The sequence below is a fragment of the Microbacterium sp. AISO3 genome (assembly GCF_002204305.1).
Taxonomy (GTDB): domain Bacteria; phylum Actinomycetota; class Actinomycetes; order Actinomycetales; family Microbacteriaceae; genus Microbacterium; species Microbacterium arborescens.
In genome coordinates this window covers 113,402-171,072 of sequence record NZ_NHRF01000006.1, presented here as the reverse complement: position 1 = coordinate 171,072, position 57,671 = coordinate 113,402, and the positions used below count along the sequence as shown (strand labels likewise).

Sequence of the window (57,671 nt, the reverse complement as noted above, 5' to 3'; positions counted from 1 at the left end):
CGCACCCGCGGCCGCGCCGCCCGCACCCGCGGCACCGGCCGCTGAGTCACCGGCTCGACCGGCATCCGCATCCCCGGCGGTCGTCGAGCTGACGCTCGACTCGGGCGACACGATCGCGGTGCCCGGGGGCGGGGTGGTGCTCGGGCGTGCCCCGGCGACCGGCCCCGACGACCGCGACGTCGCACCGGTGCCCGTCGTCGACCACACCCGGTCGATCTCGAAGACGCACTGGGCGCTGCTGCGCGTCGATGCCCGAGTGGTCGCCGTCGAACGCGGCTCGACGAACGGCAGCGTGCTCGTCCGAGGCTCAAGAGAGCAGGCGCTCGTCCCGGGCCAGCCCGTCGAGCTGCACGACGGCGACACCATCCGCTTCGGCGATCGCTCCGCGGTCGTCGCCATCCGCTGACCTCCCCGCCGACCGACGTCGCACGGCTGACAGGAATCCTCGATGAGACTCAAGCTGACGCTCCAGCGCCGCGATCACACCGGCACCGACATCGTCGTCACGTCCGACTCGACGGCGACCGTCCACGACGTCGCGCGCCGGATCGTCGACAGCGACCCGCGGCGCGAGGTCGCCGCGGGCGACTCCGATGTCCTGACGCTGACGGTGGCCCCGCCCACGTCGCCCGACTTCGTCATGCTCGACCCGCACATGCTGGTCAGCGACGCGCCGATCGGCTCGGGCTTCGTCGCCTCCGTGACGAACCTCGGCGCGGACTACGTCGCCACTCGCGGAGCCGGCGGCCCCGTGGCCGCCATCCTCCACGTCGTCGGCGGACCGCTCGCAGGACGCGAGTTCTCGCTGCCTCAGGGCCATTTCACGATCGGCCGCTCGCAGGGCAACGACATCGTGCTCGACGACCGGCTGGTGTCCAAGCGCCACGCCCGTATCGAGATCGGTGCCTCCGTCGAGCTGGTCGACCTGAACTCGGCCAACGGCATCGTGATCGACGGCGGTCTCGTGCAGCGTCTGCGCGTCATCCCCGGTCAGCGCTTCCAGCTGGGCGACACCGAGCTCGTGGTCTCGATGGCCGAGACCTTCGCTCCGGTCGAGCAGGACCCGGTCCTCGAGCGCGGCGGCAGCCTGCTATTCAACCGCAGCCCCCGGGTCGAGGCACGCTACGTCGGCGAGGAGCTCGAAGAGCCTCGCATGCCGAAGGACCCGGTCTCGCGGCTCTTCCCGTGGCCGATGCTCATCGCCCCGCTGATCCTCGGCATCGCGATGTTCTCGATCACCAATCAGCCCCGCACGCTGCTGATCATCTTCATGACGCCGATGATGCTGCTCGGCAACTTCGTCTCGCAGCGCACGCAGCTCGGTCAGCGTCAGCGTAAGGAGGTGGAGATCTTCGAGCGCACCTTCGAGGAGCTCGAGGAGAAGCTGTACCGGCTGCGCCCGCGCGAGCGCGAGGTGCGCAACACCGAGGTGCCGCCGGTGGCGGTCGTGTTCGAGGAAGCGATGCAGCTCGGCCCGATGCTGTGGACTCGGCGCCCCGAGCATTGGAATTTCCTCTCGGTGCGCATGGGCACCTCCGAGGCCCCGTCGCGCACGAGCGTCAAGCGGGCCGAGAACCCCGACGCGCTTCAGGAGTACGTCGAACGCGTCGATCGGCTGCGTGAGCGCTACCGCCTGATCGACGGCGTCCCGGTGCTCGAGTCACTGCAGAGCGTCGGTGTCCTGGGCGTCGCCGGCGGTGCTCGTGAGGCGGCCGACGCCCTTCGAGGACTGGCCGTGCAGCTGTTCGGTCTGCACTCCCCGAACGACCTGGCCGCCGTCGCGCTGACCGAGCCCGAGTGGGCGAAGGAGCTCGAGTGGCTCAAATGGCTGCCTCACACCTCGAGCGAGCGCAGCCCCTTCCGCGACATGCCGCTGTCGGACTCGGCCTCCACCGGTGCCGCCCTGCTCTCGGGGCTCGAGGAGCTCGTGATGCGCCGGTCGAAGGCGGCAGCCGCCCCGCGCCTGCCGTTCGACGACGACTGGGACCCGATGCGCTACGGCACCGATGTCCGGCGCGCCGCCGAGGAGGCGACCTTCCCGGGGCAGACCGCGGTGCTCGTCATCGTGACCTCCGATGCGCCCGTCGACCGCGCGCGACTCATTCAGGTGCTCGAGCGCGGCGCCGACGTCGGCGTCTACGGCATCTTCGTCGCGCCCGTCGTCGACGCTCTGCCGGCGGTCTGCCGCACGTTCGTCGACGTCTCGGCCGGCCTGGGTGCGGCGCGCGTCGGCACGGTGCGCAGCGGCGTCGAGTACCCCGTCACCGAGGTCGAGGGCGTCTCGAACGAGCTCATGACGGTGCTCGCGAAGCGGCTCGCACCGGTCACCGACGCGAGCACGATCGTCGAGGACTCCTCCGACATCCCGAACTCGGTGATGTTCCTCTCGCTCGTCGGCTCGGAGCTCGCGACCGACCCCACGTTCGCGGTCGAGCGCTGGCGCGAGAACAACACGATCCTCGACCGGTCGGGCGCCGCGATGCCCCGCCTGAAGAAAGCCGGCAACCTCCGCGCGATCGTGGGCCAGGGGGCCACCGACGCCATGACGCTCGACCTGCGGACGCAGGGCCCGCACGCCCTCGTCGGCGGTACGACGGGTGCCGGCAAGTCGGAGTTCCTGCAGGCGTGGGTGCTCGGCATGGCTGCGGCCCACAGCCCCGACCGTGTCACCTTCCTCTTCGTCGACTACAAGGGCGGATCGGCTTTCGCCGACTGCGTCGAACTGCCGCACACCGTCGGCCTCGTCACCGACCTGAGCCCGCACCTCGTGCGGCGCGCGCTCACGAGCCTCCGGGCCGAGCTGCACCACCGCGAGCACCTGTTCAATCGCAAGAAGGCGAAGGACCTGCTCGAGCTCGAGAAGCGCCGAGACCCCGAGACCCCGCCCGCGCTCGTCCTCGTCATCGACGAGTTCGCCGCGCTCGCCGGCGAGGTGCCCGAGTTCGTCGACGGCGTCGTCGACATCGCCCAGCGCGGTCGCTCCCTCGGCATCCACCTCATCATGGCGACGCAGCGCCCCGCCGGCGTCATCAAGGACAACCTCCGCGCCAACACCAACCTCCGCGTCGCGCTCCGCATGGCCGACGAGTCAGATTCGAAGGATGTCGTGGACGACCCGGTGGCGGCCCGATTCGATCCCAGCATCCCCGGCCGCGGTATCGCCAAGACCGGCCCCGGACGTCTCGTTCCCTTCCAGTCCGCCTACGCCGGTGGCTGGAGCACCGACGAGGTCGTCGCCGCGGATGTGAGCGTCGCCGAGCTGCGGTTCGGATCCGTGCAGCGCTGGGAGGTCGACGAGAAGCCCGAAGACCCGGCCGCCGAGGTCGATCCCGGTCCCAACGACCAGAAGCGCATCGTCGCCACCCTCGTCGCCGCGGCCAACCGCGCGGCCATTCCGGCTCCCCGACGGCCGTGGCTCGACGACCTGGAGACGACCGTCGACATCCGCTCGCTTCCCGCGGGCCGCGCCGGGTCGATCCTCATCGGTAAGAGCGACATCCCCGAACGCCAGCTTCAGGAGGCCGTGTACTTCGAGCCCGACCGCGACGGCTCGCTCCTCGTGTACGGCACCAGCGGCTCGGGCAAATCGACGGTGCTCCGCACGATAGCCATCGCCGCCGCGACGACCGGCCGCCGAGCCGAGAACATCGAGGTCTATGGCCTCGACTTCGGATCGGGCTCCCTCAAGAGCCTCGAGACCCTGCCGCATGTCGGGTCGGTGATCCCCGGCGACGACGCCGAGCGCGTGCAGCGCATCATGCGTTCGCTCGGGAAGGTGCTCGACGACCGCGGCAAGCGCTTCAGCGCCGCCAACGCGTCGACGATCGCCGAGTACCGCGAGCTCACCGGCCGGGACGAGGCGCGCATCGTGCTGCTCCTCGACGGGCTGCCGCAGTTCCGGGCCGAGTGGGAGTCCACCACGGCACGGATGCCGTTCTACCAGGCGTTCATGCGGATCCTCGGCGAGGGCCGCCCGCTCGGCGTCCACGTCGTGGCGACCGCCGATCGCTCGGGGTCGGTGCCGACGGCGGTCAGCTCGAACATCTCGCGCCGCGTCGTGCTGCGCCTCTCGGACGAGAACGCCTACGCGCTGCTGAACGCGCCGAAGGACGTGCTCGACGAGCGATCCGCGCCCGGACGCGCCATCGTCGACGGCTTCGAGACGCAGATCGCCGTCCTCGGCGGAACGCCGAACGTCGCGGAGCAGACGAAGCTGCTCGGTCAGCTCGCCGAGGAGCTGCGTTCGCGCGGCGTGCGCGAGGTCGCCGAGATCGGTTCGCTGCCGACGCGTCTCGCGCCCGCGGACCTTCCCGACCGCATCGGCGAGTTCCCGGTGCTCGGCGTCGCGGAAGACACCCTGGCCGCGCGCGAGTTCGACCCCGTGGGAACGTTCGTCGTGGCCGGCCCGCCGATGGCGGGCAAGACCACCGCGATGAAGGCCATCATCACGTCGATGACGCGCCTCGACCCCGAGGTGACGCTGTTCCACTTCGGCGGCCGGCGCTCGCAGCTGCGCGACTTCGCGCCGTGGGTGCGCAGCGCCACGACGCCCGACGATGCGAAGGAACTCGCCACCGAGCTCGCCGAACTCGTCGCCGACGAGACGCTGGGACGCCGCATCCTCATCGTCGTCGAAGACGTGCCGCAGTTCGCCGACTCGCCGGCGGAGCGCCCGCTGAAGGCCCTGTTCCAGGCGGTCAACCGCAGCGACCACCTGCTCATCGGCGATGCCGACGTCACGCAGGTCACGAGCGGCTTCGGCCTCGTGGGCGACTTCAAGGGCGGCCGCAAGGGCATCATCCTCAAACCGGAGGCCTTCGACGGCGACGCCGTGTTCAAGGTGCCGTTCCCGAAGGTCAAGCGCAGCGACTTCCCCGAGGGCCGCGGGATCTTCGTGCAGGCCGGTCGCGCCGTCACGGTGCAGATGCCGCTCGTCGAGTCCGAGACCGTCGCGGCGCCCCGGCCGGTCGCGGCGGGCGCGGGGGAGGCCGTGTCGACCGACACCGTCACCGAGACCATTCGCTGAGTCCGAGAGCCACAAGGCGAGACAACCTCGACGGTTACCCGGCGACGACCCGAATATCGCTCACCTGGCGGCGCTTGCGCATGCCGTCATCGCGGCGAACGGACCGAAGACTGGTCTTCTCTCGTCGACGTCTCAGCTCGCCCGTGCCCGGGCGAGCGCGTCGCGCGCACCCGAGGCTGTGGGGAGCGTGCGGATCGCGCCGTCGTCGACGAACGACGACCCGACGCGAATCGTCGTCTCGGCGTCGGGTAGAGCGCCGTTCGCGTCGGCTCGCGCGCCGGCTCGCCCGTCAGGGGCGTCGCGGACATTCGCCTGGGGTCGCGCGGTGAGCTGCGGCTGCCCTCTTTCCCGCCGCCCGCAGACGGAGCGGGCAACCGAGGCCCGCGGCACCCGTCTGTGTTCACCCCGGCCGTCGTTCTGACGGAAAGCGATTGCCTATCACATTCCGAGATGGGGAGTTCTCCCCATCGACCTCGGGCCTGGGCTGCCGATAGGTTTTGGGTGTCGGCTCCGGAGGGGGGTCGGGACATCTACTTTCAGGAGGGCCGTCATGGCTGATTTCGGTGCATCTTATGGCGAGATGGAGCAGGTTGCGAGCTCGCTGTCGCAGGCTCGCGATGACATTCAGGGTCAGCTGGACACCCTGAAGTCGCAGGTCGACACGCTGCTGGGCGATGACTTCAAGACGCAGCACGCGTCGGGCAAGTTCGGTGAGGGCTACTCCGAGCTCACCACGGGTCTGAAGAACGCGGTCGATGGCATCAACGACATGTCCGAATCGCTGCTGGGCATGATGCGCGCGATCCAGGACCTCGACCAGCAGCTCGCCGGCAGCTGATCTCGTCTTCCCGGAGCCGAGGCGTCCTGGGCGCCTCGGCTCCGCTCGATTCTCGGAGGTGACCATGGTCGACGTGCGGATCGACTACGGCGCGATGCGCGCCAGCCGCAACGCTTACGCGAACATGCGGGATGTTCTCGACGGGGCGACACGGGCGATGTCGAACGTGTCGGGCGCGGCCGTGCCTCAAGACGTGCTGCGGCGGCGTCTCGAGGATCTCCACGATTCGTGGGGTGGTGGTATCGACAAACTCGCCCGCTATGCGGAAGACGCGGGCACGGGACTCGAGGGCATTCTCGAGGCATTCCAGCAGCTCGACACCGAGCTCGGCAACAGCATGGTTCCGCAGGAAGGATCGGCGTCGTGACCGACTTCTCCGCTCTCGGCTTCGACCCCGCCCCTGGCGATGTCGCGACGCTCTCCGGATATGTGGATGCGCTCACCACCAGCTGCGACGGCGTCGATGACGCGCTGTCGATGATGGACGGCTCCGACGACGCCGCCTGGATCGGAAAGTCGGCGACGGCGTTCCGCGCCGCACTCAGCGAGGACTTCCGACCGCACCTCAGTGACACCGGCGAGGCGTTGCGCACATCGCGGACCGCCCTCGCGACCTGGACCGATCAGCTCACCAACTACCAGCGGCGTGCCGCAGCGCTCGCGGAGGAGGCCTCAGCGGCATCCGCGAGCGTCGCCTCATCGGAATCGGCCCATGCGCAGGCACAGGCGAACAAGGACGCCGAGGACGCCGACCCGGATGCCGTGTCGAACGCGTCGACGGCGCTGGCGAACGCGCAGGGCGAGCTGGAGTCGATCCGCGCGCGTGCTCGTCAGCTCAAGGACGAGGTCGACGCCGATGCTGCCGCCGCGGCCGGAGCGCTGCTGTCCGCGAGCGACACGCTGAACTCCTACGCCGGCAATCCGGTCATGAACTTCCTGGGCTCGGCCGGCGACTGGCTCGCCGACGCAGGCAACTGGCTCATGGACAACGTGGTGCCGATCCTGGAGGACATCCTCCGGGCGGCGCTGCCGATCATCGCGATCCTCTCGCTCTTCATCCCCGTCCTCGGCACGGTGGCGCTCATCATGTCCATCGCGCTCGTCGCGATCGACGGCCTGCAATGGGCGACCGGTCGTGGAACGTTCGCCGAGTTCGCCACCGGCGCCCTCGGACTGCTCGCGGGTGGCGCGCTCGGGCAGGCTGCAAAGGCGCTGATCGGCCCCGGTGGACAGGTGCTCATCCCGTCGATCCAGGGCATGACGCCGGCCATGGCCGGCGGTGGGGCCGCGGCGGGAAGCGTCGCCGTGGCGCTCAACGTCAATCTGCCCAACATGGTCGCGAACACCTACTGGACCGTGAACAGTGCGATGGACGCCCACAGCAAGGGGACGGACTTCGTCGACAGTCTGACCGGGCCGTGGCAGAACCTCTCCGAGCGGTTCAACAACACCCTGCGCGGCAACGGTCCGCGCACCGACGAGGAGGTCTGATGACCGAGCAGGAGGCGACGCTCGACCCGATCGCGGCTGAGGCTGCGCCGCTGCGGGTCTGGCAGCGCGTGCCCCAGGGGTGGATCGAGTTCCGCTCGTTCGGCGATCGTTCGCCGCAGGAGTGGCTCGACTGGTACCTCGTGAGTGCCGAGGGCTGGCTCCCGGATGCTGCGCGCGACGCGATCGTCGACGGCTTCCGCGCCGGCGTCGAGCTGTTCGCCGACACAGCCTTCGCCTTCGCCGGTGTCTCGCTGACGTTGGGCGAGCGCCCGGCGGCGTTCTTCCTCTGCACGAACGTGGTGCCGGGGACGGCCGAGACCGACGCCGCCGCGACGGCGTTCCACCGGCTGCTCCCGCTCGCGCGGTTCGGCGAGGGCGGGCGCAGTGAGAGCTTCACCACCCCGGACGGCCGCGTCGGCACCATCACCCTCGGTGCGTCGGCGGACGGCGGGATGCCGCACCTCACGGCGGTCGGCGAGATCCGTCTTCCCGGCGGGGCGGGCACCGCCGTCGTCATGGGGTTGTGCTCCGACCCGCAGCAGTCGGCCGAGCTGGCGCTGCACGTCGCGTTCGCGCTCACGACCACTCAGGCTCTGCCCGAGGGTGTCGAGCCCGCGGAGCCCGAGCCCGCCGCCACGTAGCATTCTGTCCATGGCGTTCGCTTTCATCCAGGCAGCATCCCGCCCGCTCCTCGAGACGGGCGAGGCGGGGGAGCCTGCGGCATCCGCGGGGCCGTCCGACGCTGATCGTGCTGTCGCCGTCCTGCGTGCCGACTACGAGCGATGGTCGCGCTGGGCGCTCGGAATCGTCGGATTCGTCGCTGCCGCGGGCGGCGTGTTCTTCGCGGGCGGGCTGGTCGCGACCGTCGTGGCGATGGGCGTCGTGACACCGGACACCGTCATCGTCATCGTCATCGCAGCGGCGATCGCGCTCGGAGGCGTCGCACTGCTCGTGGTGTTGTGGCGCACGGGTCGCGCTTTGACTCGCGCTGCGTCGTTCTGGCTGCGCGCACCGTACGTCGCGGGCCAGCGCGCGCCGCGCGCCGCAGGATGGGTACAGGCGCGTACCGTCAACCTCGAGCCGCGCATCCTGGTCCGTCTGAGCACGGCGACCTTGGCGCTGCTCGTCGCCATCGGCGGTGTCGCGGTCTTCGTGCGCGACCTCGGCGCCGGCGTCTCGGTTTTCACGGTGCCGGTCCTGCTGGTCGGCATCTGCGGCGCCCTCAGCGGCATCGGTCAGATCGGCGGCGTATTGCGTATCGTCAACGGCCTGAGTGCGGGTGACCCGCTGTGGGCGTGGCTGACGGGCTCGGTGCGCGCGCGCTGAGGCACGCTTCACCTGCCGCATACGCTGACGCTGCCGGTGGCTCATGAGCTTTCTCCACACCACGGCTCGCGGCTGGGCGGAAGACCACTCGCTCGCCGCCGACGTCCGATTCGCTCAGCTCGAGGCCGTGGCCTACCAGCGGCATCCGGAGATCTTCCAGCACTTCGGCGCCGACGGGGCCGCGATGGCGCACCGCCTGCACGCGAACGCGAAGAGGTCGCCAGTGCGCGGCGTCCTCGACGTCGTGCTGTGGGCCGTCGTGATCGGCGCGTTCTTCGCACCGATCGCGGGTCTCGCCGTGCTCATGGGCGACCGCTTCGACTTCCACCGCATCGAGGCCCAGCGGGCGATGCCGATCGCGGGCGCGATCTTCACCGTCGCGGCGGTCGCCCAGGCCATCCTCCTGGTCATCTGGCTGGTCCGGGGCGCCCGGTTCTCGTGGCCGGAGTTCTCCATCCACCTCGTGGCGGGGACGATGGCCATTCTCGCGCTCGGCACGATGCCGGGCATCGCCGAGCTCGACGACTACATCGGGTGGCAGCAGTGGCGGTTTCCGGTCCTCATCGCGCTCGGCGTCGCCGGGTTGGCAGCCCTCGTGATGCTGGTGCGTTTCCGCGTGCGCGAGCCCGATGGCGACGGCGAGGCCGTGCCCGAGACGGGTCTCAGCGTCGGCGGCATCCGCGCCCGCATCGCGGCGCTGCCGGGGGATGAGCGTCAGGCCATCGTCGACGACCGCAACGCGGCGCTCGCGGTGCTGCACGAGCGCGGCCTGATCGATGCCGGCACCCTCGAGCGGGCCCTCGGGTGCGAGCCGGGAACGCTGTTCCTCCTCGACGCCGAGCGGCGCGCGTGAGGCGGTGGCTGCGGCGGCCGGCCGTTCCGGCTCAGACGGTCGGACGGCCGTAAGTCTCGAGGAAGCGCAGCCACACCTCGCTGAGCGTCGGGTACGCCGGCACGGCGTGCCACAGCCGTGCGAGCGGAACCTCGCCGACGACCGCGATCGTCGCGGACTGCAACAGCTCGCCGACATCCGACCCGACGAAGGTCGCCCCGATGAGAACGCCGCGGTCCTCGTCGACGATCGCGCGTGCCTGCCCGGTGTAGGCGTCCGACCGCGTCGACGCGCCCGCGATCCACGAGAGGTCGTAGTCGAGCACGCGGATGTTGCGTCCCGCAGCACGCGCGGACGCCTCGGTCTCACCGACCGAGGCGACCTCGGGGTCGGTGAACGTCACCTGCGGCACGGCGCCGTGGTCGGCAGTCGCGACGTGCGCACCCCACGGGGCGTCGTCGACGGTGCCACCGGTCGCCCGGGCGACGATGACGTCGCCGGCTGCGCGGGCCTGGTACTTGCCCTGGTGCGTGAGGAGGGCGCGGTGGTTGACGTCGCCGACCGCGTAGAGCCAATCGGATCCGCGGACGAGCATCGTGTCGTCGACATCCAGCCACGAGCCGGGCTCCAGGTCGACGGTATCCAGCCCGAGATCCTCGGTTCGCGGGACGCGTCCGGTCGCGACGAGCACCTCGTCGGCGCGGACGCGCGTGCCGTTCGACAGCTCGAGCTCGACCTGACCGTCGTCGACGCGCTGCGCGGAGACGAGGTCGGTGTGAAGCAGCACCCGCGCACCACGGTCGGTGAGGGACTGCGCGACGAGGTCGCCCGCGAAGGGCTCCATCGGTCCGAGCAGCCGGCTGCGCGCGATGAGCGCCACCTCGCTGCCGAGGTCGACGAAGGCCGTCGCCATCTCCGCGGCGACGACGCCGCCGCCGACGATCGCGAGCGAGCCCGGGACCTCCTGCACGGCGGTCGCTTCGCGGCTCGTCCACGGAGACACATCGGCCAGGCCGGGGACGTCGGGGAGGAGCGCCGCCGAACCGGTGCACACCGCGACGGCGTGACGTGCGACGAGGGTGGTGAGCGAGCCGTCGGGTCCGGTGACCTCGACGCGCTTCTCGCCGGAGAGGCGGCCGTGCCCGCGCACGAGGTCGACGCCGGCTCCCTGGAGCCACTCGACCTGCGACGCGTCGTTCCAGTCGGAGGTCAGCGAGTCGCGGCGGCGAAGCACCCCGGCGACGTCGATGTCGCCCGTCACGGCCTGCTTCGCGCCGTCGACCGCGCGCGCTGCGCGAAGGGCGGCGCCGGCCCGCAGGAGACCCTTCGACGGCATGCACGCCCAGTACGAGCACTCGCCGCCGACCAGTTCGCTCTCGACGATGGCGACGCTCAGGCCGCCCTGCACGGCGCGGTCGGCGACGTTCTCTCCGACAGGACCGGCTCCGATGACGACGAGGTCGTAGGTGCGTTCGCTCATGTCGCGACGCTAACCCCGGTTGCCGGCTGTGCGCCAGCACTTGCGCTCAGCGCGGTCGCGCATTGCCGGTCGTCGCGGGTGCGCGTGCCGCCAACAGGCTGAGAGGCTCGATGCGACCCGTGAGCGGGCATGGCGAGGGGGTGAGCCTGTTTGGGGCACGAGGCGACGGCGGGTCGCCGGCCGGCGAGGCAGGGGAGTTCTCCCCATCGACGCGGCGTGCGGGCCCCCGATAGCGTGTGAGCGTCGGCCGGACCGAGCCGGCGGAGGGGGCCCGATGTCAGACGTCGAGATCTACTACCACGCGCTCACGAGCGCCGGGGATGCGATCCAGACGCGGGTCTCGAGCGCGGTGATGGACAACGCCGACATCCAGGGCGACGACACCGGTGTCGAGAACCCCGCGCACCGGGTCGCGCTTCGTCTCGAGATAAACCGGCGGCTGAGCGGGCTGAATCGCGCCGTGCTCGAGCGCACGACCGCGGCATCCGAGGTCGGCGCCCTGCTGACCGCGATCACGACGCGCTACTCCGACCTCGATGTCGAGCTCACCGGTCAGGAGCAGCCGTGACGCTCACCTCACCCAACCGCGGCTACCCGCTCGAGCGCCTCGAGGGCAATCCTGGGTCGATGAGCTGGTGGAGCGGCGCGTTCAGTCGCGTGGCGGCGTCGCTCGGCGACCTCCGCACCACCGTCCAGGCCGCGACCGACCTCGACGGTGTCGGTGCATCGATCCGCTCGGCACGCTCGAAAGCGCAGGAAGTCGCCAACGGGCTGGCTACGGAGATCGCCGAGGCGGAGCTTCTCGCGGGGGTGCTGCAGCGGTACGCGGACGCGTTCTCGTCGTCGGCGGAGTCGGCGAACCGGCTCATTGACGACATCGAGTCGGCCCACGCGTCGTTGTCGTCGGCGTCAGCCGCGGCCGATGAAGCCGGGCTGAACGCGCTGTGGACCTCTCGCTCCGGCGAGCCGGCCGACGTCCGGCGCGCGAATGACGCCGCACAGGATGCCGTCGCGACCCGGGATGCCGCGGCGCGGGATCTCGCCGATCTGTGGGAGCAGTTCGAGAGCCACTACTCGGCATGGGACGCGGCCTACGACGCGGCGCTCGCCGAGCTCGCCGGCGGTGCGGGGCCGGCGATGACGTCGCAGGCGCAGAACCTGCTCGACCAGCTGCTCGCGGCGGACACCCCGCAGGCCGTGCTCGAGCTGTGGCTCGCGCATCCCGAGCTGCAGGATGAGATCGCCCGAGCGCATCCCGATATCATCGGCAACCTCGACGGCATCCCTTACGACGTCCGCGGACGGATCAACCGCGAGCGCCTGGAGGCGCTGCGCGCCACGAACCCGGACGGTGCGCTCGGCGACGATGTCGCGGCGTTGTGGGAAGAGCTGACGGATGGCCCTCCCTTCCCGCTCCTCGTCTCGTTCGATCCCGACGGCTCAGCGCAGACCACCGCGGCGTTGGCATACGGCGATCTCGCTGCTGCAACCGACATCAACGTGCTCGTCCCCGGTATGAACTCGTCCGTGGCGGGTATCGGCGAGTGGGGAGACTCGGCTCGCGCTCTCAACAACGCGGGGCCGGGCCTGGCGACGATCGCGTGGTTCGGTTACGACTCTCCCAACGAGATCGAGGAGCCCGGGATGGAACGGGCGCGCGATGGCGCGGCAGCGCTCCGCTCGTTCCTGCTCGGGATCGATGCGGTGCATCCCACCGCGGAGAAGGCCGTCATCGCGCACTCCTACGGCAGTACGACCGCTGCCCTCGCGATCGGGTCGCGTCCGGACGCACTCGGCGTCGACCAGTTCATCGCGGTCGGATCGGCCGGGTTCCCGAGCGACCCGCAGATCCTGTCGAATCTCCAGAACGCCGGGGGCCTGCGCATGTACGCGACGCTGTCGGAGAACGACGCCTGGGCCCGGATCGGCCGTGACACGAGCTGGGGCGGCGCGCACGGCACGGTTCCCGAGACGCTCCCCGGCGTGACCGAGTTCGGCAGCGACGGCGGTTATGCGGACGGCGAGCACCTCGCACCCACCCCGGGACACGGCGCGCACGAAGGCGGCAACGGCCCGCTTCCCTCCGGCGACGGCGAGGGGTACCTCGTGCAAGGATCGGAGTCGTTCTACAACATCCAGCAGATCGTCCTGACCGGTGAGCCTGGAACGGAGATGGACGGCGAAGGCAGCGAGCGCGGCTTCTGGGATCTGCCCGATTGGCTGGAGTGGCTGCCCGTTGACCCTTACCGGACGTGATTGATGAGATCGACCTCGCGAATGACGATGACGGCCTTCGCTGTCGGATTGGTGTTGATGATGAGTTCGTGTGCGGCGACACCGGGTGACGAACAGCCGGCCGCAGACCTGTACACCCAGGCGCGCGAGCAGTTCACGGCGATGGCCGACGAACTGCACACCGTGATCATGGCGATCGAGCCGACCGAGTGGCGCGTCGATCAGGGGCAGTACGGAGCGCGCCCGAGCGGATGCCAGCTGGGCGTGAGCTCGGAGACCGGATACTCGTTCACGGCGGTGCGCGCGCTCGAGCTGCCGGATCGGGATGCCGCGGAGATCGCGGCAGCGGCATCAAAGGGCTTCGCCGAGCTCGGTATCGACGCGGAGACCGTCGAGCGCGGTTCGGGGGATGCGCGAGAGGTGACGGTCGTGGGTGAGAGCGACGCCGCCCGTACCGTGGTCGTGATCCGGCCCCTCGATGGTCGTGTGCTCGTCTCCGGTGAGACCGCCTGCACGGCGGGCGCGAGCTCGGACATCCTCACGACGATGTTCGGTGAGGAACTGTACCCCGACGACGTCTGGCGGCGGCTCCCCGCAACGGAAGGCCCCTTGTCGGTGCCGCAGTTCTTCTTCCCGCCCGACGGCCCGATCTACTACAACGAAGACGGAACGCCGGTGCAGCCGCAGCCGGTCGTGACGGATGCCCCGGTCCCCTCGCGATGAAGGCCTGCGCCGCTGGCGGACGTTGCGCGAGACGAGCGCGGGCCGCCTCGGCATCGCCGCCGTCGTGATTCTCCCCGTGCTGCTGGCGAGCGGATGCGCGAATCCGGTCGGGCTCGAAGGCGGCGAGACGTATGCGCAGGCGCGGGACCGCTTCGTCGCGATGGCGACGGGCGTGCACACGGTGGTCATGGCGATCGAGCCGACCGAGTGGCGCGTCGTGGACGGGTCGTACGGCGCTCACCCGACGGGATGTCAGCGCGCGCTCAACGAGGGCGGGGGATACCGCCTCGTCGCCGTCCGCGGTCTCGAGCTGCCGGGACGCGACCCTCGGGAAGTGGCCGGGGTGGCAGTCGAGGCTTTCGCCTCGTTGGGAATCGACAGCCACATGGCCGACCGGGGGCAGGGCGAGGCGCGAGAAGTGACCGTCGTAGCCGAGGGCGGCATGGTCGAGCGGTCGGTCGTCAGCATCCGTCCCGCGACGGGCCAGGTGCGGGTTTCGGCCGAGACAGAGTGCGCCCCAGGATCGGCACACGATCTCGCGACTGAGGTCTTCGCCGAAGAACGCCTGCCGGACGATGTCTGGCGCCGCCCCCGTCGACTCGCCAGAAAGCGCGGATCCGGAGGGGGCGGCATCCGCATTCTGTGGCGAGTCGACGGGGGAGGGAGCCGGGGACAGTCGTGTCCGATTTCCGCGAGCCGGTGTCGGCGGGGCATGTCAGGCTGGGGGCATGGCCAGTGACGGGATGACGTTCGACGAGCGGTACCGCGCGATCGACGCGCGCGACCGCCGCTTCGACGGCCAGTTCGTCACGGCAGTGCGCTCGACGGGCATCTACTGCCGCCCGAGTTGCCCCGCGCGCACCCCTCGGCCCGCCAACGTGACCTTCTATCCGACGAGCGCCGCCGCCCACGAGGCCGGATACCGCGCGTGCAAGCGCTGCCTGCCCGAGGCCACCCCCGGGTCGCCGCAGTGGAACCTTCGCGGCGATCTCGCAGCCCGGGCCATGCGCCTCATCGCCGACGGTGTCGTCGACCGCGAGGGCATTCCGGGGCTCGCATCCCGCCTCGGGTACTCGTCGCGCCACCTCACCCGGCTCCTCACGGCGGAACTCGGCGCGGGCCCGCTCGCCCTCGCCCGCGCCCACCGGGCCCACACCGCGCGCACGCTGCTGGTCGACACCGACCTGCCGATCGCCGACGTCGCCTTCGCCGCAGGGTTCGCGAGCATCCGGCAGTTCAACGAGACGGTCGGCGAGGTCTTCGCGATGCCTCCCGGCCAGCTGCGTGCGCGACGGCAGGCGGGGGAGCGGATGCCGGGCCGCATCGACCTCGTCCTGCCGGTGCGCGAGCCGTTCGACGCCGCGGGCCTGTTCGGGTGGATGCGCGCGCACGCGATCCCCGGCGTCGAGTCGGGTGACGAGCGCTCGTTCGCCCGCGTGATCCGTCTCGCCGGCGGGCCTGCGTGGTTCGAGGTGCGCCAGGATGACGCGGGGCGTGTGCGCCTGCGTGCCGAGCTGGCCTCGCTGGCCGACCTGTCGACCCTCATCGCCCGCGTGCGTCGGCTGTTCGATCTCGATGCCGATCCGACGGCCATCGACGAGGCCCTCGCGCGGCATCCCGAGATCGCGCCTCTCGTGGCGCGGATCCCGGGCGTGCGCCTGCCGGCGGCGATCGACCCCGACGAGATGCTCATCCGCGCGATGATCGGCCAGCAGATCAGCGTCGCCTCGGCCCGGACCGTGCAGGGGCGCCTGACCGCCGAGCTCGGTGAGCCCGTCGAGACCGCCGCCGGCCCCGCGACCCTCTTCCCGACGATGGCGGCGATCGCCGAACGAGGCGCCGAGGTCCTGCGCGGGCCCGGGGCCCGCATCCGGGCGATCGTCGGTGCCGCCACCGCGCTCGCCGACGGCTCGCTGCGCCTGTCTCCGGGCGACGACACCCACGAGCAGCGCGCTGCGCTCCTCGCCTTGCCCGGCATCGGGCCCTGGACCGCCGACTATGTGCGGATGAGGGTGCTCGGCGACCCGGACATCCTGTTGCCCGGCGATGTCGCGGCACGCGCGGGCGCTGCCGCCGCCGGCATCCCGGCCGGCCCGTCCGAGCTCGTGGCCTGGGCCGAACGCACGGCGCCCTGGCGCAGCTACCTCATGGCGCATCTCTGGTACGCCGCACCCGTCACGCAGGCTTGGCGCGAAAGCGCGACCGAGCCGACCCTCACGACGTCTCGAAAGGCCCGCACATGACCGCCGTCTCCGACGCTCCCACGCCGCTCGAGCCTGCCGCGACCGCGGCCGCGCGGGGCGAAATCGCCTCGATCCAGACCGTCGCGACCCCCGACGGTCCCTTCACGATCCTCGAGGCCGGCGGAGCGGTGCTGGCGTCCGGGTGGACGGCTGACCCGGTCGCGATCCTCGACCGGCTCCGGCCCGCGGCCCGCCCGGCGCGGGTCGTCGAGGCCCCCACGGATGCCGCCGCCGCGGTCGCCGCGTACTACGACGGCGACCTCGCGGCGATCGACGCGGTGCCGGTGCGCCAGTCGGGCACGGCGATGCAAAGAGCCGGCTGGCAGGCGCTCCGCGGGATCGCGCCGGGCGAGCCGCTGACCTACACCGGCTTCGCGGCGGCGCTCGGCTCGCCCGGCGCGGTGCGCGCGGCGGCATCCGTCTGCGCGCGCAACGCCGCGGCCCTCTTCGTGCCGTGCCACCGCGTACTCCGCACGGGTGGGGCGCTCGGCGGGTTCGCCTGGGGCGTCGAGGTGAAGCAGCGACTGCTGGCGCGGGAGGCGCGGCACAACGGCTGAGCGCGGATTCGTCCTTGCACTCAGCGAATACTCAGGTATAGCCTGGAGGGCTCCCGTGTGTGCAGCGGGTGCTCTGTCCGCTCGACCTCAGGAGGAAGCCATGTCCCCGGCCATCGTCATCACGAAGTCCGTCGCTCTCCTCATCACGGTCGACGGACGCCCCGCACGCGGAGGAATCGCCCGGTAGCTCCGGGAAGCGCTTCGTCGCTTCCGACGTTTCCTCCCGCGGGGCCCCGGTCCCGCTTCGCCGCGCTCGCGCGCGCCCCTCGCCGTCTTCGGCATCCGCTCGACACACCTCAGGATCATGACTTCCTCGACGCCCCCTCGTCTGTCCACGCCGCGCGCGCTCGCGCGTCTGCTCCCCTTCGCCAAACCGGTGCTGCCCCGGCTGAGCCTCGGCTTCGTCAGCGCGCTCATCGCGAGCCTGCTCGCCCTCGGCATCCCGCTCGTCCTCGAGGTGATCGTCGGCCCCGAGGGCCCGATCGCATCGGGCGACCCGTGGCTCATCGTCCTCGGCGCCGGCGCCGTTCTCGCCCTCGGTCTGCTCGAGGCACTCATGGTCTGGGCGCGCCGCTGGTTCGTCCTCGCCCCGGCGACCAAGGTCGAGTACGAGCTGCGCACCGACTTCTTCGCGCGCCTGCAGCGACTGCCGGTCGCCTTCCACGACCGCTGGCAGTCGGGTCAGCTGCTCAGCCGGATGATGCAAGACATCAGCCTCATCCGCCGCTGGCTCGCCTTCGGCATCGTCCTGCTCGTGGTGAACATGCTGACCATCGTCGTCGGCTCGATCATCCTGTTCCGGTGGCACTGGCTGCTCGGCACGATCTTCGTCGTGGTCTCGGCGCCGCTGTGGATCGCGGGATTCATCTTCGAGAACCGCTACGGCCTGCTCTCCCGCCAGAGCCAGGACCAGGCGGGCGACCTCGCCACGGCCGTCGAGGAGTCGGTGCACGGCATCCGCGTGCTGAAGGCGTTCGGCCGCGGCGGACACGCCCTGCAGAAGTTCACGCGTCAGGCCGAGACCCTGCGCGAGACCGAGGTGAAGAAGGCCAAGGCGGTCGGCTGGATCTGGTTCTGGCTCGTGCTGCTGCCCGACATCGCCTTCGCGCTGTGCCTCGGGGCGGGCATCTACCTCGTCCAGGCCGGTGAGCTCGGTGTCGACTCGCTCATCGCCTTCTTCGCGATGGCGACGATCCTGCGCTGGCCCGTCGAGTCGATCGGCTTCCTCTTCTCGTTCCTCGTCGACGCGCGGACGGCGACCGACCGCATCTTCGAGGTCTTCGACGAGCAGAACACGATCGTCGACCCCGAGAACCCGACGACCATCGCGCAGCCGCGGGGCGAGCTCGTCTTCGAAGGCGCTCACTTCCGGTACCAGGACGCCCCCGAGAGCGAGCGCGACCTGCTCGACGGCATCGACCTGGCGCTGCGACCGGGCGAGACGATGGCCCTCGTCGGCCTCACCGGTTCGGGCAAGACGACGCTGACGACCCTGCCCGGGCGCCTGTACGACGTCACGGGAGGCCGCGTGCTGCTCGACGGCGTCGACGTGCGCGACCTGCGGCTCGACGAGCTGCGCCGTCACGTCGGCATGGCGTTCGAGGACGCGACGCTGTTCTCGCAGACCGTCCGGGAGAACGTGCTGCTCGGTCGCGAGGACCTCGAACGCGGCAGCGCGGAAGCCGAGCGCGTCATGCGCGAGGCGCTGTCGGTCGCGCAGGCGAACTTCGTCGACACGCTGCCCGAGGGAGTCGACACGGTCATCGGCGAAGAGGGGCTGAGCCTGTCGGGTGGGCAGCGCCAGCGCCTGGCGCTCGCCCGTGCCGTGGCCGCCCGCCCGGCCGTGCTGGTGCTCGACGACCCGCTGTCGGCGCTCGACGTCGACACCGAGGCGCTCGTCGAAGACGCGCTCCGCGAGGTGCTGGCTGACACGACGGCGCTCATCGTCGCGCATCGCCCCTCGACCGTGACCCTCGCCGACCGCGTGGCACTGCTCGAGGAGGGGCGCGTGACCGCGGTCGGCACCCACTCCGAGCTGCTGCGCACGAGCGAGCACTATCGGCACGTCATCTCGAGCCTCGAGGACGAGCAGGAACGACACGACCAGGGTCGACACGACCAGGAACGACAGGATGAAACGGAGGTGACCCTGTGAGCACCGTCACCGGGACGAGCGGCGAGGACCGCTCCGACTACACCCGCGAGGAGAGCCGCGAGATCCGGCGTCGCTCGCTGCGCCTGCTCGGGTCGCTGGTCTCACCGCTGCGCATGCAGCTGGCGCTGGCGGCGGTCGTGCTCGTCGTCTCGACGGCGCTGCGCGTCGCAGGCCCCGCCCTCGTCGGCTGGGGCATCGCCAACGCCCTGCCCGCCGTACAGCAGGAAGCGGACTGGATGCCGACCATCGCGGTCGTCATCGTCTTCCTCATCACCGCTCTCGGCGGTGCCGCGCTCATCGGCTGGTACGCCGTGGTGGCGGCGCGCCTGACCCAGGCGGTCATGATCGACCTCCGCAAGCGCATCTTCCGCCACACGCAGCGCCTCAGCCTCGAGTTCCACGAGTCGTACACGTCGGGACGCATCATCTCGCGCCAGACGAGCGACCTCGACACCATCCGCGAGCTGCTCGACGGCGGCCTGAACGAGCTCGTCTCGGGTCTGCTCTACGGCGGGTTCACGCTCATCGCGCTGCTGCTGCTCGACTGGCAGTCGGGAATCATCCTCGCGGTCATGGGCATCCCGCTGTTCCTGCTCATGCGCTGGTTCTACCTGCGGTCGCAGGTCGTCTACCGCGAGTCGCGCGTCATCAGCGCGAAGGTGATCGTGAAGTTCGTCGAGTCGATGACCGGCATCCGTGCGGTCAAGGCGTTCCGCAAAGAACCCGCGAACGACACCGAGTTCGGGGGGCTCTCGAGCGACTACCGCGATGTGAACATGCGCTCGATCCGCCTGTTCGGAACGTTCGAGCCGGCGCTCATGGCGGTGGCATCCGTCTCGCTCGCCCTCGTGCTGGCCTGGGGCGGATTCCGGGTGGTCGACGGCACGCTGAGCCTCGGGTTCCTGCTGTCGGCCGTGCTGTACGTGCGGAACTTCTTCGCGCCCATGCAGGAGGTCGCGTTCTTTCTCAACTCGTACCAGTCGGCGACGGCAGCGCTCGAGAAGGTGTCGGGTGTGCTCGAGGAAGACCCGACGGTCCCCGACCCGACCGATCCGGTCGAGCTGCGCGAAGCCCGCGGGCACCTGCGCTTCGAGGACGTGACGTTCGGGTACTCGGATGCCGTGACGATCCTGCCCGACTTCGCGCTCGACATGCCCGCCGGGCAGACGATCGCGCTGGTCGGCACGACAGGTGCGGGCAAGTCCACTCTCGCCAAGCTCGTCGCGCGGTTCTACGACCCCACGAAGGGGCGCGTCACGCTCGACGGCGTCGACCTGCGCCAGCTGCACCCGAAGGATCTGCGCCGGGCGATCGTCATGGTCACGCAGGAGGCGTACCTGTTCAGCGGGACGGTCGCCGACAACATCGCGCTCGGCAAGCCCGACGCGACGATGGACGAGATCCAGGCGGCGGCGAAGGCCGTCGGGGCGCATGAGTTCATCGAGCGGCTGCCCGACGGTTACGCCACCGACGTCAACAAGCGCGGCGGCCGGGTGTCGGCGGGGCAGCGTCAGCTGATCTCGTTCGCCCGGGCCTTCCTCGCCGACCCTGCAGTGCTCATCCTCGACGAGGCGACGGCGTCGCTCGACATCCCGAGCGAGCGGCAGATCCAGGAAGCCCTGGGCACGCTGCTGGCCGACCGCACGGCGATCATCATCGCGCACCGCCTGTCGACGGTCGCCATCGCCGACCGGGTGCTCGTGATGGAGCACGGTCGCATCATCGAGGACGACACCCCCGCCGCGCTCATCGCCGGCACCGGCAAGTTCGCCCAGCTGCACAGCGCCTGGCGCGAGTCGCTCGTCTGAGGCCCGCCGAGAACGCACCGCCGTCGCGAGAACGCACCCGAAACGGTGCGTTCTCGCGGGCGCGGTGCGTTCTCGGTCGCGGCGGCTCAGCCGGCGCGGTGGGTGACCGCGGCGAGGGGATGCGCGGCGTCGAGGTCGGCGAGGGCCACGACCCCGTCGATGCCGACGCCGACGGGCGCCACCAGGCGCACCGACGCGTCGCCCGTGTGCAGGTCGGCGGTGAATGCCTCGAGCAGCGGTGCCGAGCCGAAGACACCGCCGATCGCGCACACCGGGAAGGTCTCCTCGTCGGTGCGGACCTGGGCGATCGCCGCGCGCACACTCTGCGCGAGCTCGTGCGCGGCGCGCACCGAGATGTCCTGCGCGACGGCGTCGCCGGCGACCGCGGCACGCGCGACGACGGCCGCGAAGCTCGCGACGATGCGGACCCGGTCGGGGTCGGCCTGCAGACTCATGTAGGCCTGCGACAGGTCCGGCCAGCGGTCCGAGACCGCCGCCGTCAGCTCGGTCGTCGGCCCCCGGCCGTCATAGGCGCGCATCACGGCATCCAGGGCCTCACGGCCGATCCAGTATCCGCTGCCGGCGTCGCCCATGATCCAGCCCCACCCGTCGACGCGAGCGGTGGTCTCCGCGCCGACGGCGAGGGTGACGACCCCGGTGCCGGCCGCGACGACAGCCCCACGCCGGTCGCCGAGCGCGCCGAGGAACGACGTCGTCGAGTCGTGGGCGAGGACGACGCGGCGCACGCCGTGGGCCGCCGTGAGAGCGAGCATCGCGTCGGCGTCGGCATTCGCGTCGGTCAGCCCCGAGATGCCCGCGACCACCACGTCTGCCGGCGCGCCCGTGTGTGCGATCGTCTCGGCCACGACGGATGCGAGCTGGGGGAGGAGCGGCTCGCCGGTCCGGATGCCGGGAAAGAGCAGGTCGCCGCCGGATGCCGCAGCCGCGCGCACCTTGATGCCGCTCTGTCCTGCGTCGATCGCGAGCACTCGCCGTGTGCTCATGCGCTGCCGCCGAGCACACGACGCAGGAAGGCGGCTTGCGCCTCCCACTGGTATCCCTGGCCGCCCTCGTGCTCGTTGAAGGGGAAGACCGACATCTCCTTGTGCGCGCCGCGGTAGGCGTTGAACGCGGCGTAGACCGTCGAGGGCGGGCACACGGGATCGAGCAGTCCGACCGAGAACAGGGTCGGCGCGTCGGCGCGGCGAGCGAAGTTCACGCCGTCGAAGTACGACAGTGTCTCGAAGGCCCGCGCCTCGGCGCCGCGGTGCACGGCGAGCCAGCGCACGACCTCCTGGTAGGGGTCGCTGCCGGTGAAGCCGATGGCGCGCTCGAAGTGGCAGAGGAAGGGGACGTCGGGCATCGCCGCGACGAGACCCTCGCTCAGGCCGGCCGCGGCGATCGCGATGCCGCCGCCCTGGCTGCCGCCGGTGACGGCGACCCGGGAGGCGTCGACCTCCGGCAGCGATCGCACGGCGTCGACCGCGCGCACCGCGTCGGTGAACACCCGCCGGTAGTAATAGGTCTCGGGCGACTCGATGCCGCGCGTCATGAAGCCGGGCACGGCCGGGCCTGAGCCGTGGGGGTCGGGGGTCTCGCCGCCGCTGCCCCACACGCTGCCCTGTCCGCGGGTGTCCATGACGAACGAGGCGTACCCCGCGGTGGCCCAGGCGAGTCGCTCGGTCGGCAGACCGCGTCCGCCGCCGTAGCCGACGAACTCCACGACCGCCGGCAGCGGCCCCTCGCGATGCGCGGGGAGGATCAGCCACGCCTTCACGGGGTCGCCGCCGTACCCCGGGAAGGTCACGTCGTGCACGTCGACCGTCGCGTACAGCTCGGATGCCGCAGACACGGTCACCTCGCCGCCGGCCTCACGCGAGCCCGCGATCGTGGCGGACCAGAAATCGTCGAAATCGCTGGGCTCGCTCACCTCCGGGCGGTAGTCCTGAAGTTCGGCGAGCGAGAGATCGAAGCGCGGCACGCGCTCACCCTAGCGCGAAGCCCGCAGGCGTGAGAGATATCTCGACATCGAGAGAACCACGCCCGTGCGATACGCTGAGGATCGACCCTCGACGCGCTTTTTGGAGAGACGACACGTGCCCGACTCGACCATCATCTACACGTACACCGACGAGGCGCCGGCACTGGCCACCGCCTCCTTCCTGCCCATCGTCGAGGCCTTCGCCGGCGCGGCCGGCGTGGCCATCGAAACCCGCGACATCTCGCTGGCGGGCCGCATCCTCGCCGCCTTCCCGCAGAACCTCACCCCCGAGCAGCAGGTCGGCGACGCCCTGGCCGAGCTCGGCGGCCTGGCGACGCTGCCCGAGGCCAACATCATCAAGCTGCCGAACATCTCGGCCTCGATCCCGCAGCTGAAGGCGGCCATCGCCGAGCTGCAGGCCGCGGGGTACGACATCCCGAACTACCCGGACGAGCCGCAGAACGTCGACGAGAAGGACGTCCGCGCGCGCTACGACCGCATCAAGGGCTCCGCCGTGAACCCCGTGCTGCGCGAGGGCAACAGCGACCGCCGTGCGCCCCTGTCGGTGAAGAACTACGCGCGCAAGCACCCGCACCGCAACAAGCCGTTCGCCGAGGGGGCGAAGACCCGCGTCGCGACGCTGGGTCACGACGACTTCAAGTCGAACGAGACCTCGACGGTCATCGAGGGCGACGACGTCCTCGCCATCCGCTTCACGGCTCAGGACGGCACCGTCACCGAGCTGAAGTCGGGCCTGAAGGTCCTGCCGGGCGAGGTCGTCGACGCGACGTTCCTCTCGGCCGCGGCCCTCGACGCATTCCTCGCCGACACCGTCGCGCAGGCCGCGTCGGACGACGTGCTGTACTCGGTGCACCTGAAGGCGACGATGATGAAGGTCAGCGACCCGATCATCTTCGGCCACGTCGTGCGCGCCTTCTTCGCCGACGTCTTCGCGCGCTACGGCGACGACCTGGCCGCCGCCGGCCTCACCCCCAACGACGGTCTCGGCGCCATCCTCGCGGGGCTCTCGCAGCTCGCGAACGGCGACGAGATCCGCGCGGCCTTCGAAGCGGCCATCGCCTCCGGCCCGCGCCTGTCTTACGTCAACTCCGACAAGGGCATCACGAACCTGCACGTGCCCTCCGACGTGATCGTCGACGCCTCGATGCCCGCCCTCATCCGCAACGGCGGCAAGCTGTGGGGCGCCGACGGCGGCGAGGACGACACGATCGCCGTCATCCCCGACTCCTCCTACGCCGGCGTCTACCAGGCGACGATCGAGGACGTCATCGAGCACGGCCCCCTCGACCCCGCCACCATCGGCTCGGTGCCCAACGTCGGTCTGATGGCTCAGGCCGCCGAGGAGTACGGCTCGCACGACAAGACCTTCGAGATCCCCGCCGCGGGAACCGTCGAGGTCGTCGACTCGTCGGGCGGTGTCCTGCTGTCGCACGAGGTCCAGGCCGGCGACATCTGGCGTGCGACGCAGACGAAGGACGTCGCGGTGCGCGACTGGGTGAAGCTCGCCGTCACCCGCGCGCGTGCGACGGGTGTGCCCGCCGTGTTCTGGCTCGACGAGAACCGGGCGCACGACGCGAACCTCATCGCGAAGGTGAAGACCTACCTCGCCGACCACGACACCGACGGCCTCACGATCGAGATTCTGGCTCCCGCCGACGCGACGCGCTACTCGCTCGAGCGCATCCGTCGTGGCGAGGACACCATCTCGGTCACCGGCAACGTGCTGCGCGATTACCTGACCGACCTCTTCCCGATCCTCGAGGTGGGCACGAGCGCCAAGATGCTCTCGATCGTCCCGCTGCTGGCCGGTGGTGGTCTGTTCGAGACCGGCGCGGGCGGTTCGGCTCCGAAGCACGTGCAGCAGCTCGTCGCCGAGAACTACCTCCGGTGGGACTCGCTGGGCGAGTTCTTCGCCCTCGCCGCCTCGTTCGAGCACCTCGCCGAGTACACCGGGAACGCTCACGCGAAGGTGCTCGCCGACACCCTGGATGCCGCGACCGGAACGTTCCTCGAGCAGGACAAGTCGCCGGGCCGCGCGCTGGGCACGATCGACAACCGCGGCAGCCACTTCTACCTCGCGCTGTACTGGGCCCAGGAGCTGGCGGCTCAGACGGTCGACGGCGAGCTCGCCGCGGCCTTCGCTCCGGTCGCCGAGGCCCTCGCCGCGAACGAGTCCACGATCGTGGAAGAGCTGATCGCGGTGCAGGGTTCGCCGGCCGAGATCGGTGGCTACTACCGTCCCGACGCCGAGCTGGTCGCCGCCGTCATGCGCCCCTCGGCGACGCTCAACCGCATCATCGACGGGCTCTGAGCTCTTCTCGATACGGCGGAACGCCCCGGTCGCTTCGGCGTCCGGGGCGTTCCTCGTCGTGCGTGGGGGAGTCCGTCAGAAGCGGATCTCGGCGACGACCTCGCCGTACTCGGTCTCGTCGACAGGTGTGAAGCCGACGCGCGTGAAGAACGCCTCGGGGCCACCCTCGCCCGCCTCGTAGATCACGTTGAGGCAGTCGAATCCGCGCATGCGCGCCTCATCGACCAGTTGCTCGACGGCGAAGCGTCCGACACCGCGGCCCTGGTCGTCGGCGTCGACGTTGATCCGCCACAGCACGGAGCGGAAGTGCTCGTGCGGCGCGTCGGGGTCGAAGCCGGCGCTGACGAAGCCGACGACCTCGTCGCCGTCGAGGATGACGCGCTGCCAGGACGTCGCCGGGTCGACCACGGTCGCGGCGATGGCGTAGCTCTCGGGCACGACGAAGCGCTCCTGCCCGGGCTTCAGCGACAGGTTGTTCACCGCGACGATCGTCGACGCCGACAGTTCTTCCACTCGGAGGTCAGCCATGGTCACAGGCTAACGGTGATCGATCCGCCGCGCATCGGTCGATCGGACGATGAGACGGGACGCGCCGATCAGGCGTGGACGTAGACGTCGGTCCCGGCGACGGCCCACTCGTAGATCTGGGCCGCGCGCGAGTCGGGCATGCCGACGCAGCCGGCGCTCATGCGATTGCCCCAGTTGCTGTGCCAGTAGACGCCGTGGAACGCCTGGTCGCCGTTGAAGTACATCGCCCACTTCACGTCGGGCTGCACGTAGCTGACGCCCGAGTCGGCCGCGGTGCCGCGCATGTCCTGGCGCGGGGTCTTCCACCCGATCGTGTAATAGCCGGTCTGCGTGTCGGCGCCGGGGCGGCCGGTGGAGACGAGCCACGAATCGACGACGACGCCGTTCTCCTTGAGGTACAGGCGCTGTTCGCTCAGGTCGACCTCGAGCAGGCGGGTGATCGTCTCGGTGGTGACGGGAACGACCTCGACCGGCAACCGATAGGCGGCATCGCCCGTCGCGAGCTGCTCGGCGAACCCCGCGGCGATGCCGTCGGTCGAGGTCAGCGTGCGGCCGTCGAGACCGGCGTCGGAGTCGTCGATGATCTCACCGGCGGCATTGGCGAACACCACGCCGTTCACCGGCGCGCGATCGACGAGCCCCGGAAGCGTGTCGACGACGGGCTGGATCGCGGCGGCGTCCGCCGTGATCTCGAACGAGCCGTCGTCCTTCGTACCGATCGTGAGCCAGCTCGCGGCCGTCGCGCGGTCGACGGGCACCGTGCGCTCGTCGCCGACGTAGAAGCCGACGCCGTCGAGCATTCCGTTGAGCGAAGCGGCGGCCTCCTCGGCAGCGGCGGTGGTCGTCAGTGCGGACACGGGGGTCAGCTCGGGGTCGATGACGGCCTCGGTCGTGCCGGAGTCGAAGGCGCTCTGCAGGCCCGCGCGGGCCGCCTCGGGATCGACTCCCGCGCCGGGGACGTCGGGACTGACGACATACGACGTGCCGTCGAACGAGAGGGAGGCCGGCGTGGGCTCGACGTACAGGTCGCCTGCGGCGCTGCGCAGAGCGTCGGTGGCAGCCGCCTCGTCGAGCGTGATCGGTGCGTCGATGGGGTCGCCGAACCACTGCGTGATGTTCCAGGCGGGCCGGGCGTCGAAGGCCGAAGTCGCGAGGGCGGTGCCGTCGACCTGCGCTCCGAGGTCGGCGCCCGAGATGCTCGCGCCGCCGTCTCCGAGGGTGACGGTGGTCTGGTCGAGACGGTCCTGCACGGCGGATGCCGCGGCGCCGGGCGTCATGAATCCGACCGGGACCCCCGAGATGGTCGTACCGGGGGCGATCAGGAAGAATGACGCAGCAGCGGCACCGAGGGCGACCACGCCGACGGGGACGCCGATCCACAGGCCGAGGCGCCGCTTCTTGCGCGCCGGCTCGACCGGTGCCCACTCGACGCGCTGTCCGGGATCGCTCGAGAGCACGTCCGACTCGGCCGTGCTCTCATGATCGTGCTTCGACGCGACATCCGTCACCGCTGTACCCCCGTCTGCGCGTTAACGCGCACTCGGAACTCATGGTACGCGACACCGGTCCGAGAGCGGCCTGAGTGAAACCAGAGCGTTATGCAGCGGCGCGACCCCGATCGCGCCCGACGTCAGTTGGTGCCGCAGAGGTCGGTGTACGTGTCGATGCTGCCCTGCACGTCGCTCAGCGCCGTGGTGAGCTCGGTCGCCCGATCGGTGTCGCCAGCGGCGACGGCTTCCATCGAGTCGGCGGCCGAAGAGAACGCGGCCTGCAGATCGGGCAGGATGCCGGACACCTCCGCGTTCGTCACCTCGGCGGCCGCGTCGCCCATGCCGTCCGAGATCGTCCGCAGTGCGCCGGCCGCGGCGGCGGGGTCGGAGGGGTCGATCTCCTGGATGCCCTGCGTCGCCTCGGTCATGACGTCGTTGACCTGCGTGCACGCCTCCTCGACCGACTGGGTGCTGGCGGGGCTCGCGCCGCCGGCTGCAGAGTCGTTTCCTCCGGTGCAGCCGGTCAGGGCGACGAGTGCGAGAGCGGTGACGGCGAGGGCGGGCAGGCGACGGTTCATGGGGGTTCTCCTCGGGGCGGCGATTCCTCCACCCTACGGAGGAGCAGCGCTCGAACGTTCCCCTTGACATCGGCCGGGGATGCGGAGCGCGGATGTAACAGGTTTGTAAACATCACTAGCAAACCCCGGCCCGCGGGTTGTGCGCGACCCATTCGTAAGGTCTACTAACAAACATGACGAACACCGAGACCGAGGCCCCGCGGCGCACGACGCGCACTCGGCGCCCGGGCGCGAAGATCCTGCCCGAGCACGCTCGGGCGCACAATCGCGCACTCGTGCTCGAGCGGCTCTTCCACGGGGGAGCGATGAGCCGCGCCGACCTCGCGCGTGAGACCGGCTTGACCCGCGTCACGATCTCGGACCTCGTCGCAGAGCTCATCGGCGACGGCTTCGTCGCCGAGCAGGGCACGCGCGAGGCCGCGGGCCCGGGCAAGCCCGCCATCCTCGTCGATCTCGCCCGCGACGGGCACCGCATCGTCGGCCTCGATCTCTCGGGCAACGACCGCTTCGCGGGGGCCGTGATGACCCTCGACGGCGAGATCGTGGCCCGTCACGAGGTCGTCGTGCCCCGCGACCGCGCCGCGATCCTGCCGGCGGTCGTGGAACTGGCGCGCACGCTGGTGCGCGACGCGCACGCTCCCGTGCTCGGCGTCGGCGTCGGCACCCCGGGTGTCGTCGACGCCGCGGGGGTCGTGCTGGCGGCGCCGGGCCTCGGCTGGGAGGAGGTCGACCTCACCGGCATCCTGAGCGAGGCGGTCGGCGTGCCGGTACTGGTCGCGAACGACGCCAACGCCGCGGTGCTGGCGGAGCACACGTTCGGCGGTGCCGGCGACGACATCATCCTCGTGAAGGTCGGCCGCGGTGTCGGTGCGGGCCTGCTCACGGGTGGCGACCCGCTGCGCGGCGCGCGCTCGGCGGCCGGTGAGATCGGACACGTCACGGTGGGCACCGACGGCGGCCCCGACTGCGTCTGCGGCAAAGTGGGATGCCTCGAGGCCTGGATCTCGGTTCCCTCGCTCTCCGCCCGCATCGATGCCGGCGACGCGGACGACCGCGAAGGACTCCTGCGCGACGCCGGTGAGCGCCTGGGAATCGCCCTCGCGCCGATCGTCGGCGCTCTCGACCTGTCGGAGGTCGTGCTCTCCGGCCCCGCGGAACTTCTCGACGGGGCGCTCGCGAGCGCCGCGGCCGAGACGGTGCGCACCCGCACGCTCGCCACGTTCCACGACGAGCTGCAGGTGCGGATGACGGAGCAGGGACAGGACATCGTCCTGCGCGGTGCTGCCGTCATGGTCCTGTCAGGGCGCCTCGGCGTCTCCTGACCTCGCTCCACAGCTCCATAGCCCCACCTGCACCACCCGCTCCACACCCGGACGAGCCCATCCGACTCGTCGACACCAGAGAAGAAGGAATCACCATGAAGAAGAGCCTCGGAGCACTGTCGCTCCTCGGTGTCTCCGCCCTGCTGCTCGCCGGTTGCGCGAGCGGCGACGCGGGACAGAGCGCCGAGACCGGAGACCTGACCGTGTGGCTGGTCGGCACCGACACGCCGCAGGATGCGCGCGACTACCTCAAGAAGACCTTCGAAGCCGAGAACGAGGGCTGGACGCTCACGATCGAGGAGAAGACCTGGGCAGACACCGCGGACAACTATGTGGCCGCGCTGTCGTCGAACGACGCGCCCGACCTCGTCGAGGTCGGTAACACGCAGTCGCCCGGCTTCATCGACCAGGGGCTGTTCCTCGACATCTCCGATCTCGAGGCGGACCTGGGCGGCGACGAGCTGCTGCAGAGCTTCGTCGAGCTCGGGTCGGCAGACGGCAGCCTGTACGCCGCTCCCTATTACGCGGGGTCGCGCATCGTCTTCTACTCGCCCTCGTCCTACAGCGGCGAGGTGCCCACGACGCTCGAGGAGTACGTCGCCGACGGCATCGCCGCGACGACCGCCACGAAGTCGGGCATCTACGCCCCCGGCAAGGACTGGTACAACGCGTTGCCGTACGTCTGGGCGAACGGCGGCGAGATCGCGACGCAGGACGGCGACACCTGGAAGGGCGGATTCTCCAGCTCGGGCGGCATCGCCGGTCTGACGATGCTCCAGGACGTCTACCAGAACGCGACGATCGCGCCGGCCGACGCCGACGAGACCGACCCGCAGGTTCCGTTCTGCGCCGGTGAGATCGGCTTCCTCTCGGCTCCGGCGTGGGTGAAGTGGTCGATCCTCGCGTCCGCCGACGACGCGAAGGCCCCGGGCTGCCCCGAGACCGCCGGCGCCGACCTGAAGGCGTTCGCCCTCCCGGGCATGACCGCCGGCGAGGTCGCTCCCGTCTTCGCGGGCGGCTCGAACATCGCGATCGCGGCGAAGTCGGACGCGCCCGACAAGGCCGAGGCCGCGCTGAAGATCATCCTCTCGGAGGGCTACCAGAAGATCCTCGCCGAGAACGGGCTCATCCCCGCCCTGACCTCGTTCGCAGAGTTCCTGCCCGACGACGAGATCACGGCCGAGGCCGCGAAGGCCGTCGCATCATCGAAGGCCGTGCCGGCGAGCCCGAACTGGTCCGAGGTCGAGTCGTCGGGTGTCATCAAGGACGCCCTCGTGAAGATCGCGCAGGGCGGCGACGTCACGGCGATCGCGACCGAGCTCGACGGCCAGATCGAAGCGATCCTCAACAAGTAGTCGAGCGTCGTGGGGCGCGGGGCCGGGCTCCGCGTCCCACGACGATCGCAGAGAGGGCAGGACGATGACTAACGTCCTCACGCGCACGCCGACCCCGCGAGAGCGGGCTCGCCGCCGTCGCGACAACGTCGGCGCGCTGACGCTCCTCGGCCCCTCGCTCATCATTCTCGGAGTGATGGTCGGGTATCCCGCCGTGCTGATGCTCGTGCAGTCGTTCACGGACTACGCCATCCGCAACAAGGTGCAGGGCACGCTTCCCGACTTCATCGGGTTCGAGAACTACCTCGAGGTCTTCACGCAGTCCGACTTCCCGGCCGTCCTCGTCCGCAGCCTCGGGCTGATGGTCGCGATGACCGTGCTGATCGTCGGGCTCGGCGCCCTGGTCGCAGTGCTCATGACGCGCCTGCGGCGCGGCTGGCGCATCCTCGTCTCGCTCGGTCTCCTGCTCGCCTGGGCGATGCCGCCGCTCGCGGCGACCACCGTCTGGGGGTGGATCTTCGACTCGCAGTACGGCATCGTCAACTGGGCCCTCAACACCATGACGGGATCCACCGACTGGACCAACCACTCGTGGCTGGCGAACCCGTGGTCGTTCTTCTTCGTCCTGACCGTCATCGTCGTGTGGCAGGGGGTGCCCTTCGCCGCTTTCACCCTGTACGCCGCGCTCGGCCAGGTGCCCGCCGAGGTGCTCGAGGCGGCATCCCTCGACGGCGCGGTCGGGTGGCAGCGGTTCCGCCTCGTCGTGTTCCCGTACCTGCGCAACGTCGTCACCGTCGTCGTCGTGCTGCAAGTCATCTGGAACCTCCGCATCTTCACGCAGGTCTACGCGCTGCAGCAGCGCGGCGGCCTCATCTCCGAGACCAACGTGCTCGGCACCTACATCTTCCGGCAGGGACCGGGGGAGTTCGGCGTCACGAGCGCGATCGGCGTGCTCATGGTCGTGCTGCTCCTCGCCCTCTCGTGGGGATACATCCGCACCACGCTCAAGGAGGAGGAGCTGTGAGCACCCAGGTCACCCCCGCGACCCAGCTCGGCACGATCGGGGTCGACGAGGTCGTCGGCGAGGTGGGCCGGGCGAAGCGTCCCCGGCCGCGTTCGCTCGCCGTCCGACGACCGCCGCGTCGCCGCATCCTCTCGCGAGCAGGGCTCAACCTCGCCGCACTCGTGGTATTCGTGTGCTCGGTGTTCCCGGTGTACTGGATGCTGAACATGTCGTTCACGCGCGGCGAGAGCATCATCAGCCGCACACCGAGCTTCCTCCCCTTCGACTTCACGCTCGGCAACTACGCCACGGCGTGGACGCGCGAGGCGGCCCCGGGGCAGACCGACTTCGTGCACGGGCTGCTCTCGTCGACCCTCGTGACCGTGGGCGTGCTCGTCGTCACGCTGGTGCTGGCCTTCCTCGCCTCGATCGCCGTCGCCCGCATCCGCTTCCGCGGGCGGCGCTCGTTCATCGTCGCGGTGCTCATCGTGCAGATGATCCCCGGCGAGGCGATGATGTTCACGATCTACGGCATGATCGACGACTGGCGTCTGATGAACACCCTCATCGGCCTCGGAATCGTCTATGTCGCCGCCGTCATCCCCTTCACGATCTGGACGCTGCGCGGATTCGTCGCGGGCGTTCCGGCCGATCTCGAAGAGGCGGCCATGATCGACGGCTGCACTCGCACCCAGGCGTTCTGGAAGGTGACGTTCCCCCTGCTCGCGCCCGGACTCGTCGCGACCGGCATCTTCGCCTTCATCCAGTCGTGGAACGAGTTCACGATGGCGCTGCTGCTCATGAAGGGCTACAACCTGACCCTCCCGCCGTGGCTGCTGTCGTTCCAGTCGGCGACGGCCGCGACGAACTGGGGCGCGGTGATGGCGGCATCCACTCTCATCTCGATCCCCGTCGTGATCTTCTTCCTCATCGTGCAAGGGCGGATGTCGGGCGGGCTCGTGTCGGGGGCCGTGAAGGGATGACGCTGCGCATCGGTGTCGACGTGGGCGGCACGAAGATCCTCGCCGTGTCCGTCGACGATGACGGCGGCGAGATCGCCCGCCGTCGTCGGCCGACAGGATGGGGCGGGGATGCCGTCGCCGACGGTATCGCGGCGGTCGTCACCGACCTCGCGGGGGCGGCGCCGGAGGTCGCCGTCGGCGTGGGCGTGCCCGGGCAGATCCGGCCCGGCAGCGGTGTCGTCGAGCATGCCCTGAACCTCGGGGTCGACCGGTACGACCTCGCGGGAGCCGTGGCGGCGCGGATCGGCGTCCGGCCGGCGATCGACAACGACGTGCGGTACGCGGCGGTCGGGGCGCAGGCGCTTCGTCCCGCGGGCGGATCGCTCGCCTACCTCAACCTCGGAACCGGCGTCGCCGCGGGCATCGTCGACGAGACGGGGCCCCGGCGCGGCGGGCGCGGCGCGGCCGGTGAGATCGGGCACATCCCCATCGATCCGAACGGTCCGCGCTGCCGCTGCGGACAGCGCGGATGCATCGAGGCGTTCTCGGGCGGCGGAGCGGTCGCCGAGCGCTGGGGCGGTTCCGCGCCGCTGCCCGTGCTGGCGGTCTTCGACGCCGCGGATGCGGGGGACGAGCGGGCCGCCGGCATCCGCGCCGACGTGGTGCGCGGCGTCGAGGCGGCGGTCCGGCTGCTGGTGCTCACGACCGATGTCGACGCGGTCGTCCTGGGCGGGGGCGTGTCCGCGCTCGGCGACCGGCTCCTCGTCCCGGTGCGGGCCGCGCTCGCCGCATCCGCCGGCGCATCGTCGTTCCTGCGGTCGCTGCGTCTGGACGAGCGGGTCGAGCTCGTGCCCCGCGATGTGCCGGTAGGAGCGCTCGGCGCCGCCGTTCAGGCCCAGGCGAGCGGAAGCAGATGCTCGGTGCTGAGCGGGGCGAGCGGCAGCGCCGCGGCCTCGGAGGCCGTGAGCCAGCGCGCCTCGGCGATCTCGGCGGCGGCGCTGACCGACGCGGGATCGAGCGTGACCGCGAACGCCTCGGCGATCACGCGGAAGCCCGGCTCGTTCGCGGCATCCGACTCGAACCGCCCGAGATAGGTCAGGTCGTGCTCGGCGACGACGACGCCCAGCTCCTCGTGCAGCTCGCGCACGAGGGCGGAGCCGGCCGACTCGCCCGGCTCGGGCTTGCCGCCGGGAGCCATGAACCGCTCGGTGCCGCGCTTGCGGACGAGGAGCGTGCGCGCGTTGCCGTCGGTCACGACCGCCGCGCTGACGTGGACCTCGCGGGCGGGGGCGGGCCCGGTCACGACGCGAACACCTTTCCCGGGTTCAGGATGCCGGCGGGGTCGAAGACCCGCGCGATGCGTCGCTGCAGCTCCCACTGGTCGTCGCCGAGCTCGTCGGCGAGCCAGCGTCGCTTCAGGACGCCGACGCCGTGCTCGCCGGTGAGGGTGCCGCCCAGGCGCAGAGCCGACCGGAAGAGGTCCTCCGCCGCCTCCCAGATGACCTCCGGGACCTCGTCGCCGTCGAAGATGAAGTTCGGGTGCAGGTTGCCGTCGCCGGCGTGGCAGACGGTCGGGATCGTCAGACCGAAGCGCTCCTCGATGCGGGCGATCTCGTCGAACATCGCGGGCAGCGCGCTCCGCGGCACCGAGACATCCTCGATGAGCGCGGTTCCCAGCGTCTCCATCGCGGGATGCATCGACCGCCGCACCGTCCACAGCTGCTGAGCCTCGGCGTCGTCGGCGGCGAGGCGCACCGTGCCGCCGGACGCGGCGAGCACCGCGACGACAGCCTCCGCCTCGGCCGTCGCGCCCGGGCCGTCGGTCTGAACCGTCAGCTGCGAGGCGCCGGGCGTGGGGGCGGAAAGCCCGAGGAGGCGGTGCGAGGCGGCGAGGGATGTCGCGTCCATCAGCTCCATGATCGCCGGCTGGATCCCGGCTGCCGTGACCGCCGATGCCGCGACCGCGGCGGAGCGGACGTCCGTGAACGTCGCGGCGATCGTGCGCGCCTCGCCGGGGACGAGGCGGCGGAGCTTCAGCGTCGCGGCGACGACGACGCCCAGAATGCCCTCCGAGCCGATGACGAGCGAGGTCAGGTCGAGGCCCGTCACGCCCTTCACGGTGCGGTGTCCGAGACTCATGAGGCGGCCGTCGGCCAGCACGAGGTCGAGGCCGAGGACCGCGTCTCGCACCACTCCGTACTTCGCGCAGAGCAGGCCGCCCGCGCCGGTGGCGATGTTGCCGCCGACGGTGGAGATGTCGCGGCTCGCGGGATCGGGTGCCCACCAGAGCCCGTGCTGCGCGAGTGCCGCGTTCAGCTGCCCGTTGAGGATGCCGGGCTCGACGACGGCGATGAGGTCGTCGGGGCGGACCTCGAGAATGCGGTCCATCGAACGCAGCGAGAGCCCGATCTCACCGGCGCCCGTGTTCGCTCCGCCCGCCAGACCGGTGCCGGCGCCACGCGGTACGACGGGGGTGCCGGTGGCGGAGGCGATGCGCATCGTCGCCTGGACGTCCTCGGCGGTGCGGGCGTGGACGACGGCGAGGGCCGATCCGGATGCCGCCTGGCCCGACTTGTCCGCCCGAGCGGCGGCCCGACCGGCATCCGAGACGTCGACGCGGTCGCCGAGTTCGGCCACGAGCCGCGCGACGACGTCGGGAGCGGTCATGACAGGCGCCGGCGCCCGGCGATCACGCCGCAGGTCACCGCGATGACTCCGAACACCAGGCCGATCCAGGCCTGGTCCATGCTCCACCACGCGATGGTCGCCGAGGCGTAGACGAACAGCTCGACGAGAGCGCGCACGAACGGGTGCACCATGAGCACGGCGCGGGGCGAGACGAACAGAGCCCAGAGGAGGATCGCGACGACGGGAGCGCCGATGCCGAAGACCAGGTTGAGGGGGAAGTCCCATGCCGCGAAGCCCCAGATCGCGAAGGTCGCGAAGGCGAAGAGCTGGCAGGCGAAGGCGAGGAGCTCGATCGCCGAGAGAGCGCGTCGCGTGCCGGCCGCCTGCTGCGGCGCCTCGGGGGTGGCGGGACGGACGTTCGGCAGTTCGGACATGCCTCCGATTCTAGGCGCCGGCCTCACGTCGCCGACCCGGGAGCGACCTCGGGCGAACGGGTCACGCGCGACCGGTCCAGACGCGACGGACGCGCAGGTCGGCATCGAGGAGGACCGCATCGGCTGGGCTGCCGATCTCGAGCGTGCCGAGGTCGGGGCGTCCGATCGCGCGCGCCGGCGTGGTCGTCAGCGCCGTCACGGCCACCGGGAGCGCCACGCCCGCGGCGACGGCCGTCCGCAGCGCGGCATCCTGGGTCAGGGTGGAGCCGGCGATCGTGCCGTCGGCGAGCCGCGCCACGGCGTGCTCGACGCGCACCGCGAGCGCCCCGAGCACGTAGTCTCCGTCGGCCGATCCGGCGGCCGCCATCGCGTCGGTCACGAGCGCGATCCGCCCGGGGGCGGCGGCGAAGGCGATCCGCACCACTTCGGGGGCCAGGTGCACGCCGTCGGCGATGACTTCCAGCGTCACCCGAGGGTCGGCGGTGGCCGCGCCGATCGGACCGGGCTCGCGGTGGTGCAGGCCCGGCATGGCGTTGAAGGCGTGCGTGAGGATCGTCGCGCCGGCGTCGAAGGCCCGCCGCGCGGTCTCGGCATCGGCGTCGGTGTGCCCGACGGCGGCGGCCGCACCCGCCGCGACGATGCGCTCGATCGCGGTGAGAGCGCCCGGCAGCTCGGGGGCGAGCGTGACCTGTCGGACGGTGCCGCGACCGGCCTCGAGCAGCCGGGTCACGGCGTCGGCGGCGGGGCGGACGAGCAGCTCGGGGTCGTGTGCGCCGTGGTGCCCGGGATCGAGGAACGGCCCCTCGAGATGCGAGCCCAGCACCGCGGCATCCGTCTCCGCCAGATCGGCGACGGCGGCGACCCGGCGGGCGAGGTCGTCGACGGATGCCGTGACGAGCGAGATGACCGCCCGCGTCGTGCCGTGCGCGCGATGCAGCTCTCGGGCCACGCGGATCGCCTCGGCGCCGTCGTCGTACGCCGCGCCCCCGCCACCGTGGCCGTGGATGTCGATGAAGCCGGGGGTGAGCGTGGCGCCGGGGCCGGCGACGTCGGCGCCGTCGAGAACCTCGTCGACCGGTTCCTCGGCTACGGCATCCCGCCACGCTGGCCCGGTGCCGCGCGTGGCGACCCGGCCGTTCCGCACGACGAGCCAGGAATCGGCGATCTCGCGACCGTCGTCGACGAGCCGGACCGAATGGATGACGCGGTTCAGAGCGTCCATGACACCTCCGGCGACGCGGGGAAGCGGATGCCGAGCGTCGTCCACAGTGGTCCGAGTCCGCCGACCCGCTTGCGGAAGGACTCCCAGGTGCGGTCGGCCGCGGTGCCCGCCGGAACCGACCAGGCGGCTTCGGCGGCCGCCGCGATGCGGGGGAAGGCGAGCGCATCGATGTCGTCGAGGTCGCGGACGGTCTCGGTCCACAGCGGCGCCTCGACGCCGAGGATGTCGTCCTCCGAGATGCCGGGAACGATCTCGCACGGCTCCCAGGAGTAGGCGCGTTCGAGGCTGGTCGGACCGTTCGCCCAGGTCAGCCCGAGAGGAGAATCGGCAGCCGGCTTCATGTCGAGGTACACGGCGTCGGCGGGGGAGAGGATGACGCGGCCGCCGCCCGCGACGAAGGCCCGCGCACGTTCGTCCGCGCCGTCGGTCGGCGAGACGAGGCCCCAGTACTGGCCGATCGTTCCGGGCGCGAGATCCGCGGCGACGCCGGCCTCGTGCCAGGCGATCGGCGTCTTGCCGAGGTCGGCGATGACTCGCGAGGTGCGGGCGACGAAGGCCGCGAAGTCTGCCGCGGGGGTGCCGTGCGCCTCGTCACCTCCGAAGTGGAGGTAGGGGCCGGGGGTCAGCTCCGCCAGCTCCGTCAGGATGTCGTCGACGAACGCATCGGTCTCCGGGGCGCCGATGCGCAGCGACGAGAAGCCGACGCCCATTCCCGTATACGTCTCGCCGGCGACGGGAGTAGGGCCGCCCGCGGCGTCCCACCCGTCCAGCGCCGGTGGCGCGGCGACCTCGGGGTAGGCCAGGCCGACGGCGTGGGTGTGGCCGGGCATGTCGAACTCGGGCACGACGGTCATGTGGTTCGCCGCGGCGTGAGCGATGACCGCGCGGTAGTCGTCGGACGTGAAGAAGCCGCCGGCCCCGCCGCCCACCGCGCTCGCCGCCGCACGGGCGGTGAGCTCCGGCCGGCGGGTCAGCGCGAGCCGCCATCCCTGGTCATCGCTGAGGTGCAGGTGCAGGACGTTGAACTTCAGGCTCGCCGCCCGCTCGAGGTAGGCGGTGACGGTCGCGACGTCGTGGAAGTGGCGCGCGACATCGAGCATGACGCCGCGGTACGCGAAGCGGGGGGCGTCGTCGATGTCGACGCCCGGGATCACCCAACCCTCGGGCGAGCCGGTGATGAGCTGGCTCAGGGTCTGCACGCCGTAGAACAGTCCGGCCGCGTCGGCACCGCGGACGGTGACGCGGTTGTCCGCGACGGTCAGCCGGTACGACTCGGGCGGGCCGTCGCCGTCGACGGTGACGTAGATGACGGCGCGGCCGTGCTCTGCGATGCCGGGCTCTGCGATGCCGGGCTCCGCGGAACCGGGGGATGCGGTGAGGTGGAGGCCGGTCCGGGTCAGGATGAGCCGGTGCAGGACCCGCGCGGCATCCGGGTCTCCCGTCACGGAAACGGTATGAGTCAGGGCGAACGTCACCCCCTTCGCGGGCGTGACCGAGGAGGGCAACGGGACCAGCGGCAGCGACGTCATCGCGCCCCTATCTGTAAGGGTGCCTAACAAACTTTCGAGCCAGCGTACCAGCGCGGCATCCGTTATGCTCGACGCGTCGCGACTGGCGTTGAGGTGGGCCACCACCGGGGAGCGACCGACACGGCATTCGACCGCACGCCTGGGCCGATGCGGAACTTCTCTGCTCGTGAAATCCGTCCCGAAAGCCGTCGTCTGGAGATCGTCATGACCGATTCGTACTTCAACGCCCCGCTCGCCGAGGTCGACCCCGAGATCGCGCAGGTCCTCGAGCGTGAGCTCGACCGCCAGCGCGGCTACCTCGAGATGATCGCGTCCGAGAACTTCGTGCCCGTCTCGGTGCTGCAGTCGCAGGGGTCGGTGCTCACCAACAAGTACGCCGAGGGCTACCCGGGTCGCCGCTACTACGGCGGCTGCGAAGAGGTCGACGTCGCCGAGGAGCTCGCGATCGAGCGGGCCAAGTCGCTCTTCGGTGCCGAGTTCGCCAACGTCCAGCCGCACTCGGGCGCGACGGCGAACGCCGCCGTCCTGCACGCGATCGCCCGCCCCGGCGACACGCTCCTCGGCCTCTCGCTCGACCACGGCGGCCACCTCACGCACGGCATGAAGATCAACTTCTCGGGTCGGCTGTACGACATCGTCGCCTACGGCGTGAACCCCGAGACCTCGCTGATCGACATGGACGAGGTCCGTCGCCTCGCCCTGGAGCACAAGCCGAAGGTCATCATCGCCGGCTGGTCGGCCTACCCCCGTCAGCTCGACTTCGCCGCGTTCCGCGCGATCGCCGACGAGGTCGGCGCGTACCTCTGGGTCGACATGGCGCACTTCGCCGGTCTCGTGGCCGCCGGCGTGCACCCCTCGCCGGTGCCGCACGCCCACGTCGTCTCGTCGACGGTGCACAAGACCATCGGCGGCCCGCGCTCGGGCATCATCCTCACCAACGACGCCGACCTGGCGAAGAAGATCAACACCGCCGTCTTCCCCGGACAGCAGGGCGGTCCGCTCATGCACGTCATCGCGGCGAAGGCGACGGCCTTCAAGCTCGCCGCGACGCCCGAGTTCAAGGAGCGCCAGGAGCGCACCGTGCGCGGCGCCGCGATCATCGCCGAGCGCCTGACGCAGCAGGATGTCGCCGACGCGGGCATCGCCGTGCGGTCGGGCGGCACCGACGTGCACCTCGTGCTCGTCGACCTGCGCGACGCCGCGATCGACGGCAAGCAGGCCGAAGACCTGCTGCACGAGATCCACATCACCGTGAACCGCAACGCGGTGCCCAACGACCCGCGCCCGCCGATGGTGACCTCGGGCCTGCGCATCGGCACGCCCGCCCTCGCGACGCGCGGCTTCGGCGACGCCGAGTTCACCGAGGTCGCCGACATCATCGCGCTCGCGCTGCAGCCCGGAGCCGACCTCGAGGCCCTGCGCGCCCGCGTCGCGACCCTCGCCGACGCCTTCCCCCTCTACCCCTCGCTGCAGCAGTAACCCGGCCGGTCGGTCGTCGGTCGGTCGGTCGTCGGTCGGTCGCCGAGAACGCACCCTCCCCCCGAGAACGCACCTCGAACGGTGCGTTCTCGCCCGGACGGTATGTTCTCGGCGACCGGGACCGGCGACCGGGACCGGGCGACCGCGACCCCTCGAACGGAGAACGACATGACCGCGCAGAAGCTCGACGGACGGGCCACCGCCGCTGCCATCAAGGCCGAATTGGCCGATCGCGTCGCCGCGCTGAAGGCCCGTGGGATCACCCCGGGCATCGCGACGGTGCTGGTCGGGGCCGACCCGGCATCCCAGCTGTACGTCGGGATGAAGCACCGCGAGTCCGAGGCGATCGGCATGAACTCGATCCAGATCGAGCTTCCCGCCGAGTCGACGCAGGCCGAGGTCGAAGAGGTCATCGACCGCCTCAACACCGACCCGATGTGCCACGGCTACATCGTGCAGCTGCCGCTGCCGAAGCACCTCGACACCGATCGCATCCTCGAGCGCATCGATCCCGCGAAGGATGCCGACGGCCTGCACCCCGTCAACCTCGGCCGTCTCGTGCTGAACGTCAACGACCCGATCACGACCCCGCTGCCGTGCACACCGCGCGCCGTCATCGAGCTGCTGCAGCGCAACGGCTACGACCTCGCCGGCAAGAACGTCGTCGTCGTCGGGCGCGGCGTGACGATCGGCCGGTCCATCGGCCTGCTGCTGACCCGCCGCGAGATCAACGCGACGGTGACCCTGACTCACACCGGAACCGCCGACCTGGGCGCGCACCTGCGCGAAGCCGACGTGATCGTGGGCGCCGCGGGTGTGAAGCACCTCGTCACCGCCGCGGACGTCAAGCCGGGCGCCGCCGTCCTCGACGTGGGCGTCACCCGCGAGAACGACCCCGAGACCGGTAAGTCGAAGGTCTACGGAGACATCGCACCGGATGTCGCCGAGATCGCGGGCTTCCTCTCGCCCAACCCGGGCGGCGTCGGCCCGATGACCGTCGCCCTGCTGATGACCAACGTCGTCGAGGCCGCCGAGCGCGCGACCGCCTGAGCCTGCTCTTCCGCCGTCGACTCGCCAAGGACTGCGGATGCCGGTGCATCCGGATCCGCGTTCTCTGACGAGTCGACGGGGGCTCAGAGGAAGCGGGACAGGAAAGCCCGGGTGCGGGGCTCGCGAGGAGCGCCGAACACCTCCGACGGTGCGCCCTCCTCGACGATGACTCCCTGATCGAGGAAGACGACCCGGTCGGCGACATCCCGCGCGAACGCCATCTCGTGCGTCGCCATGAGGATCGTCGAGCCCGCCACCGCGAGGTCGCGGACGAGCTCGAGCACCTCACCGACGAGCTCGGGGTCGAGCGCCGAGGTGATCTCGTCGAGCAGCAGCACCTCGGGATCCGTCGCGATCGCACGGATGATGGCCGCCCGCTGCTGCTGTCCGCCCGAGAGTCGGTCGGGGTGCTCGCCGGCCTTGTCGGCCAGCCCGATGCGCGCGAGCAGCTCACGCGCACGCGCCTCGGCCTCGCGCCGGGGCACGCGGTGCACGACCCGTGAAGCGAGCGTCACGTTGTGGAGCACCGACAGATGGGGGAAGAGGTTGTAGCTCTGGAACACCGCGCCCAGCCGCGCGCGCACCGCGTTCGCGTCGACCCGGGGGTCGGAGATGTCCTTCCCGGCGAGCAGGATCTGCCCGTCGTCGATCGGCTCGAGCAGGCCGAGGCATCGCAGCAGCGTCGACTTGCCCGAGCCGCTCGCACCGATGAGGGCGACGACCTCGTTCCGGGCGAGCGACACGTCGACGCCGCGCAGCACCTCTCGGTCGCCGAACGACTTGCGGATGCCGCTGGCGTGCAGCACGTCGGTGACACTGCCGGTCTCGGTGTCGGGCGCGGTGCCGGATCCGTTCTGCGTCACAGGATCGATCCCGTCTGCTCGCGGCGGCGGAGCCTCGCGGTGTACCAGTCCGTCAGCCGGATCGTCGGGATCGCGAGCAGCACGAACAGCACGCCCGCCACGACGTAGGGGGTGAAGTTGTAGGTCGTCGCGACCACGCCCCGGGCCTCGGCGATCGCGTCGAACGCCGCGAGGATCGAGATCAGCCCGACATCCTTCTGCATCGAGATGAAGTCGTTCATCAGCGGCGGGGTCATCTTGCGCAGCGCCTGCGGCAGCACGACCCGCACGAGGGCCTGCGGATAGCTGAGCCCGAGCGCGCGGGCGGCGAGACGCTGCGACGGATGCACCGACTCGATGCCGGCCCGCACGACCTCCGCGACATAGGCGGAGTAGGTCAGGGTGATGGCGAGGACTCCCAGAAGCACCGGGTCGATGCGGGTGTTCAGGATGGTCGGCAGCCCGAATCCGATCAGATACAGCACGATGACGAAGGGCAGGCCGCGGAAGAGGTCGGTGTAGGCCGCAGCGATGAGGCGGAGCGGGAAGAACACCGGTCCGCGCAGGGTGCGCAGCAGCGCCAGGACCAGCGCCACGGCGGCGACCGTGAAGACTGAGATCGCGAGCACCTGCAGATTGACGAGGAAGCCCTGCCACACCTCGGGGAGCGCTTGGAGCGCGACGGCGGGATCGAAGAAGCTCCGCTGGACGGTCGCCCAGCCCTCCGTGTTGATCACGGTCACCCAGACGACGGCGGCGAAGGCCAGTGTCGAAGCGACGGCGATCAGCACCGACCGGCGCTCGCGGCCGCGCCGATACGCTCGGCGCTCGAGTTCGAGCGCGCTCGGGACGGAGGTGGTCACGGATAGACGCTAGCGCGCCCTCACTGGAGGAGCGTCACGCCCTCCGTGAGCCCCGACAGCCACGTCTGCTCGAGCTCGGCGAGCGTCCCGTCCTCGCGCAGTTCGTCGACGGCGGCCGTCACGGCCGGGGTGAGCGGGGAGTCCTTCGCGAGCAGCAGACCCCACTCGTCCTCGATCCCGGCCTTCGGCAGCTCGCCGACGAAGAACGAGTTCTCGATGTAGAAGTTGACCGCGAGGTAGGCGGTGGGGGTGTCGAGCACGATCGCGTCGATCTGTCCCGCGCCGAGCGCGGCGACGGCATCCTCGTTCGAGTTGTAGAGGCGGGCCTCGGCGTCGGGCGCGACCTCTGCGAGGGTCTGCGCGCTCGTCGAGTTGGCCATCGCGCCGATCGTCAGGTCGGTCAGGCCCGCGATGTCGGAGACGCCGTCGGCCGCGCCACCGGAGATCGCGACGATCGACTGGCTCGCGGAGTAGTAGGGCGAGGAGAAGTCGACGCCCTGCTTGCGCTCGTCGGTGATCGTGTACTGCTGGACGTTGATGTCGAAGCTCTTCGGACCCGGCGCGATCGCAGCGTCGAAGCTCGTCCTCACCCACACGACGTCCTCCGGGGCGAACCCGAGCTTGTCGGCGACGGCGTAGGCGACGGCGGCCTCGAAGCCCTCGCCCGACTCGGGGTCGTCGTCGACGAAGTAGGGCTCGTAGGCCGTCTCGCCCGTGGCGAAGGTGAGCTTGCCCGGGGTGACGTAGTCCTCGGCGGCGGGGCCGGACGCGGCGTCGCCCGAGGCGGCGGGCGCGGGCGAGGACGAGCACCCGGCGAGGACGATCGCGAGCGCGGCGACGCCGATCGAGGCGGCACGGACGAGAGAGCGGGACATCGGGGAACCTCCGGGTGCGGATGCCGCGCATCGGCGTGCTGTCACCGGCGGCTGCATCCATTCTCACCCGGTCCGGATGCCGCGGCGCGCGCGGGTCGTCGTGTTACGCCGCCTCCGGGCGGGCCCGAACCCCGCGAGGTCCCACTTGGGCCGGGTAAGCGCGGCTCAAACCCGGCCCAAGTGGGACCTCGCAGGGGGTGGACCCGCGGGGTGCGGTCGGGCAGGATCGGCGGCGTGCGAGACGACGGCGGTGGGGGAGGATGCAGCGCAGCGGGGCCGACCGCGGCGCAGCGGCTGCGCTCGCACCTGCTGAGCGAGCCCGCGTCGTCACTCGGCGAGACCGCAGCCCACATGCTCGCGGTGCAGGCGCAGGAGTTCTGGTCGGGGCGATGGGCGCTCGCCGTCCGTACCGCCGGTGAGCCTGCGCTTCGGGCGGTGGATGCCGCGTTCGAGAACGGCACGCTCGTGCGCTCGTGGACCCAGCGCGGCACCCTGCACATCGTGCGCTCGGTCGACCTCGCCGGGATGCTCGCGGTGACCGCCCACCGGCAGCAGCGCGCGGCGGCCGGCATCCTGCGCGGGCTCGCGATCGACGAGGCGGTGCTGGCGACGGCCGAGCGCGCGGCCCGACACGCGCTGCGCGGTGGGAACCGGCTCACGCGTGACGAGTTCGCCGACCTCCTGCGCGGCGCCGGCATCGAGACCGAGCGCTCCCGCGGCAACCACATCCTCTCGGCGCTCGCCGTCCGCGGCGTGCTCGCGTTCGGCCCCGTGGTACCGCGCGAGGGCGGCCCGAGTCGTGACCAGTTCCTCGTCGCGGTCGACGACCTGCCGTCGGCGCGGCTGCCCGACGATCCGCTGGCCGAGATGTTCACCGGCTACATCCGCTCGCATGGCCCGGCGCGCGTCGAGGACTTCCGCTGGTGGGCGGGGCTGCCGATCGGGCTGTCGCGACGCGCGGCCGAGGCGGCGGGTGATCGGGTCGTCGAGATCGAGGCCGGACTGTTCGCGGCACCGGCCGCCGCTGAGCCCGCTGTGCCGGCATCCGTTTCCGGCCCGAGCCCCGACGTGGGCAGCGGGGACGTCGTCGCCCTCCCCGCCTTCGACGAGTACTACCTGTCGTATGCCGACCGGACGACCGTCTGCGCTCCCGACCTCGCGGCTCGGATCGGGCCGACCCTGAACGGTCAGGTCGCGCCGATCCTGGTCTCCGGCGGACGGGTCATCGGCACCTGGCGCCACTCCGTCGCCGCCGGGCGGCACCATCTGCCACCCGGCCCCATGATCGTCGCAGACCCGGCGGTCGCAGCATCCGCCATCGAGGCCTCACTCGCCCGGGTCTCGCGCTTCCTCGCCGGCTGAGCTCGCGCAAGGCTCCACCGAGGTCCCACTTCGGCCGGGTATCTCGGCGTCATTCCCGGCCGAAGTGGGACCTCGAGCGCTGCCGGCGAGTCAGCCCCCGGCGTGGCGGTCGAGGAAGGCGTAGACCTCGCCGTCGTCGACGCCGGGAAAGTTGCCGCGCGGCAACGGCGAGAACATCTGCATGTGCACGCGGGCGCTCGGCCACGCTTTGCCCTCCCAACGCGACGTCAGGTCGGGGTCGGGCCGGCGGCAGCATGACTCGTCGGGGCACGTGGATGTCGCCCGCTTCTGCGTCTCGCGTCCGCGGAACCACCGGGCGTCGTCGAACGGCACCCCGACGGTGATCGAGAACTCGCCCTCGGCCGTGGTCCCGGTCTGGCTCGAGCACCAGAAGGTGCCGCCCGGGGTGTCGGTGTACTGGTAGTGCTCGACCGTGCGGTTCTGCTCCTCGAACGCCGACCGCGCCGAGAACCTGCGGCACACGACCTGACCCTCGACGCTGCCGGTGACGTCCATCGGAAGCGGCAGGCCGTCGTTCTCGTAGACTCGTGTGATGGCGCCCGCGCCGTCCACGCGCAGGAAGTGCAGCGGGATGCCGAGATGCCGGGTCATGAGGTTGGTCATGCGCATCCCGGCTGCCTCGTGCGTCACCCCGAACGCGTCGCGGAAGTCCTCGACCGCGAGGTTGCGGTCCTTCTTCGCCTGGGACAGGAATGCCACCGAGGCCGTCTCGGGCATGAGGCAGCACGCGGCGTAGTAGTTGATCTCGAGGCGCTGCTGGAGGAAGTCGGCGTAGTCGCTGGGGGGAGTGTGGCCGAGCAACCGGTGCGCCATCGCCTGCAGCGCCATCGAGCGCAGGCCGTGTCCGCCCGGGATCGACGCCGGGGGAAGGTAGATGCGCCCGTTCTCGAGGTCGGTGACCGAGCGGGCCGAGTGCGGAAGGTCGGCGACGTAGAGCAGCTCGAACCCCAGCTGCTCGGCCATGATGCTCACGGTGCGGTGCGTCAGCGCGCCCGAGGTGTGCCCGGCTGCCTTGAGCTGCTTCTCGGCGAGGCGCTCGATGTCGGGCAGGTAGTTCGCGGCCTCGCGCATCCGCAGGCGCAGCTCGGTGTTCGCCCGTCGCGCCTCCTCCGGGGTCGCGATCGCCTCGCGCTCGCGGCGCTGCAGCTCGCGATGCAGTCCGAGGATCGACTCGAGCGTCTCGTCGCTCATCGTCTTGCCCGCGCGCACCGGTGCGATGCCGAGTCGCCGGAAGACGGAACTGGCTTGCGCGCGCTCGAGCTCCAGCTCGAGCGCGGCTCGCCGGTTCGGCGGTTCGGGTGAGAGGAGGTCGGTGACGTCGGTACCGGTCGCCGAGGCGATCGCCTGCAGCAGCGACAGCTTCGGCTCGCGGCGACCGTTCTCGATCAGGCTCAGCTGGCTGCCGGCCACGCCGACCTGAGCACCGAGCTCGTCGAGCGTCATCCCGCGGGCGACGCGGTGGTGGCGGATGCGATGCCCGAGGGTGGCGAGTTCGATTCCGGATGCGGCCATTCCTTGATCATAGGGAAAGAATCGTGTTTCTTGAAGGTGATGCGGCCCGCAAGACAAGGTCTTCCTGCGTTGGAATCGTCAGGTATCACCGATCTCGCCGCCGACGTAGGAGACCGACATGGCCATCGCCGACCTCTTCACCCGCCCTGCCAGCACCGGCTCAGCTGCCGTACCCGCCGCGCAACGCCGCGCCCGGCCCGACCTCGGGGCCCGCCCCTCGGCGGCATCCGGTCCGCTCGCCGATCTCGTCGCCTGGGTCGACGAGATCGCTGCGCTCACGCAGCCCGACCGGGTCCACTGGGTCGACGGCTCGGCGGCCGAGAACGACGCGCTGCTGCGCGAGATGGTCGACGAGGGCAAGCTCATCAAGCTCAACCCCGAGTGGCGGCCCGGCTCGTACCTCGCCCGCTCGCACCCGAGCGATGTCGCCCGCACCGAGGCGCGCACCTTCATCGCGTCCGAGCGCGAGGAGGATGCCGGCCCGACCAACAACTGGGTCGCGCCCGACGGCATCCGGGCGACCATCACGCCCCTGTTCGCCGGGTCGATGCGCGGGCGCACCATGTACGTCGTGCCGTTCTCGATGGGAGCGGTCGGCGGCCCGCTCTCGCACATCGGCGTGCAGGTCACCGACAGCGCCTACGCGGTGGCATCCATCGGCATCATGACCCGCGTCGGTGCGGCCGTGCTCGATGAGATCGCCGGCGGCAAGCCGTGGGTCAAGACCGTCCACTCGGTCGGTGCGCCGCTGGCGCCCGGTGAGGCGGATGTCGCGTGGCCGTGCAACGACGAGAAGTACATCGTGCACTTCCCCGACACCCTCGAGGTGTGGTCGTTCGGCTCGGGCTACGGCGGCAACGCCATCCTGGCCAAGAAGTGCTTCGCGCTGCGCATCGCGTCGGTGATCGGCCGTGACGAGGGCTGGCTCGCCGAGCACATGCTGCTCATCCGGGTCATCGACCCGGCCGGCAAGGCGTACCACGTGGCCGCGGCGTTCCCCTCGGCCTGCGGCAAGACGAACCTCGCGATGCTGCGCCCCACGATCCCCGGATGGCGGGTCGAGACCCTTGGCGACGACATCGCGTGGCTGCGTCCGGGATCCGACGGCCGGCTGTGGGCGATCAACCCCGAGGCGGGCTTCTTCGGCGTCGCCCCGGGCACCGGGGAATCGACGAACGTCACCGCGGTCGAGACGCTGTGGGGCAACACGATCTTCACGAACGTGGCGCTGCGTCCCGACGGCGACGTCTGGTGGGAGGGGCTCACCGACGAGGCGCCTGCCGAGCTCATCGACTGGGAGGGCAAGCCCTGGACGCCCGACTCGGGCCGGCCGGCCGCGCACCCCAACTCTCGCTTCACCGTCAGCGCCGCTCAGTGCCCGCAGATCGCGTCGGATTGGGATGCCGCCGAGGGCGTGCCGCTCGACGCCATCCTCTTCGGCGGCCGCCGGGCGACGAACGTCCCCCTCGTCGTCGAGGCGACCGACTGGACCCACGGGGTCTTCATCGGCTCGACCATCTCGTCGGAGCGCACGGCAGCGGCCGAGGGGACGCTCGGCGAGCTGCGCCGCGACCCCTTCGCCATGCTCCCGTTCTGCGGCTACAACATGGGCGATTACTTCGCGCATTGGCTCAAGGTCGGGCAGAAGCTGCGCTTCGACCGGGCTCCGCGCGTCTTCCAGGTGAACTGGTTCCGCAAGGGCGCCGACGGGCGCTTCCTCTGGCCCGGGTTCGGTGACAACTCGCGGGTCATCGACTGGATCGTCCGGCGCCTGAACGGCGAGGTGGGCGCGGTCGACAGCCCGATCGGACGGCTGCCGCACACGGCGGACCTCAACCTCGACGGCATCGAGGTGCCGCAGCGCGATCTCGACGAGCTGTTCGCGGTCGACACGGAGTCGTGGCTGCGCGAGGCCGACCTCACCGAGGAGTTCTACGACACCTTCGGCGAGCGGATGCCGGCGGCGCTGCGCGCCGAGCTCGAGGCCCTGCGCTACCGCCTCGGCCACCGCGCCTGACACCGCTCCGCCACGAGAACGCACCGTCGCCGCGAGAACGCACCGCACAGGGTGCGCGTTCGCGGCGATGGTGCGTTCTCGCGGGCCAGCGGGCGGCCGCGTCAGACCAGGAGCTGGTGCTTCGCGAGGTCGCGGTACAGCGGGACCGTGGCGACGAGCTCGGAGTGCGTGCCCTGGCCGACGACCTGGCCGTGGTCGAGCACCACGATGACGTCGCTGTCGACGACCGTCGAGAGCCGGTGCGCGATGACCACGAGGGTGCGACCCGTCGCGACGGCGTCGATCGCCTCGCGCATCCGCTGCTCGTTGAGTCCGTCGAGCGATGACGTGGACTCGTCCAGCAGCAGGATCGGGGGAGCGGCCAGCAGCGCGCGGGCGATCGCGAGGCGCTGACGCTCGCCGCCCGAGAGCATGACGCCCGCCTCGCCGACGGGCGCCTGAAGACCGAGCTCGCTGCGCTCGAGCACCTCGCCGAGGTTGACGGCGCGCAGCACGCGCTCGCAGTCGGCGTCGTCGGCCTCGGGGGATGCGAGCCGCAGGTTGTCGGCGATCGTGCCCGCGAGCGTGGGGGCGTCCTGCTCGACATAGCCGAGTTGCGCGCGCAACTCGGCGCGGGGGAGCGACCGGATGTCGTCACCCCCGACGAGCACCGCTCCGCCGGTGACGTCGTAGAACCGCTCGATCAGGGCGAGGGTCGTCGACTTGCCCGCCCCCGAAGGGCCGACGAGGGCCACGCGCGCACCGCGGGGAACGCGGAAGCTCACGCCGCGGAGCACCTCGCCCTCGGAAACGGCGGTCGCTCCGACTGTCGCTGCAGACGAGGCGGCGTCCGCACCGCTCTCCGGTGAACCCGTCTCATCGGCCGTGACCGCAGCGACCGCCGAGGTGTCGACGCGTGCGTCCGCGAGGGTTCGCAAGGCTTCGTCCGACGCCGAGCGCCGAGCCGCGACGACGGCCTCCGGGTAACGGAAGTGGACGTCGCGGAACTCGATCGCGACGTCGCTGTCGCCCGAGACGGCGACGCCGGCAGCGGCATCCGCATCCGTCGAGTCCTCCGTGGGCAGGTCGAGAACCTCCTGGATGCGGCCGAGCGCGCCGAGCGCCTGGTTGACCGAGGTGATCGCCCCGAGGAACGACGCCAGCGGCTGCACGAGGAAGAACAGGAACATCACGAACGTCACGAGGCTCGCGATCGAGATGGCTCCCGAGGCCACCCGGTATCCGCCGACGCCGAGCACGACGAGCAGCGACAGCTGCAGCGCGACGCCGGCGACCGGAACGACCAGGGCGGACGCCTTCGCGACGCGCACACCCGCGTCGTACGCCTGGCGCGCGGCTCCCGTGACGGCGGCCTCCTCGCGTTCGGTGGCTCCGGCGGCACGAATGGTGCGGATCGATCCGATCGCCCGCTCGACGCCCGACGCCAGCTCTCCGACCCGCTCCTGCTGCTCGCGCGTGGCGCGACGGATGCGGGTGCTGAGCCCCACCACGACGGCGACCGAGGCTCCGATCACGATGACGATGAGCAGCAGCAGAAGGGGGTCGATGAAGAGCATCGCGACGATGGCGCCGACGAAGATGAGCGCATTGCCGACCGAGTCGGCGAGCCCCTGGGTGAGCACGGCGTAGAGCAGGGTCGTGTCGGTTCCCACCCGCGAGACCAGGTCGCCGGTCCGCCGAGCGTCGAACTCGGAGATGGGCAGCCGGAGCAGGCGCGCGATGAGCCGGCGGCGGCTCGAGAACACGACCGCCGTGCCGGTGCGCTGGAGCAGATAGTGCTGGAAGGCTCCGATGGCCGACGAGACGACGACGAGGATCACCAGCGCCCAGACGAGGATGCCGAGGGTGTCGCCCGCCTGCACGCGCTCGATGACCTGTCCCACGACGAGGGGCTGTCCGAGGGTGGCCACCGCCTCGACGATGCTGAGCACCGCGACGGCCACGAGCACGCCCTTGTGCTCGAACAGGTAGGGGAGCAGCTGCGAGAGGCGGGCGCGGGGGCCGTCGTCGGTACGGCGGCGTCCGCCGCGCATGCGGCTGCGGGTGTCGGACATGCGGTCCCCTCGGTTCGTTGAAGCTCTCTCCTTCGACCGTACTTTCTTTCGTCGAGGGTGGTTGTCCGTTCGCGGTATCGATGGAAGAGTTCCCGGATGCGTTCGCTCACGAAACGTCAGTCGGCACCGCTCGCCGCGGTCGCGTTCGTCGTGCTCACCCTCACCGGTTGCACCGGTCCGGTCGCAGACGGCGAAGCGACAGAGCCGCCGGCATCCGCCGGTTCCACGCCATCTCCCACGCCGACATCCGACGCGCGCACCGACGAGCAGCAATTGCCCCTGCCGGTCGATGAGATCGCGGACTGGGCCAAAACAGCGGTGCCCCGGTCTTCGGACACCGCCGGCATGGGAACGCTGTCGGGGTGGCTGAGTGAGCACACGTCCCCGCGCCAGACCTCGCAGTTCTCGTCGCTCCCCGCCGGGACGTATCAGGCGCAGGTCGCGTGCCGCGGCGGCGGCACGATCACGGTGACCGCGGGCCCGATCGACAGCGCGTCATCGGGCGATCCCGTGACGTGCGACAACAGCACGATCGCCTTCGACGTGACCATCGAGCAGCCGGGTGTGAGCGTCACCATGGACCTCGTCGGCGACCCCACCGTCTACGCGCTCTCGCTGGAGCGGACTGCTTAGCCGCTCAGCGCTCGACGAGCACCCCGTCGGCGTCGGCCCAGACGTGTCGCCCGGGCGTGAAGACGACGCCGCCGATGGTGACCGGAACGTCGAGCTCGCCGAGGCCGTCCTTCGCGCTCTTGCGGGGGTTCGAGCCGAGCGCCTTGACGCCGAGATCGAGCGACGCGATCGCCACCCGGTCGCGGATCGCCCCGTTCACGATGATGCCCGCCCAGCCGTTCTCGACCGCCGACGCGGCGATCACGTCGCCAACGAGAGCCGACTCCAGCGACCCGCCGCCGTCGATGACGAGCACCGCCCCGCCGCCCGGCGTCGCGAGCACGCGCTTCACGAGCGCGTTGTCGCGATGGCAGCGGATCGTGCGGGCGGGGCCGTCGAAAGTCGTTCGGCCGCCGAGGTCGAGCAGCGGGAGGGCAAGGGAGTCGAGCTCCTCGCCGCGTTCGTCGTAGAGATCGGCGGTCGCGGTCGTCATGTCGACAGACTAGCGACGCAGTTCAGGCACCGGTCGCGGCGGGCCGATCGGGATGCTGCGACCACTGGCTCCACGAGCCGGGGTAGAGCACCGGCCGGTATCCCGCGAGGCTGAGGGCGATGGCCTCGTGCGCGGCGCTGACGCCCGAGCCGCAGTAGACGCCGACCGTCGCGCCGGGTTCCGCACCGAGCGCGGCAAACCGTTCGCGCAGCTCGTCCGGGCTCCGGAACCTCCCCGAGTCGTCGTTGTTCTGCGTCGTCGGCGCGGACACCGCGCCGGGGATGTGCCCGGCCCGCGGGTCCATCGGTTCGACCTCGCCGCGGAACCGTTCGCCGGCGCGGGCGTCGAGCAGCAGTCCGGTGCGGGCGAAGGCGAGGACGTCGTCGATCCCGAGCATCGGCAACGTCCCGGGCGAGACGACCGCGGTGCCCGGACGCACGGCCGGGGCGTCACCCTCCTCGAGGTCGAACCCCGCGTCGGTCCAGGCGGCCAGGGCGCCGTCGAGCACACGGACGTCGGCGATGCCGGCATCCCGCAGCACCCACCAGGCGCGGCCGCTCGCCAGGTTGGCGACATCGTCGTAGACGACGACGGTGTCGCCCCCGTCGATGCCCCAGTCGCGCACGGCCGCTTGCAACGTCTCGGGAGAGGGGAGCGGATGCCGGCCCTGCGCCGGCTCGCCGTGTTCGGCGAGCTGGGTGTCGAGGTCGGCGTAGCGCGCGCCGGGGATGTGGCCCGCGCGGAACGCGGGGCGTCCGTCGGGGCGGTCGAGCCACCACCGGACGTCGAGCACGCGCACGGGGCCGCCGTCGGGGTAGCGGCCGGCCACGAGCGCGGTGTGGAGTTCAGCCGCAGTGGTGAGGATCGACGACATCCTCTGATTCTGCCGTGCGGGCCCGGACCGTGAGGAGGCCCGGACCCGCAACGAATCGGATCAGCCTGCGATGCGTGCGACGAGATCGATCTCGACGAGGATGTCGGCCAGCTGCGAACCGACGGTCGTGCGCACCGGGAACGGCTCCGAGAAGAACTCGCGGTACGCGACGTTGAACTCGTCGAAGTCGGCGAGGTCGGCGAGATGCACCGTCACCTTGAGGGCGTCGTCGAGGGTCGCGCCGTGCTCGGCGAGGACCGCCTGCAGGTTGCGGAGCACCTGGCGGGTCTGGTCGCCGACCGACTCCGGCTTCTCGCCGGTCACCGGGTCCTGCGGACCGAAGCCCGCGGTGAACAGCAGGTCGCCGCTGACGATGCCCTGGCTGTACGGGCCGGCGGGCTGCGGTGCGTCGGCGGTGCGGATGGCCTTCTTGGTGGTGGTCATGGGATCCCTTTCGTTTCTTGGGCGGGGTTCGGATGGGGCGTGGTCACGCCGCGGCAGCGGCCGCGTGGCGCAGCCCACCCCCGGGCGTGGCACCCGTGAGCTCGCCGTGCCGGAGCACGGTGCGCCCCGAGACGACGACGTCGTCGATGCCTTCGGCGAGCCGGAGCGGCTCATCGTACGTCGAGGCGTCGCGGACGCGCTCGGGGTCGACCACGGCGATGTCGGCGATCGCGCCGGGGCGGATCCGGCCCCGATCGCCGAGGCGGAACCGGTCGACCGGGTTCGTCGACAGGTGGCGGACGGCGGTCGGCCAGTCGAGGAAGCCGTGCTCGCGCACGTACGTCGCGAGGTACGACGCGAAGGTGCCGCGAGCGCGGGGGTGCGGGTGCGCGCCGATGAAGATGCCGTCTGACCCGCCCATGTGGTCGGGGTGAGCGATCAGCCGTCCGAGATCGGCTACCGGCCGCTGGTCGCGGACGGCCATGATCACATTCGTTTCGAGCCGCGACGCGGCAAGCAGGTCGAGCGCGGCGTCGACGGCATCCGTGCCGCGCTCGGCGGCGATCTCGGCCAGGGTGCGGCCGTGTGCCCAGGCGAACTCGGGCGCGGGCGTGTGGGCGACCGTGATCATCTCGGGCCACTCGGGGCCGAGGCTCGGGTTGCGCGCCACGAGGGGGAACCACTCGCGACGCAGCCGGTCGCGCTCGGCCGGGTCTGCGAGGGCGGTGACCGCATCGGCCGGATCGGCGGCGTTCAGTGACGGGGGCAGCATCGTCATCGCCAGCAGCGAGCAGCCGCGCGTGTAGGGGTAGGCGTCGAAGGACGCCTCGACGCCCCGCTCTCGCAACAGTGCCATCAACCGCCACGCCTCGTCGGCGGGCGTGTGGAAGTGCGAGACGTGGACGGGAACCCCGGCGGTGAGACCGATGCGGGCGGCCTCGTCGACGCCGACCTCGGAGTTGAGCTCGTACCCGCCCCGCATGTGGGTCACATACGGAAGCCGGTGCTCGGACAGCGGCGCGCACAGGGCGGCGATCTCATCGGTGCTCGCGAACAGTCCCGGCACGTAGTCCAGGCCCGTCGACAGCCCGACCGCGCCCTCGGAGATGCCCTCGGCGACGAGCGCCACCATCCGCGCCCGCTCGTCGGCGGACGCGGGGCGGTCGCTGTCGCCCATGACCTGGTGGCGCACGGTGCCGGCGGGCACGAGGTACGCCACCCGCAGCGGGATCGCCCCGTCGTACGACGCGAGGAGCCCCGCGACACCACCGCCGCGGTAGCGCGGGTGGGGCCCGTTGATCGCCGCGAAGTAGCGGCTCGCGTGGCGCCCGTCGCCCGGCGCGAACGAGATGCCGTCCTGACCGCCGATGACCGTCGTCACACCTTGGCGGAGGAGCGCGAGCTGCACGTCCCGGTCGAAGACGGCACCCTCCGCGTGCGAGTGCGCGTCGACGAAGCCGGGCACCACGAGGCGTCCGCCGGCGTCGAGCACCTCGAGGTCGTCACGCTCCGCGAAGGATGCGCCGGGCGCCGTCACCGCCCGGATGCGCTCGCCGTCGACGAGGACGTCGGCGGCGACGGGCTCCGCGCCCGATCCGTCGACGACGACCCCTCCGGTGATGAGCAGACCGGTCATGCCGCGGTGCCGCGGGGTGCGTGGATCCGCCCGGCGTCGGCGGTGTCGGGGCGGATCGTCGCCGTCATGGTGGCGATGGCGCCGATGACGCAGATGACGGCGGCGTAGATCACGACCGGCCAGATGGCGCCGCTGGCCCAGCCGACGAGCGCCGTTGCGATCAGCGGCGCCAGTCCGCCGCCCAGGGTGTTGGAGAGCTGGTACCCGATGTTGACGCCGGTCGTGCGCTGCTCGACGTCGAACATCTCGGTGAGCATCGTCGACAGGGTGGCCTGCATCGCGACACCGGGGATCACGAAGCCGATGATCATGCCCAGCCAGATGAGCCAGGGCACGTGCGTGCCGTAGAGCATGAACGTGGGCCAGATCAGCAGGGCGAAGCCGAGGCAGCCGGTGACGTAGACGGTGCGACGGCCGATCCGGTCCGAGAGCGCGCCGTAGGCCGGGGCGACGAACACCTGCAGGAGCCCGACGATCATGGTCCCGATGAACCCGACCTGCGCCGCCGTGCCCGACGAGACCATGAACGACAGGCCGTAGGTCAGCACGATGTAACCCGCGATGGACTGCGGAAGGCCGATGAGGATGCCGAGCAGGGTGTTCTTCGGGTGACGGAAGACCTCGATCAGGGGAGAGCGGGGCTTGAGCCCCTGGGCGCGCACGGTGCGGGTGTGCTCGGCGAACTCGTCGGACTCTTCGAGCTTGCGGCGCAGCAGGATCGCGATGACCGCGAGGACGAGCGCGAACACGAACGGGATGCGCCATCCCCACGTCATGAAGAACGAGTCGGGGGTGAGGCCCAGGGCGGCCATCGCGCCGGCCGACGCGACGTTCGCGATGCCGGCTCCGGTGATGAGGAAGGCGCCGAAGAAGCCGCGTCGTCCCACCGGGGCGTGCTCGACGACCATGGTGGCCGCCCCGCCCATCTCGCCGCCGACGAACAGACCCTGCAGCGACCGCATCGTGATCAGCAGGATGGGAGCTGCCGCGCCGATCATCGCGTCCGGCGGGATCAGGCCGATCGCGGCGGTCGTCAGGCCCATGCCGATGACGGTGATGAGGAGGGTGATCTTGCGGCCCATGCGGTCGCCGATGTACCCGAAGACGATGCCGCCGAGCGGGCGGAACAGGAAGCCGACCGCGAAGGTCGCGAACGATGAGAGCTGGGCGATGAAGGGGTCGTTCGCCGAGAAGAACACCGCGGGGAACACGGCGGCGGCCGCGAGACCGTACAGGTAGTAGTCGAAATACTCCATCAGAGTGCCGATGGATCCGCCGGCGATGGCTCGCCGCTGCGCCTTCGTCAGGGGCTGTCCGGCGGTGCGGTTGCGGGTCGCGCCGCTGCGGGGCGGTGCGGTCGGTGTCGTGTTCACCATGTTCTCCTCGGTATGACCGCAACGTCGCGGCTGGCCTGCATCGGGGTGGAGCTTCCCGGATACGAATCTCGGGCGTCGAAACGCTAGCACGATGCTTACTGCGATTCTATGTGGTTAGCAGAAATTATTAATACACGCGTAACGACCGTGACACAATGGGCGCACGACAGACGGGAGATCCACCGTGAACAAGCTCCTCCCCGCCGAAGGAGCGGTCTTCGCCGACATCGAGGACGCCCATCGGACGCTCGCGCCGCTCATGACCGCCATCGCCGCGGCCGTCGGCGACCACTGCGAGGTCGTGCTGCACAACCTCACCGCGGGCGACCTCGAGCACTCGGTGTACGCGATCGTCAACGGGCATGTGAGCGGGCGCGGTGTCGGCGGCCCGTCGACGAACCTCGGGCTCGAGGTGCTCCACGACGAGACCGCCGATCACAACGCGTTCGGATACCGGGCGCGCACGCACGACGGCCGCGACCTGCTCAGCTCGTCGGTGTACTACCGCAATCCCGAGGGGCGCATCATCGCGGCCTTCTGCATCAACATCGACCTCACGCCCATGCAGCGCGCCGCAGACCTCGTGGCGTCGTTGGTGCCCGCGCCCCGCGCCGCTGCCGACGCGGCTCCTCAGGAGCTCGTCGGACAGGACGTCTCGAGCGTCCTCGACGAGATGATCACCGACGCCATCGCCATGGTCGGCAAGTCGCCCTCGTCGATGTCGAAGGCGGATCGCATCGAGGTGCTGCGTCTGCTCGAGACCCGCGGTGCGTTCCACATCAAGCGCGCAGCCGACAAGGTGTCGTCGCGTCTCGGCGTCTCGCGTGTCACCGTGTACGGCTACCTCGACGAGGTGCGTCGCGGCTGACGCCGCCGCCGCGCTCAGAAATACGTCTCGACGGCCTCCGTCACCGCCGCCGCGCCGTCGGTGACCGGGACGAGTCGCCATTTGTCGAACGCCGTGCAGGGATGCGACAGCCCGAGCCGCACCACCTCGCCCACCTGGATGCGCTGTTCACCCGTCCAGCGGAGGAAAGCGTGCTGATCGTTCATCGCGCTGATCTCGGCTCGCAGCGGCCGTTCCGGGGCGCCCAGTTCGCCGGCGATGCCGAGGGGTACCGGCAGGCCCTCGTCGAAGGGCAGATCGCGCTTCCCGCCGTCGAGGAGGGCGAGGCCGGGCTCGGGCTGCGAGACCACGCGCGCGTAGGCGAACATCGCGGTGCGCAGCGGGATGTCGTCGTCTCTCACGCGGTCGGGGTCGAGAGGCGAGATCGACCGGTAGAAGCCGCTGTCGTGCGCGAGGTACGCGCCGGAGCGCAGGATCGCGCGCGCGTCCGGCATCCCGCCGATGCCCTCTGCGACGAGGTCGAAGAACGCGCTGCCGCCCGCTGTCACCCAGGGCACCTCGGGCATGAGCGGACGCGCGCGCTCGACGAGGTCGCGCATGCGCGAGCAGAAGGCGCGGACGGCCGCGAGGGCGACCTCCGAGCGGTCGTGGGCGAGAGCGCCTTCGTACCCCGCGATTCCGCGCAGGGTGAGCCGGTCGGATGCGGCGATCGCCTCGGCCGTCGCGATCGCCGAGGCGTCGTCTCGGGCGCCCGTGCGTCCGTGCGCTGCGCCGATCTCGGTGAGGACGCCCCAGCGCGCGCCCGCCGGCAGCTCCGCGGTCATCCGGGCGACGACCTCGCGCGAGTCGGCCCAGCTGACCACCTCCTGATCCGGGTGCTCGTCGAGCCAGTCCGCGATGCGGCGCAACAGGGCCCCGTCCGTGCACGCGTTCGCGATCTGCACGGTCGGCACGCCGGCGCGCAGCGCCACTTCTGCCTGCCATCCGGTGGCGACGGTGATGCCGGTCGCCCCGGCCGCGAGCTGACGCCGCCACAGCTCCGGCGCCATCGTCGTCTTGCCGTGCGGCATCAGCTCGAGGCCCCTGCGCTGCGCCCAGGCGGCCATCGTGTCGATGTTGTGCTGCAGGGCGGGGCCGTCGAGCACGAACAGCGGGGTCGAGAACGAGCTGAGGGGAGCGTCGAGGTCGTCGATCGGGCGGCCGTCGAGGTCGGCGGGAAACGACTTGTCGCGCCACGAGACCGTGCGGGCGCTCACT

The 57,671-nt window shown here is 71.1% G+C and carries 50 protein-coding genes, 1 pseudogene and 1 riboswitch (2 of these 52 running past the window's edge); of the genes and pseudogenes, 28 read left to right on the top strand and 23 right to left on the bottom strand.

Annotated elements, in window-relative coordinates; translation table 11 throughout:
- From CBF90_RS10770 to CBF90_RS10735, 8 genes are all read left to right on the top strand, one after another.
- Positions 1-406, top strand: the end of a protein-coding gene (locus CBF90_RS10770) for an RDD family protein (RefSeq protein ID WP_172407822.1). Its footprint begins 1,019 nt before the window's first position; only the last 406 of its 1,425 coding nucleotides appear in the window; its start codon lies off the left edge, out of view; its stop codon occupies positions 404-406.
- 42 nt (positions 407-448) lie between these two features.
- On the top strand, positions 449-5,026 hold the full coding sequence (locus CBF90_RS10765) for an FtsK/SpoIIIE domain-containing protein (RefSeq protein ID WP_088380582.1): 4,578 nt from the start codon (positions 449-451) through the stop codon (positions 5,024-5,026).
- Between the two features lie 550 nt (positions 5,027-5,576).
- Positions 5,577-5,864, top strand: a complete 288-nt coding sequence (locus CBF90_RS10760) for a WXG100 family type VII secretion target (RefSeq protein WP_023953920.1) — start codon at positions 5,577-5,579, stop codon at positions 5,862-5,864.
- A gap of 58 nt (positions 5,865-5,922) precedes the next feature.
- A complete protein-coding gene (locus CBF90_RS10755) occupies positions 5,923-6,231 on the top strand; it encodes a hypothetical protein (RefSeq protein ID WP_137750659.1) in 309 nt (102 codons plus the stop codon).
- Entirely contained in the window at positions 6,228-7,355 is a 1,128-nt protein-coding gene (locus tag CBF90_RS10750) for a hypothetical protein (protein ID WP_088380581.1), read from the top strand. The genes CBF90_RS10755 and CBF90_RS10750 overlap by 4 nt, the downstream gene beginning before the upstream one ends.
- Positions 7,355-7,996, top strand: a complete 642-nt coding sequence (locus CBF90_RS10745; RefSeq protein WP_088380580.1) for a hypothetical protein — start codon at positions 7,355-7,357, stop codon at positions 7,994-7,996. The genes CBF90_RS10750 and CBF90_RS10745 overlap by 1 nt, the downstream gene beginning before the upstream one ends.
- 10 nt (positions 7,997-8,006) lie before the next feature.
- Positions 8,007-8,681: a hypothetical protein gene (locus CBF90_RS10740; RefSeq protein ID WP_023955662.1), complete on the top strand. Its 675-nt coding sequence runs from the start codon at positions 8,007-8,009 to the stop codon at positions 8,679-8,681.
- 43 nt (positions 8,682-8,724) lie between these two features.
- Entirely contained in the window at positions 8,725-9,534 is an 810-nt protein-coding gene (locus tag CBF90_RS10735) for a hypothetical protein (protein ID WP_088380579.1), read from the top strand.
- A gap of 31 nt (positions 9,535-9,565) precedes the next feature.
- On the opposite strand, the gene CBF90_RS10730 is transcribed toward CBF90_RS10735, so the two are convergent.
- Positions 9,566-10,993: an NAD(P)/FAD-dependent oxidoreductase gene (locus tag CBF90_RS10730; protein ID WP_088380578.1), complete on the bottom strand. Its 1,428-nt coding sequence runs from the start codon at positions 10,991-10,993 to the stop codon at positions 9,566-9,568.
- A 274-nt stretch (positions 10,994-11,267) separates the two neighbouring features.
- Here CBF90_RS10730 and CBF90_RS10725 point away from each other — a divergent pair, with 274 nt between their 5' ends.
- The 8 genes from CBF90_RS10725 to CBF90_RS10690 all read left to right on the top strand — a co-directional run bounded on the left by CBF90_RS10725 (position 11,268) and on the right by CBF90_RS10690 (position 20,714).
- Positions 11,268-11,561 (top strand): hypothetical protein, encoded by a 294-nt coding sequence (locus tag CBF90_RS10725; RefSeq protein WP_088380577.1) that lies wholly within the window; start codon positions 11,268-11,270, stop codon positions 11,559-11,561.
- Positions 11,558-13,249, top strand: coding sequence for an alpha/beta hydrolase (locus tag CBF90_RS10720; protein WP_088380576.1), 1,692 nt, complete (start codon positions 11,558-11,560; stop codon positions 13,247-13,249). The genes CBF90_RS10725 and CBF90_RS10720 overlap by 4 nt, the downstream gene beginning before the upstream one ends.
- 57 nt (positions 13,250-13,306) lie before the next feature.
- Positions 13,307-13,951: a hypothetical protein gene (locus CBF90_RS10715; protein WP_141097151.1), complete on the top strand. Its 645-nt coding sequence runs from the start codon at positions 13,307-13,309 to the stop codon at positions 13,949-13,951.
- Positions 13,929-14,690, top strand: coding sequence for a hypothetical protein (locus CBF90_RS10710; RefSeq protein WP_141097150.1), 762 nt, complete (start codon positions 13,929-13,931; stop codon positions 14,688-14,690). The genes CBF90_RS10715 and CBF90_RS10710 overlap by 23 nt, the downstream gene beginning before the upstream one ends.
- Positions 14,680-16,194, top strand: a complete 1,515-nt coding sequence (locus CBF90_RS10705; RefSeq protein WP_088380574.1) for an AlkA N-terminal domain-containing protein — start codon at positions 14,680-14,682, stop codon at positions 16,192-16,194. The genes CBF90_RS10710 and CBF90_RS10705 overlap by 11 nt, the downstream gene beginning before the upstream one ends.
- Positions 16,191-16,751, top strand: a complete 561-nt coding sequence (locus CBF90_RS10700; RefSeq protein ID WP_084670415.1) for a methylated-DNA--[protein]-cysteine S-methyltransferase — start codon at positions 16,191-16,193, stop codon at positions 16,749-16,751. Before CBF90_RS10705 ends, CBF90_RS10700 begins: the two co-directional genes overlap by 4 nt.
- Before the next feature lie 304 nt (positions 16,752-17,055).
- Entirely contained in the window at positions 17,056-18,906 is a 1,851-nt protein-coding gene (locus CBF90_RS10695) for an ABC transporter ATP-binding protein (protein ID WP_088380573.1), read from the top strand.
- Entirely contained in the window at positions 18,903-20,714 is a 1,812-nt protein-coding gene (locus tag CBF90_RS10690; RefSeq protein WP_088380572.1) for an ABC transporter ATP-binding protein, read from the top strand. Before CBF90_RS10695 ends, CBF90_RS10690 begins: the two co-directional genes overlap by 4 nt.
- An 86-nt stretch (positions 20,715-20,800) precedes the next feature.
- On the opposite strand, the gene CBF90_RS10685 is transcribed toward CBF90_RS10690, so the two are convergent.
- Together CBF90_RS10685 and CBF90_RS10680 are read right to left on the bottom strand one after the other, a co-directional pair.
- Positions 20,801-21,718, bottom strand: a complete 918-nt coding sequence (locus CBF90_RS10685) for an N-acetylglucosamine kinase (protein ID WP_088380571.1) — start codon at positions 21,716-21,718, stop codon at positions 20,801-20,803.
- Positions 21,715-22,695, bottom strand: coding sequence for an acetylxylan esterase (locus tag CBF90_RS10680; RefSeq protein WP_023955646.1), 981 nt, complete (start codon positions 22,693-22,695; stop codon positions 21,715-21,717). Before CBF90_RS10680 ends, CBF90_RS10685 begins: the two co-directional genes overlap by 4 nt.
- Positions 22,696-22,810: 115 nt before the next feature.
- Here CBF90_RS10680 and CBF90_RS10675 point away from each other — a divergent pair, with 115 nt between their 5' ends.
- Positions 22,811-25,027 (top strand): NADP-dependent isocitrate dehydrogenase, encoded by a 2,217-nt coding sequence (locus tag CBF90_RS10675; RefSeq protein WP_088380570.1) that lies wholly within the window; start codon positions 22,811-22,813, stop codon positions 25,025-25,027.
- 75 nt (positions 25,028-25,102) lie between these two features.
- On the opposite strand, the gene CBF90_RS10670 is transcribed toward CBF90_RS10675, so the two are convergent.
- The 3 genes from CBF90_RS10670 to CBF90_RS10660 form a co-directional block, all read right to left on the bottom strand.
- Positions 25,103-25,555, bottom strand: a complete 453-nt coding sequence (locus CBF90_RS10670; RefSeq protein ID WP_023955643.1) for a GNAT family N-acetyltransferase — start codon at positions 25,553-25,555, stop codon at positions 25,103-25,105.
- Between the two features lie 68 nt (positions 25,556-25,623).
- Entirely contained in the window at positions 25,624-27,063 is a 1,440-nt protein-coding gene (locus CBF90_RS10665) for a L,D-transpeptidase family protein (protein ID WP_064955730.1), read from the bottom strand.
- Between the two features lie 122 nt (positions 27,064-27,185).
- Entirely contained in the window at positions 27,186-27,623 is a 438-nt protein-coding gene (locus tag CBF90_RS10660) for a hypothetical protein (protein WP_023955636.1), read from the bottom strand.
- Between the two features lie 173 nt (positions 27,624-27,796).
- On the opposite strand from CBF90_RS10660, the gene CBF90_RS10655 reads away from it, so the two are divergent.
- The 5 genes and pseudogenes from CBF90_RS10655 to CBF90_RS10635 all read left to right on the top strand — a co-directional run.
- Complete coding sequence (locus tag CBF90_RS10655) at positions 27,797-28,945, top strand: ROK family transcriptional regulator (RefSeq protein WP_088380569.1); 1,149 nt, start codon at positions 27,797-27,799, stop codon at positions 28,943-28,945.
- A gap of 95 nt (positions 28,946-29,040) precedes the next feature.
- Positions 29,041-30,300, top strand: coding sequence for an extracellular solute-binding protein (locus CBF90_RS10650; protein WP_088380568.1), 1,260 nt, complete (start codon positions 29,041-29,043; stop codon positions 30,298-30,300).
- A 64-nt stretch (positions 30,301-30,364) separates the two neighbouring features.
- On the top strand, positions 30,365-31,303 hold the full coding sequence (locus CBF90_RS10645) for a carbohydrate ABC transporter permease (RefSeq protein WP_023955630.1): 939 nt from the start codon (positions 30,365-30,367) through the stop codon (positions 31,301-31,303).
- On the top strand, positions 31,300-32,265 hold the full coding sequence (locus tag CBF90_RS10640) for a carbohydrate ABC transporter permease (protein WP_088380567.1): 966 nt from the start codon (positions 31,300-31,302) through the stop codon (positions 32,263-32,265). The genes CBF90_RS10645 and CBF90_RS10640 overlap by 4 nt, the downstream gene beginning before the upstream one ends.
- Positions 32,262-33,020: pseudogene (locus CBF90_RS10635) on the top strand (ROK family protein); the annotation flags it as partial. The gene CBF90_RS10640 and the pseudogene CBF90_RS10635, both read left to right, overlap by 4 nt.
- Before the next feature lie 113 nt (positions 33,021-33,133).
- Here the strand turns inward: CBF90_RS10635 and CBF90_RS18795 are convergent.
- The 5 genes from CBF90_RS18795 to CBF90_RS10610 all read right to left on the bottom strand — a co-directional run bounded on the left by CBF90_RS18795 (position 33,134) and on the right by CBF90_RS10610 (position 38,057).
- On the bottom strand, positions 33,134-33,547 hold the full coding sequence (locus tag CBF90_RS18795; protein ID WP_071919190.1) for an NUDIX domain-containing protein: 414 nt from the start codon (positions 33,545-33,547) through the stop codon (positions 33,134-33,136).
- Entirely contained in the window at positions 33,544-34,911 is a 1,368-nt protein-coding gene (locus tag CBF90_RS10625; RefSeq protein WP_088380566.1) for an FAD-binding oxidoreductase, read from the bottom strand. The genes CBF90_RS18795 and CBF90_RS10625 overlap by 4 nt, the downstream gene beginning before the upstream one ends.
- Positions 34,908-35,306, bottom strand: coding sequence for a YrdB family protein (locus CBF90_RS10620; RefSeq protein ID WP_023955620.1), 399 nt, complete (start codon positions 35,304-35,306; stop codon positions 34,908-34,910). Before CBF90_RS10620 ends, CBF90_RS10625 begins: the two co-directional genes overlap by 4 nt.
- A gap of 61 nt (positions 35,307-35,367) precedes the next feature.
- Positions 35,368-36,528: an N-acetylglucosamine-6-phosphate deacetylase gene (nagA, locus tag CBF90_RS10615; protein ID WP_088380565.1), complete on the bottom strand. Its 1,161-nt coding sequence runs from the start codon at positions 36,526-36,528 to the stop codon at positions 35,368-35,370.
- Complete coding sequence (locus tag CBF90_RS10610; protein ID WP_088380564.1) at positions 36,516-38,057, bottom strand: beta-N-acetylhexosaminidase; 1,542 nt, start codon at positions 38,055-38,057, stop codon at positions 36,516-36,518. Before CBF90_RS10610 ends, nagA begins: the two co-directional genes overlap by 13 nt.
- Before the next feature lie 68 nt (positions 38,058-38,125).
- Positions 38,126-38,209: riboswitch (ZMP/ZTP riboswitch) on the top strand.
- Positions 38,210-38,261: 52 nt separating this feature from the next.
- Here CBF90_RS10610 and glyA point away from each other — a divergent pair.
- Together glyA and CBF90_RS10600 are read left to right on the top strand one after the other, a co-directional pair.
- Entirely contained in the window at positions 38,262-39,536 is a 1,275-nt protein-coding gene (glyA, locus tag CBF90_RS10605) for a serine hydroxymethyltransferase (RefSeq protein WP_088380563.1), read from the top strand.
- A gap of 168 nt (positions 39,537-39,704) precedes the next feature.
- Positions 39,705-40,586, top strand: a complete 882-nt coding sequence (locus CBF90_RS10600) for a bifunctional methylenetetrahydrofolate dehydrogenase/methenyltetrahydrofolate cyclohydrolase (RefSeq protein ID WP_088380619.1) — start codon at positions 39,705-39,707, stop codon at positions 40,584-40,586.
- An 83-nt stretch (positions 40,587-40,669) separates the two neighbouring features.
- Here CBF90_RS10600 and CBF90_RS10595 read toward each other — a convergent pair whose 3' ends face one another.
- The 3 genes from CBF90_RS10595 to CBF90_RS10585 are packed head-to-tail and all read right to left on the bottom strand — an operon-like array spanning position 40,670 to position 43,166.
- Entirely contained in the window at positions 40,670-41,392 is a 723-nt protein-coding gene (locus tag CBF90_RS10595; protein ID WP_197690579.1) for an amino acid ABC transporter ATP-binding protein, read from the bottom strand.
- Between the two features lie 53 nt (positions 41,393-41,445).
- Positions 41,446-42,291, bottom strand: coding sequence for an amino acid ABC transporter permease (locus tag CBF90_RS10590; RefSeq protein ID WP_088380561.1), 846 nt, complete (start codon positions 42,289-42,291; stop codon positions 41,446-41,448).
- Positions 42,292-42,311: 20 nt separating this feature from the next.
- Positions 42,312-43,166, bottom strand: coding sequence for an ABC transporter substrate-binding protein (locus tag CBF90_RS10585; protein ID WP_088380560.1), 855 nt, complete (start codon positions 43,164-43,166; stop codon positions 42,312-42,314).
- 234 nt (positions 43,167-43,400) lie between these two features.
- Here CBF90_RS10585 and CBF90_RS10580 point away from each other — a divergent pair, with 234 nt between their 5' ends.
- Positions 43,401-44,528 carry a winged helix DNA-binding domain-containing protein gene (locus CBF90_RS10580; protein WP_141097149.1) on the top strand — a complete coding sequence of 376 codons (1,128 nt, stop codon included), beginning with the start codon at positions 43,401-43,403 and terminating at the stop codon, positions 44,526-44,528.
- Between the two features lie 90 nt (positions 44,529-44,618).
- Here CBF90_RS10580 and CBF90_RS10575 read toward each other — a convergent pair whose 3' ends face one another.
- The gene (locus CBF90_RS10575; RefSeq protein WP_023955603.1) at positions 44,619-46,061 is read right to left on the bottom strand and encodes an XRE family transcriptional regulator; all 1,443 of its coding nucleotides are present in this window, start codon (positions 46,059-46,061) and stop codon (positions 44,619-44,621) included.
- Between the two features lie 118 nt (positions 46,062-46,179).
- On the opposite strand from CBF90_RS10575, the gene CBF90_RS10570 reads away from it, so the two are divergent.
- Positions 46,180-48,078: a phosphoenolpyruvate carboxykinase (GTP) gene (locus tag CBF90_RS10570; RefSeq protein WP_088380558.1), complete on the top strand. Its 1,899-nt coding sequence runs from the start codon at positions 46,180-46,182 to the stop codon at positions 48,076-48,078.
- A gap of 101 nt (positions 48,079-48,179) precedes the next feature.
- On the opposite strand, the gene CBF90_RS10565 is transcribed toward CBF90_RS10570, so the two are convergent.
- Complete coding sequence (locus CBF90_RS10565; RefSeq protein WP_088380557.1) at positions 48,180-50,132, bottom strand: ABC transporter ATP-binding protein; 1,953 nt, start codon at positions 50,130-50,132, stop codon at positions 48,180-48,182.
- A gap of 96 nt (positions 50,133-50,228) precedes the next feature.
- On the opposite strand from CBF90_RS10565, the gene CBF90_RS10560 reads away from it, so the two are divergent.
- Positions 50,229-50,765 (top strand): hypothetical protein, encoded by a 537-nt coding sequence (locus tag CBF90_RS10560; RefSeq protein ID WP_023955597.1) that lies wholly within the window; start codon positions 50,229-50,231, stop codon positions 50,763-50,765.
- 4 nt (positions 50,766-50,769) lie between these two features.
- Here CBF90_RS10560 and rraA read toward each other — a convergent pair whose 3' ends face one another.
- The 5 genes from rraA to CBF90_RS10535 are packed head-to-tail and all read right to left on the bottom strand — an operon-like array spanning position 50,770 to position 55,564.
- On the bottom strand, positions 50,770-51,237 hold the full coding sequence (rraA, locus tag CBF90_RS10555) for a ribonuclease E activity regulator RraA (protein WP_071919198.1): 468 nt from the start codon (positions 51,235-51,237) through the stop codon (positions 50,770-50,772).
- 22 nt (positions 51,238-51,259) lie between these two features.
- Entirely contained in the window at positions 51,260-52,111 is an 852-nt protein-coding gene (locus CBF90_RS10550; RefSeq protein WP_088380556.1) for a sulfurtransferase, read from the bottom strand.
- A gap of 60 nt (positions 52,112-52,171) precedes the next feature.
- Complete coding sequence (locus tag CBF90_RS10545) at positions 52,172-52,555, bottom strand: RidA family protein (protein WP_023955592.1); 384 nt, start codon at positions 52,553-52,555, stop codon at positions 52,172-52,174.
- Between the two features lie 43 nt (positions 52,556-52,598).
- Positions 52,599-54,191 carry an amidohydrolase family protein gene (locus tag CBF90_RS10540; RefSeq protein WP_088380555.1) on the bottom strand — a complete coding sequence of 531 codons (1,593 nt, stop codon included), beginning with the start codon at positions 54,189-54,191 and terminating at the stop codon, positions 52,599-52,601.
- Positions 54,188-55,564: an MFS transporter gene (locus tag CBF90_RS10535; protein WP_242435660.1), complete on the bottom strand. Its 1,377-nt coding sequence runs from the start codon at positions 55,562-55,564 to the stop codon at positions 54,188-54,190. Before CBF90_RS10535 ends, CBF90_RS10540 begins: the two co-directional genes overlap by 4 nt.
- A 187-nt stretch (positions 55,565-55,751) precedes the next feature.
- Between CBF90_RS10535 and CBF90_RS10530 the strand changes: the two genes are divergently transcribed.
- Positions 55,752-56,435: a transcriptional regulator gene (locus CBF90_RS10530; protein ID WP_023955586.1), complete on the top strand. Its 684-nt coding sequence runs from the start codon at positions 55,752-55,754 to the stop codon at positions 56,433-56,435.
- A gap of 14 nt (positions 56,436-56,449) precedes the next feature.
- Here CBF90_RS10530 and CBF90_RS10525 read toward each other — a convergent pair whose 3' ends face one another.
- Together CBF90_RS10525 and CBF90_RS10520 are read right to left on the bottom strand one after the other, a co-directional pair.
- The gene (locus tag CBF90_RS10525) at positions 56,450-57,670 is read right to left on the bottom strand and encodes an amino acid deaminase (protein ID WP_088380553.1); all 1,221 of its coding nucleotides are present in this window, start codon (positions 57,668-57,670) and stop codon (positions 56,450-56,452) included.
- Positions 57,667-57,671, bottom strand: the end of a protein-coding gene (locus CBF90_RS10520) for a bifunctional 4-hydroxy-2-oxoglutarate aldolase/2-dehydro-3-deoxy-phosphogluconate aldolase (RefSeq protein WP_088380552.1). Its footprint extends 616 nt past the window's final position; 5 of the gene's 621 nt are visible here — the last part of the coding sequence; its start codon lies off the right edge, out of view; the stop codon is at positions 57,667-57,669. Before CBF90_RS10520 ends, CBF90_RS10525 begins: the two co-directional genes overlap by 4 nt.

Coding starts and splice junctions, on each gene's coding strand:
- CBF90_RS10765 (WP_088380582.1), top strand. CDS start 449: ATGAGACTCAAGCTGACGCTCCAGCGCCGCGATCACACCGGCACCGAC.
- CBF90_RS10760 (WP_023953920.1), top strand. CDS start 5,577: ATGGCTGATTTCGGTGCATCTTATGGCGAGATGGAGCAGGTTGCGAGC.
- CBF90_RS10745 (WP_088380580.1), top strand. CDS start 7,355: ATGACCGAGCAGGAGGCGACGCTCGACCCGATCGCGGCTGAGGCTGCG.
- CBF90_RS10740 (WP_023955662.1), top strand. CDS start 8,007: ATGGCGTTCGCTTTCATCCAGGCAGCATCCCGCCCGCTCCTCGAGACG.
- CBF90_RS10735 (WP_088380579.1), top strand. CDS start 8,725: ATGAGCTTTCTCCACACCACGGCTCGCGGCTGGGCGGAAGACCACTCG.
- CBF90_RS10730 (WP_088380578.1), bottom strand. CDS start 10,993: ATGAGCGAACGCACCTACGACCTCGTCGTCATCGGAGCCGGTCCTGTC.
- CBF90_RS10725 (WP_088380577.1), top strand. CDS start 11,268: ATGTCAGACGTCGAGATCTACTACCACGCGCTCACGAGCGCCGGGGAT.
- CBF90_RS10715 (WP_141097151.1), top strand. CDS start 13,307: ATGATGAGTTCGTGTGCGGCGACACCGGGTGACGAACAGCCGGCCGCA.
- CBF90_RS10710 (WP_141097150.1), top strand. CDS start 13,929: ATGCCCCGGTCCCCTCGCGATGAAGGCCTGCGCCGCTGGCGGACGTTG.
- CBF90_RS10705 (WP_088380574.1), top strand. CDS start 14,680: ATGGCCAGTGACGGGATGACGTTCGACGAGCGGTACCGCGCGATCGAC.
- CBF90_RS10700 (WP_084670415.1), top strand. CDS start 16,191: ATGACCGCCGTCTCCGACGCTCCCACGCCGCTCGAGCCTGCCGCGACC.
- CBF90_RS10695 (WP_088380573.1), top strand. CDS start 17,056: ATGACTTCCTCGACGCCCCCTCGTCTGTCCACGCCGCGCGCGCTCGCG.
- CBF90_RS10685 (WP_088380571.1), bottom strand. CDS start 21,718: ATGAGCACACGGCGAGTGCTCGCGATCGACGCAGGACAGAGCGGCATC.
- CBF90_RS10670 (WP_023955643.1), bottom strand. CDS start 25,555: ATGGCTGACCTCCGAGTGGAAGAACTGTCGGCGTCGACGATCGTCGCG.
- CBF90_RS10660 (WP_023955636.1), bottom strand. CDS start 27,623: ATGAACCGTCGCCTGCCCGCCCTCGCCGTCACCGCTCTCGCACTCGTC.
- CBF90_RS10655 (WP_088380569.1), top strand. CDS start 27,797: ATGACGAACACCGAGACCGAGGCCCCGCGGCGCACGACGCGCACTCGG.
- CBF90_RS10650 (WP_088380568.1), top strand. CDS start 29,041: ATGAAGAAGAGCCTCGGAGCACTGTCGCTCCTCGGTGTCTCCGCCCTG.
- CBF90_RS10645 (WP_023955630.1), top strand. CDS start 30,365: ATGACTAACGTCCTCACGCGCACGCCGACCCCGCGAGAGCGGGCTCGC.
- CBF90_RS10625 (WP_088380566.1), bottom strand. CDS start 34,911: ATGACCGCTCCCGACGTCGTCGCGCGGCTCGTGGCCGAACTCGGCGAC.
- CBF90_RS10620 (WP_023955620.1), bottom strand. CDS start 35,306: ATGTCCGAACTGCCGAACGTCCGTCCCGCCACCCCCGAGGCGCCGCAG.
- nagA (WP_088380565.1), bottom strand. CDS start 36,528: ATGGACGCTCTGAACCGCGTCATCCATTCGGTCCGGCTCGTCGACGAC.
- CBF90_RS10610 (WP_088380564.1), bottom strand. CDS start 38,057: ATGACGTCGCTGCCGCTGGTCCCGTTGCCCTCCTCGGTCACGCCCGCG.
- glyA (WP_088380563.1), top strand. CDS start 38,262: ATGACCGATTCGTACTTCAACGCCCCGCTCGCCGAGGTCGACCCCGAG.
- CBF90_RS10600 (WP_088380619.1), top strand. CDS start 39,705: ATGACCGCGCAGAAGCTCGACGGACGGGCCACCGCCGCTGCCATCAAG.
- CBF90_RS10585 (WP_088380560.1), bottom strand. CDS start 43,166: ATGTCCCGCTCTCTCGTCCGTGCCGCCTCGATCGGCGTCGCCGCGCTC.
- CBF90_RS10575 (WP_023955603.1), bottom strand. CDS start 46,061: ATGGCCGCATCCGGAATCGAACTCGCCACCCTCGGGCATCGCATCCGC.
- CBF90_RS10570 (WP_088380558.1), top strand. CDS start 46,180: ATGGCCATCGCCGACCTCTTCACCCGCCCTGCCAGCACCGGCTCAGCT.
- CBF90_RS10565 (WP_088380557.1), bottom strand. CDS start 50,132: ATGTCCGACACCCGCAGCCGCATGCGCGGCGGACGCCGCCGTACCGAC.
- CBF90_RS10560 (WP_023955597.1), top strand. CDS start 50,229: ATGCGTTCGCTCACGAAACGTCAGTCGGCACCGCTCGCCGCGGTCGCG.
- rraA (WP_071919198.1), bottom strand. CDS start 51,237: ATGACGACCGCGACCGCCGATCTCTACGACGAACGCGGCGAGGAGCTC.
- CBF90_RS10550 (WP_088380556.1), bottom strand. CDS start 52,111: ATGTCGTCGATCCTCACCACTGCGGCTGAACTCCACACCGCGCTCGTG.
- CBF90_RS10545 (WP_023955592.1), bottom strand. CDS start 52,555: ATGACCACCACCAAGAAGGCCATCCGCACCGCCGACGCACCGCAGCCC.
- CBF90_RS10540 (WP_088380555.1), bottom strand. CDS start 54,191: ATGACCGGTCTGCTCATCACCGGAGGGGTCGTCGTCGACGGATCGGGC.